The organism is Aeromonas sp. ASNIH8 (assembly GCF_002919855.1).
Taxonomy (GTDB): domain Bacteria; phylum Pseudomonadota; class Gammaproteobacteria; order Enterobacterales; family Aeromonadaceae; genus Aeromonas; species Aeromonas caviae.
This window is the reverse complement of sequence record NZ_PQLN01000002.1, coordinates 56,033-110,513: the sequence shown is the minus strand read 5'-3', so window position 1 is coordinate 110,513 and position 54,481 is coordinate 56,033. Positions and strand designations below refer to the sequence as shown.

Here is a 54,481-nt window from a genome sequence, read left to right as displayed (position 1 = left end):
ACGCGGCGGATCTGGAAGTAGCTGAAATCGCCATAGAGCACCGCTTTCTTACCAGCAGCCACATCCGGCATACCCTGGTCGATCTGGTACTGATCGCCGTCAATGGTCGCCGGGGCAACACCGGCCACATCCGGCAGCCACAGCGGGCGGCCATTACCGTCCTTGAGTTCCTTGAAGCCGAGCAGGGTTTTGTCGTTGAACACCCAGCGGGTGTTGCCTGCACGATAGGCCGGATCCACCGAATGTTTGAGCTTGAGCAGATCACCGTGGGTAATGGAACCCGCCACCGCAGAAGTCACACCACCGGTCAGCTGCATGGTCAGACCCTTGATGTTGTTGCCCTGGCCGTCGCCGTTCAGCAGTTGCTTGGCTTCACCTCGGCCGAGGCGAGATCCGATGCGGCGGGCAATCAGGCCAATGACATCCACGCCGCTATCTTGCAGCAACTCGTCACTGATCTTGATGGTCTTGGAGGTCATCTTCTTGGCACCGATGGCAACCTGGCCAAAATCCATGTCCTTGTCGCCACCCTCTTCGGTTTCACCGATCATGACGCCTTCATCCGCAGTGCCATCAGTGGTCACCCAGGTAATGGGAGCCCCGCCATCGGTTTCGAACACGGTGGAGATATTGGCCAGACCGCCAAACGCCTTCATGGTTTCCACAACCCGATTGCGGAATTCGGTGGGAACAGTGAAACCGCCCTTGGTATCCACGTTGGTGGCCTGGGCGCGCATCTCCTTGAACAGCGAACGTTCTTCGCTGGAGAGCGCCTGATAGCCACCGCGCAGTACGGTTTCCAGCACCTTCATCTGGCGGGCTTCGGCGACACTGGTGTCGAGGTCAATGCCTGAGCGGCGCTCCGGCTCGTTGTTGATTTTGTCAGAGTCCAGGCTGAGCAAGCGCTCTTCGCGGGCGATCTGGGCGTCCAGCTCGTCCAGCTCCTTGAGCGCGTCGTCCCACTGCTTGGAGGCGGCGTCATCCCAACGCTTCTCGCTGTGTTCATCGTTCAGCTTGCGCATCTGACCGGCGATGGTGCTGCGCTTCTGCTTCAGTTCGTGCAATTTCATGGGCATACGCTCCGTTATGGCAATAAAAAACCCGCCGAAGCGGGTCAGGTTTTACAGCACCATCAGGCGCCAATCAGTTGTAAGTGTCGTTCGCGCCGCTCGCGGGCCTCGTCTTCCTGGGCGCGGCTCTCTTTATTCTTGAACTCCTGCATGGAGCGGGAGGCAGCAGTTGCGTCAGGGTAGGCAGGGAAGGCCACCGGCCCCACATCGTAGAGGCGGGCGAACTTGGTGATCTCTCGCGTCAGCAACCCATCGTCATCGTAAAACCAGCGCTCGCCATCGTGGGCCACTTTGAACTGGAATGAGCTGGCGTCGATGTCACCGCGCAGCATGGGGGCCAACACCAGATCTTTCACCATCTGGGTTTCAGGTGCATCGATCTCGTAGCGCAGCCCCTCATCATCAATAGACAGGCGCAAGGTGCCGCTCTTGGTGCGACCCAGCACAAAATTCCGGTCATGGTTGAACAGCCCGCGCACATCGTCCTGCATCACCCCATCGAAGGCGCCAGGCTTGATGATTTCACGAAAGCCGCCGATGTTTTCACTCAGGCGGTTGAACACCGCCGCATGGCCAACAATCTTCGGGCCTTGCCCGTCAGCGGCGGGATCGGCTCGGACTTCACAGCGAAAGAAGCGGCGTTCGCTATCATTCGGCATTGGGCACCTCATCTTCTTGTTGTTTGTTATCCTGCTGGCTGGCGGCATTGACCGAGATCAGGAAGTTGTCGAGCCCATCGACTCGGTTCATATCCTCCAGCACCCGCACCTCGTTGCGGTTCATCCAGCCATCGGTGATGGCGTAGTGGTAGAACTCTGCACGCTCTTTGGCTGTGCCGCGCAGCAGTCCGGCCAGGTTGAACTTGACGTAGTAACCGGCCCGCAGCTCGGCCTCGGTGAACACCTTGCGGTTGATCTCCTGCTCCCAGCGCACCACCCAGGGCATCACGCTATGGCGGACGAAGTGGATCGCCTGCTCGCTGATGTTGGAGAAGGTGGCCTTGTCCAGGTCGTTGATCATGTGGCTCGGCACGTTGTAGATCCCCGCGATCTCGCTGCGGTTCATCTTCTGCGTTTCGAGAAACTGCGCCTCTTCCGGCGGGATGGTGATCGCCTTGTAATCCAGGTCACCGGTCAGCAAGGCAGTGCGCCCGCTGCCCTTGCCGATACCCCCTTCACGCCATGAGCTTTTCAGGTTGGTGCGATGTTGCTTGCCAACCTCTCCGGCCATGTTCGGCGTTTTGTCGATCAGGATGCCGGACGGACGGCCTCCGCCACCAAAGAACTGGGAGCCATATTTCTTGGTGGCCAGCCCCAGGCCGATGGTCTCGGCGTGATAGCGGATAGGGCTGGCCCCCCACAGCTTGTCGGCGCCAAACCCCTTGATATGCACTGCGTCATAGATGGGCAGGGCAAACCAGCGATGCTCCTGATCGTCATATGCTGGATAGTACCAACCGGACTGGCCGCGCTGCGGCTTGCCGATATGCTCGGGGTCAAACAACGCCAGCTCGGTCAGCTGACCCGTTCGGCGATCCCTGATCAGCCGCGTCACGGCGTTGCCATGCGCCAGCGCCACTTGCTGGGACTGCTCCCGCCAGTCATAACTGCTCTGGAACAGGTTAGGCGATGCCGACAGCAAGTAGTGGGCCGGATGGTCGGTGCCAGGCACCACGTCATCACCGCTCTTTTTCAGCACATGGAGTGGCATCTGGGCCATGCTGCTGGCCAGCCGGTGAATACAGGAATACACCGCTGCCAGCCTCATGGAGCTGGCAGGCGTCACCGAGACGCCGCTCTCTGTCGCGGCCCCCAGGCCAAACCATTCAGCGAGACCGGGATCAGATGAGCTGATGGTTTCACTGCGGGCCTCAGCCCCGAACAGCAGACTGAACATCGCGGCCCCCTTGTTGCTTGAGCTTGACCATTACCAAGACAGTCAGCAAAACCAGACCGACCAGCAGGCCGCCAGCCAGCAGCAAGGCAGGGCCTAAGCCATACAGCAGGTAAGTGCCACTGCTCATCAGCAGGACGCCGAGCAGCAGGGCCGCATCAATCAAGTACCGCGTCCGTTGGGTCATAATCATCTTCCGAGTAGGGGCTGCTGAATGCGCCCTTGTTGAGCATGGCGCGGCCGATAGCCATGATGGCCGCCATTGCGCCGTCGATTTTGTTGTCTTTGCCCTCCTTGCGGGGGAACACGTTCTCGTTGGCATCCTCACGCGCCGTCACGTTGCCAATCATCCAGTTCATCACCGGGTTATCGTCATGGTGCAGGCGGCCAGCGGCCAGTGCAGATTCCATTTCCTTCATCGGCGGTGACAGGTGCGCCGTTGTCTGGGGGATCGCCACCGGCATCCAGCCAGCCGCAGCCAACTGCTGGGCAAGCTGGGCACTGTTCCATGGGTCGTGCGGGATCTCGCGGGGGGCATAGGTGCTGGCCAGGGTGGCCACCTCTGCCCCTATTTCGCCGAAATCAATTTCCGCACCATCCGTGGGCGTCAGTGCCATCCCGCCAGCATTTGGCCACACCGTCGAGATCCACTCCTGGTACTTCGCCGCGTTGCGGTTATCGGGGTCGTTGGTGGTGTCCTCCGGCAACCAGTGGCGGGTGAACAGGTAGTAATGCAGCAGTCCATCAGCCTCATAGCGAGCAAAACAGATCGCCAGTGAGCAGACGTCCAGCTTGCTGGCCAGGTCGAGAGCGAACCAGCAAGGGCAACCGATAAAGTCCTCTATCTTCAAGGTGGCATCGGCCGCACTGCGCCAATGGTCGTAGTTGAAGAAGGTGGAGCTGGCGGTGGTCCATTTGTTGAGGTGCTTGATCAGGTACTTGGTCAGGTGCCGCGCATTGCGCTTGGCCCGCATCAGCTGAGCAAGCAGGTAGTCCTCAAACACCGAGATCCCATAGTTGGGGTTGGCCTTGCGCAGACTGGCCGGGTCAAAGATGTCGTCATCATCGTCGATGGTGTAGATCAGCGCGAACAGCTCCTCATCCGGTTCTGCACCACTGAGCATCTTGACGCACTCATCCCAGAACTGTTTGCAGGGGCCAGCAGGGTTAACCCCTGCCGTGCTGATCACCAGCATCATGGGCTGCTCTCGTGCCCCCTGGCCGGTCTCCATGGTGTCATACAGTTCAGGGCTGTCATGTTCGTGGTACTCATCGACTATCGCCAGGTGCGGGCTTGAGCCATCACCCGGATTGCCGATCACCGGCTCAAACACCGAGCCATCCTGACGAAGCATCTTCTTGGCGCAAACCTGAATGCCAAACTTGCGGCGCAGGTTGGGCAGCTGGGCGGCGATCTGCATCGCGGGCTTGAACACTTCCCACGCCTGCTTTTCCGTGGTGGCACCGCAGTACACCTCCGCGCCGGGCTCATCGTCCGCCGCAAACATGTAGATGCCATTGCCCGCCGCCACGATGGACTTGCCATTCTTGCGCGGCACGAATAGGGCCGCCCGCCGGAACCGGCGCAGCCCGTCCTTCTTGCGAACCCAGCCGTAAACGCACGCATGAAAGAACAGTTGCCAGGGCTCTAGCGCTATCCGGCGCTTGTCCAGCGGCAGGCGCCGCCATTTGCCCTTTGTGTGCGGCAGCAGTTGCAGAAACTTGCAGGCCCGCTCTGCCCTGGCGGCATCGAACCTGTAGGGGTAGTCCTTTTCTTTGGACTTCTCCAGATCATCCAGGTGGCGCTGACACGCCTGCTGAACGTACTTGCAGGCGATGACCCGACCCGATACCACGTCACGGGCGTACTTGTTCGCGGCGTTGACGTTCGGGTTCTTGGCCATCAGAAATCCTCGAACTCATTTCCGCCATCAGGGCCAGTCCCGCCACCTCCGCCCATCAGGCGGCGATAGCTGGTAGGGTCAAGTCCGAGCAGTGAGCCGATCCTGACCATGGAGGAGAGCGCATCCTGACGGACAGCAACGGCGGGATGTTTCTTGATGCCCTCGGCGGTGGCCGAGGTGATGCCGTCATCCAGCACCATCTTCTCGGCCTTGAGATACAGACCAAACGAGTTGCAGTAAGCCAGCACCAGCGGCAGGTGATCTTCGGTAAGCTGCTGGCGACCGATCAGAATCTTGACCGTGCTACGCCAAAGCAAACGCGCCTCGGCATAATGCAACTCAGGGGGAGCAGGCGGCGCCCGCTTGATGACTTGATTGGATGGCGCAGCAGGCAGATCGCCGCCAGACTTGCGGCCACCCCCAGCGGCTCTTGTCATGTTTAATACTCCAATCATTAAACCGTGACAGCGATGACGAATGTCACGTTAGTCACACCAAGAGTCCCCCATTTCAGGAAATTTTCCTTATTTCTCGCTCGCGTAAAAAACTCTAGGCGGCGGTACTAAGGGGCTGTCGGCGGTAGGGATTTGACCACCCCCTCCCTGCCTGGCCTGCGCCGCGACTGGATCTCATGGGCTTTTCTGGAGCTCTTGAGGATCCCGCCGGAAAGGGGGTGAAACAGGGTGAATTTGTGAGTTTGCGCAGGTTTTACCTATGTTTGACGGCCTTTAAGGCGCTCTTTCGCCGTCTTAACCCCATGGCAAGGATCACAAATGGACTCCAGATTGCTGGGGTCATCTGTTCCGCCGTGCGCCTTGGCCACCACATGGTCAACGGTGGTTGCCGGGGTGTAGATGCCGAGGGCCAAACAGGTGAGGCACAGATACCCATCCCGAACCAAGATGACTTGGCGCAACTTGTCCCACTCCGAACCGTAACCCCTTTGATGCCTGGACAACCCAGCCTGATACACGGCCCACCCTGAAACGCGGTGAGCCTCACACCGGCCTGACTTGTCATTGGTCAATGCAGCACAGCCACCGGGATGGCGGCAGGGCTTCATCCTTCTTGGTGGCATACACACTCCAGATAGGTTCCGCCCGCTGCTGCTGATGGCATTGCTGCAGGGCGCTAGCATTAGGCGGCGAAGTAAATCAATGGCGATAGGGGTAATTGCTCTCAACAGTGGCACCACGGGAGAGAGTGCCTGTGATGCTGCTTGGGTCAATTACCACCTTTTCAACAGCAACCTGCCTTGCTTGCAGTCGAGATACAGCCGCAAGCAAAGATGCGTGACTAGCCTCCAGGAGACGGGTGGAGCGGCGGAGCTGGAGCAGCAAGTAAACGTTGCAGGCAGCAGTGAACAACATGATGGCGGTCAACATGGCATTACTCCTTTTCACAAAGGCATGGGCTCACCAGGTCGGTTCCCCTCCCTCGCTGTCCTGTTAGGTTAAGAGCCCATGCCTTTGTGTTGAGTGAGGCGCTGGCATCACGGTCGAGCCCAAAGGGTCAATCGTATCTGATGCTGCTTGGTCGCCGGTCAGTCAGCGCCTCGGTACTCATTGCTTGATGCACTCACGCACATCGGTAATCCACAACCTCGCTTTTTGGGGTTTCATATGTAGTGAAAATCCGCGCCTCAACGACCCGTCGAGGACGGGGGGCTGGGGGGAGTACCTTTGACCTGGGGGGTGGGGTATTGCGGTAGTTGGGTTAACGGGGTTGAGTCAATGAGAGATAGGCTCTTTCACAGGCTAGTCCTGACGCTCGAGCTCGGTCATACGCTGCTGCCAGCTCACCCGCTCTCTCGTCAGCCCGGCTGAGCAGGTCGGCGAGCACCATGGCAGGATGTCCGGCTGCCGGGCCTCCTTGGGCAGCCCCGGGATTGCTGGCGCACTGACTTGCTCGGGCTGCCAGGCGGCGGGCTTGCTCGCGCAGCCGGCCAGACTCAAGGCTAGCAGCATCGGCATCAGCTTGTGCTTGGGCGATTTGTTCTTGCGCATGCTCTCTTACCTCATCGATTTCTGCCTGGCGGCGCAGTTCTTCCTCCCGAGCCTCCAGCTCTGCCTTAGTCCTGGCCGTGGCCAGACGGGTCGCCTCTTCATCCCACTTCGCCTGCCAGGTCTTGCGCTCCCCCTCCTCCCCAGCAGCATGACCGGAGCGATAGAGCGCCACACCGCCGCCGGCCAGGGCGGCTATCACCAAGGCACCGGCCAGGAACGGCAGCACCTTGCTCTGCTGAGTCACTCCCATCACACCCCCTTGCACTTCGCATTGAGGCGCAGCCGGTCTTTCCAGAGCCCGGGGCATACCCGGTTCCCCGGTACCGAGCAGTCCTGGTTGCCGGAACGCTTGAATAGCAGGATCGCCTCGCAGGCCCCGGGGTAGTCGCCAGCGTTCAGGCGCTTCACGATGGTGGATCGGCAGAAGGCGCCGGGACCGATGTTGTGGGAGAGCTCGACATAGGCGTCGAACTCATACTGGTGGAGTGGCACCTTGATGCAGGCCTTGAGGGCATTCTCGAACACCCGCACCTCCCGAAGGCTCCTGTTCACCGCGGCGACGGGCGTGATGGTGTCACCCATCTTGACCCCTTCGGTGCTCCCAAAGCCGATAGTGGGGAGCTTGGTACCGTGTACGGGGTCGGGGTAAGCCGTCGGCTCAAACCCCTCCCGATTCAGGATCCCCACAAAGCCGGCAGCACTGAGCGTGAGCGCCGCTATGGCAATTCGTACTTTTGTCATGCCTACCCCACCTGCTTGGCGCGTGGCTTGATGATGTTCGACCAGATAAACCAGCCGATCTGAACCGAAAGCCACACAAGCGTCGCGATCAGCACCCAGTCATTCAAAGAGACACCAGCCCACGACATACTCACCACCGCTACAGGAGGGGCAGATTTCGCAGTTTCACCGACCACAGTGGTAGCGATCTGCTCATGGCCTTGATTCATGAATCCACCCCAGAAACGAAAAAACCCCGGCTAAGCCGAGGTTTGAGAGCAAGAAACAAAAAAAACCGCAACCTTTCGGGTGCAGTCTTCCATCGTTGGCAATCAGCCTACACAAAATTGCAGGTGGCCGTCAAGCCACCCTCACCTGCACAAGCAACAACCCCGCCGAAGCGGGGTTCTAGGGGCAAGTGACTTACCGCGTCGTATACCAATAGCGCGTCTGCGCCGCTGACTCCTGCTGGTGGCACCAATCCAGCACGGCCAGATAGAGCGGATACCAGCCCAGCTCCCATTGCCCACGGGTCAGTCCACCAGCCAACGGTTCAATGGCGCGTCTGATCTGAGTACCCGGGATGGGGCGTAGCCCGGTACCACCACAGCGTGGGCACACCTTATCAATCGCCTTGCCGTGCAGGCGGCTCAGTTCCAGGTCGCGGATCACTCCCCGCCCCCGGCAGAACTGCGGGTGACAGGAAGCCCCAGGAGTGTCAGCAGTGCGGCAGTAGTGTTCCAGGGCCAGCTCGGCCACCCGGCGCAAGGCCATGCCATGGCCACGTTCCTTGTTGGCCCCCACATAGCGGGGGGCAATCTTGGTGCACTCGGCTTGCACAGCTAGCAGGGCCTTCTTGGCATCCCCTAGGTCTTTGCAGTAACGCGCCATCACCAGCGCCATGCCGGCACCATTGTGCTTCTGAACCATTCCCAATGCCGTCATCACATCACTCTTTGTCAGATGAGAACGCCCCGTTGACTGGGCCTGATAGGCCTGCAGCATCACAGAACGCGGATCCCCTACGGTAATTGCATATTCAAAGCGCACTCATCACCTCCACTGTTACCGACACCATTCCCCCTTTCACTACCGGCCCGCGCTCCACCAGCAACCGGTCGATCTGGCTATCGTCCAGCCACACCCCGGCGTGGGTCAGGGCGTCTTGCACCGCCTTCACCGTGTTATCCAGATCCCGGGCTCGCCGGTCAGGGGCCTGCACCACCAGCCGCAGGGCCAGCCGATCGGGAATCTGCTTGCCGGCTAACTTGGCAGCCAGACAGGCATCGGCCGCAGCTTTGCGATAAACCCTCCCCTCCTGGCTCAGCAGGGTTCTGGGCTTACCGCTCACGGCCACATTGCGCCAGATCCGGTTGGTTGAAGGGGGCCATGGCAGGGTCACTGTCCATGAATCAGCTTTTGGCATTGAACACTCCCAAGGAGCAAGCCAGATCCAGTGTGTTGATAACGTGCTCCAACTGCGAACCGTGCTTGGCCTCCCAAGCCTTCCACCCGATCCGGTGCAACTCCATGTGTGGCTGGTGGGCGAGTGGGAACGACATCAGGTCATGCGCCTTGCTGCCCATCACACTCATCCCGTGACCCACAACGTGGTGCGCCTCGATGCCCTCGCGCTGGCCCGTCACCACACAGGGCAACTGTCGAACAAAAGCCAAGTAGGCCGCACACTCCCAGCGCTGTCGTTTGGGCTTGCCTAAATGCAAGGCCGCAGGCTCAGGATCAATCTGGCGAATGGCCGGTTTGGCATTGATGCGAGCCCGCAGATCGGCCAGTGGATCGCGCTCTGCCACCTCAAGGCGATGATCACGATAGCGAGCATCGGTCTCCCGGTTACCACGGGGCGACCACTTCCGATCCGGTTCGATGGGTGCCAGGCGACAGGCAGAGCGCAGCAGCGGATCCGGCAATGAAGGCAGCACCTTATAGACGGTCGCCCACCAGCACAGATCCCGGGCAGTCAGGTCAGCAGCGGCCACCCCACACCAGCCAGCGACCCGCTGCAGCACAAGCTGCGCCAGCCACCCGGCCACATCGGCGAGGCGGATCGGTAACTGCCCATTGCGGTGCTCGTTGTCGTGATGCCAGCACAAAGGCAGATGGACCCCCTCCACCTCTGCGGTGACGGTTTCCCCAATGCAGCCATCGGCTATCACGCAAGCAGTGGCATTGGCGGTCAGCAGCTCCCCACCGGCGGCATTGACCACCGCGGCGCGGGCCAGGGCCGACACCAGCTCAGGGAACTGGGCCAGCAGGTCTGATCCCTGATCGCGCACCAGGCGCACCGGCTTGCCAGCCAGTTGACGCCTCACCGCCGGCAGGCTGTCGCCCAGCGGTACCAGGGCCAGCCCCAGTGCTTCGACAAACACGGCGTTTCCTGCGCTCACGCTTGCCCCCTGATCGCATTCAACTGTTGGCGAAACCACTCACGGTGCTCTTCATCCACCTCATCGATGGCGGCCACCACAACCTCACGCCCGATCTCGTTGCGGCGACGGCGCCACACCAGCAGGTGCGCCTGCTTGATCAACTCGATGCGCTGCCGTTCAGACGATGGCAACAGGGCCAGGTTGTGACTCATGCCGCCACCCCACGCAGGATGCCGTCACGGATCAGTCGCTCCACCAGCCACTGCTGGCCCTTGCCGGTGATCAGGGGGGTGAAGCTGATACGCCGCTCGCCGTTGCTGTCAAACGAGCTCTCCCGGGTCGCGAACAGCCCGCGGTCCACATACTCCTGCATCGGCAGGTTCCAGCGCTCCCCGCGGCAACTCATCAAGATCTTGCGTTCCCTCAGCAGGGCGAACAGGGTGTTGGGGCCAAGGCCCACCGTCTTGGCGAACGCCGACAAGGTGATCCCCTTCTCCACGCTGGCGATCTGCTTGGCGAACTCCACCGCCGGGGCATCCATCGCCACCTTGCGCTCCAGCTCCATCTTCTGCTCGGCCAGCTCGGCGGCCAGACGCAGGGCCTCCGGCAGGGTCTGGGGGATCATCATCGCGGGCTGGTGGGCTTGCTGCTCCAGCTCCTGCCAGCGGCGAATAATCCGGATCCGCAACTGGGCGCTGTAGCCGGCCACCAGACAAAGGGTCTCCTCCTTATCCAGCAACAAGCAGGGCTGGGCACGGCCAAGGCTGTCCCGGTACTCGGCTGACTTTTCAGCCGATTGAATTTCCACCAGCATCCGGCGAATATCGGCCAGCACATTCTTGTGCTCCTTACCGGTCAGCTCGGCGAGCTCCACGCTGGTCATCGTCAACAGGGCATAACCCCGAGTCATCAGCTCCATCACACCGCCCCCTTGCTCATGCTGCTGGCCACCGCCAGGGCCACTCCCACAAACACCAGTGCCATCAGGGCATAGGCCACCAGCACCACCATCAATTTGTTCATCCCATCTCCCTCCCTTCCCTGGGCCGGCGGCTCGCCTTGCGCAGGGCCATACCGACGACCAGGCCGACTTCCCTGGTCCACTCGTCAAAACCGCCTTCATGCCAAATGAACATGCCGAACGTGATACAAAGCCCGGCCTGGCGGGTCTTCTCCAGCTCCTCGATGCCCAGCAGCGGAGCATCCAGATCCCGGGTTGGAGTGTGCTGGGCGTAGTAGTGCATCATGGCTGCCCCTCTTCCACACCAAGCTGCTCATTGAGCTGCCGCACCCGGTAATTCAGCATCTTCATCTCACGCTCTTGCCGGTGGAAGTCATCGTGATAGCGAGCGAGGCGCTGCGCCTTCTGTTCGGCATCACGTAGCCGACGATTCATCACCTCCGGATCGCCAACTCGACTCAGCACATGAGCCATCATCTCCAGCTCAAGCCGGTGATTCTTCTGATGAGCCCAGACCTGCTCTGCTCCCCTTCCGTTGGCCCCCTGAAGCATGCAGACATGGCCAGCGAGCAACTTCACATGGCCGCGGTTATTCACCCAGAGCAGCCCCCAGCCACGGGGCAGGTCGTCCAGGGTAATGATGCCCTCAGGACACATGTAGTACCGATAAGTGCCCATCCCCAGTACCTCACCGTTGCGATGCGGCTTCTTGGCATCGGCGAGGAAGTCAGATCGAGAAACCTTCACCTCGACGAGAACCGATCCGCCGTTGCAACCCCAGCGGTAACCCAAAGCATCTGCCCGTTCACCACCATAGAGCCCACCTACCTCGATCATGGCGATCTGGCATGCTGGCCCCCTGTTGCCCATGGGGCGCTTGAGCCACGCGCAGGCAATCTCTGATAAGCGAGCGTGATTCATCTGTTCGCTCATGCCCCTACCCTCACCAGCGCCACCGCACAGCCCCGGATCCGCGCCGCTTCCGCCTGCGCTTGCTCCGCGCCCCCCATCACCAGGTAATGCCCGGCGCCAGTGGCGGCATCGGTCTGGCCCAGGGTCTTCGCTGAGTTCGACACCTCCAGCTGTACCCGCTCCCCCACCCAGCCCCGCACCGGCGAATAGATGGCGACCCGGCAGAACTGTGCCTCACGCACATCGCGCTCGGCGTCCCCGTTGAAATAGCTGTTCATCACGCCACCCTCCCTGTCACTGTGACGCCACGCTGACGAAGCTCGCCCTGCAGGCTGGCGAGCTCGGCCGCCACCAGATCGTCGCTGGCGGTGCGCTCACGCTTGAGCACCCGGACCTCGGCGATCATCTCGCAGGCCCGGATCGAAATGGTTTGCCCGGTTGGCGCGGTTGGCTGGGCGGCCTGCATCATGCTCGACACGAGCGCCTTCACGTCGGCAGGGCGCGGGGCGAACTGCCGGTCAACATCATCGGCCAGCTGCAGTACCGCTTCGCGGACCAAACCGACAGGGAAACCCTTGATGGTCAGAGCCCATGCCTTGGCAGTGCCGGCGGCATTGCTGTCCAGCTGGTTGGCGCTGGCAGGCCAGAAGGCGATCATCATCGGGAACAGCTCATTGGCCAGGAACAAGGCGAGCGGGTCGGCAGTGCGCTGGTCGGCAGGCAGACCATCTGGGTGCAGCACGGCCACGTCAGAGGATGGTGTTATCGTCATAGCCGACTCCTGTGTTCGCCATGATGGCCTGGGCATGCTGCTGGGCCTGCGCCAGATTGGACAAGCGGCGCTTGCGCTCGAAGCCCTCCCACTCGCCGTTCACGCAGCGCGGGCGGCCGATGGAGTTCCAGCGCTTGGCAGCAGCCAGATAGCCGTCGAACTTCTGTGGGGCAAACACGGTCATCGGGCGCAGGTACTCGCTCATTTTCAGGTCTGCAGCCCAGTGCGCGGTCTTGAAGTCCGCCACGAGCTGCAGGTCGGCGACCGAGTAGCCGTCGGCCAGACGGGCGTTGATGTTCTGCAGGGCTGTGGGCTTGGTCTGATAGCGGCGATCGGCGACAGCGTTGAAGTGCTCCAGCACCGCCCTCGCCTCCTGGCTCACCACCAAGGTGGCCTTGCGCTTCTGGTCTCGTTCGGTTTCGTCAGAAACCGGACAAGAGATCTGTTTAAGATCCTCTGTACTATCTAATTCTTTTACTTCTTGTTCTGTTGTCGTGACGGTCGGGGCCCCGATGGGCGAGACAGTTGGCGCGACAGCATCACCACCCAAATCCGCATCGGTAAAGGCTTTGGGCGGGACACACGGCACCACGGCCGGCACCCCGATGGGCGCCCCATATGTCGCGCCCTCAAACTGCTCTGTTGCGAATGGTTCGCAATTAGAGCTGACCGGCTGCAGGGCGGCCTGATAGTCGTCGTAGTTGCAGATCTCGATGATGGTGCCCCACGGGGTGCCACGCAGTTCCAGCATCCCCTCTTTGGCGAACCAGCCAAGCAGGCGCTCGGTCGACTTCTTATCGAGACCACGCCCGCGCTCGTCACACAACTGCTGACCCAGCTCGGTTGCGCTGATCACCAGCTGGCCCCGCATCAGGTGCCAGTCACGGCCCTTGTAGCGCACACAGCCCGCCTCGTAGGCGGCCAGACCGATCAACCGCATCCAGGCCGCCAGCTTTGTGGCATTGCGGGCCCAGTCGGCTTGCAGCAACGAACGCCAGCACACCACATAACCACTGCGACGGTTGTCACTCATGTTGCTGCTCGTCTTCCTGTTGATAGGGGCGGCCACCGGGGCCGCCAGTCTGACTACCTCACCCATGGCTCACCTTCTTCACTCGCGTCGGTTTGGCCGCCTTCTTGGCGTCCTTCTCCTGCTGGCGCAGCTTGCGTTGCAGCAACTTGGCCATCTTCTTTCCCTCCGCCAGACACTTGGCAAAGGCCTGCCCCTTGGCAAAGCACGGCGTGGTGCAAAAATGCCGCAGGGCCGCCTGGGTTGCGGTGTGTACCACATCAGGGGTGTATCCCCCCGCCGTCAGGATCTGCGCCACATTGCGCTCGATAAACAGCTCAGGATGCATGGGCCACCTCCTGCAGATCCTGCAAATGCTGTTGCAGGCACACGGCGTGACGGCGGGCCTGCTCAGCGGTGGCAGGAATGCGCAGATGGCCATAGACCAGGAAGGTGCCCCCCAGACTGACCACCAGCTTGGGCAGGGTGGCTGGAATGCATGAATGGCGTTTGCCTTGTGCAGGCACTGTTGGTCGGCTACTCTTGTCCATGTTCGGTTACCTCTCCAAGTTTCTGAACTCGGCCCCGACTGTTAGCGCAGTGCGGGGCTTCTCTTTGTGTACCTGCATCACTTCTCTCCCTTTGCTTGCGGGAACGGCCGCACCTGACTGGCCACCGTCTCATCCAGGCTCAACAACTCCCTGATGGCCCGATGCACCGCAGCCCGGATAGCTTGCCGCTCGATGGGGTCAATCACCCCGTCCTGCCGCGCCTCGCGGTACTCCGCAAATACCGCTGCCACCACCTCCCCCACCATCATCACCTGATCAGCCAGCTCCTCTTCCGAGACGGCCGACTCCGGCACGGCCACCAGCATCTGGCCACGCGCCAGCGCCCAGGCCTGCAAAATGGCGTTGTCACCGGTCAGCTCGGTCACCGCCAGCGCCTCCGACAAGGTCAGGTGATGGTCCTCGCAATGGGGGTTGAACTTGTTGTTCAGGGTGGTCGGCCGCTTGCAGCCCATCAGCTTGGCCAAGTCGGTGATGTTGTAGCGGCGACTCAGTTGATACGCGGCGTCAATAGGGTCAGATAGATGGGAGTGATCCCGCTTGACTCTCGTGGTTGTTTTTTTGGCTTCTGTCATGATGGCCTCAAGCAGATTGGTTAAGGCGCTCAGCGCCGACAGGTAACAGGCCTTCACGCTCTAACTTCTCAATCTGATAGGCCCGCAGCTCAGGGATTTCGTTACCCCACTGGTAGATTGCTTCGCGCTTGATGTTGAGCATTTCGGCCATTCGCTGGACCTGCTCAGCTCGCTTTTCGCCGAACTTGCTTAAGGCTTCGTTCTTGGTCATACAGCCCCCTGAATAAAAGTATTCTTATAGTATATTGAAAGAATGCTTCTATCAAGGCGGTATAAGATGACTTATATTTATTTTTCAGGGGATGCGTGTGGAATCGGTAGGAGATCGGATCAGGCGGCTTCGAAAAAGCCTCGGTCTAACCCAAGTGAAGCTGGCGCAAATGCTCGGCATCAAAGCGCCAAGCGTGGTGCAGTGGGAAAGCGATAAAACAAACCTGAGCGGTGAGAACCTGCTGAATGCAGCAAAGCTGTTCGGGGTGACGCCTGACTACATCCTCTACGGCGGAGAGATTGAGCAATCAGCCGCGCCAAACATGGAGATGGCCCAGCCAGACATTCACCGGATCCCGGTGATCAGCTATGTGCAGGCAGGGGTATGGACAGCGCCGAACGAGATCCGCGAGTGCGATGGCAATATGGCCTATATCACTACCGATCTTGACTTGGGACAGCGCGCCTTTGCCATCGTGATCCGGGGCAATTCTATGGAGCCGGAATTTACCGAAGGGGACCTGGTGCTGATCGACCCGGACGAACCGATCCACCCTGGTGACTTCGTGGTTGCCAAGAACGGCGAAGAAGAGGCCACCTTCAAGAAGTACCGCCCCCGCGGCTACAGCGAAGACGGCAAAGAGATCTTCGAGCTGGCCCCGCTTAATGACGATTACGCCACCATGCGTTCGGATCGCCAGCCCATTCAAATCATCGGCACTATGGTTGAACATCGCCGAAGAAGAAAGCGCAGATAACAATTCCAATGTATCACCTTGCTGGAATAGTTTGGAGTGATTGAAAACTGTTATAAGTGAAAGGACTGAACAATTCAGCTCTTAATAGACAGCCAATTAAACAACCATAAATTCAACAATGGTGTCTTATGCTTTTATTTTCTATAAGCTAAGAAAAATCTGTAAAAATAACATTGGTTCTAAAAATAAAAACAAAGGATTAATATGAAAACAGTTCAATCATTATTAATAACAACCCTAGCTATTAGTGTTCTCAGTGGTTGTGCAGTGACGCTGCCATTCAACAACCGCCTCTCATATCCAACATATCAAGAACTCCAAAAAGAAGCTGTAGATAGAGATTTGCCAGCGGTCATGATCACATGGGCCCCATCAAGCTTCCCAACCAGGATCGATGTTCAAGGTGCTTCTGGCTATGTGGGCAGCGCATCCCAAACCCGGATTCCGACCGGTGTCGCCATGGCAGCTAGGATCAGTGAAGCCATTAGCGCTTTCACTCAGGTTTCTCCAAATGGTCTTCCTTTACTGATTGATGTTATTGAAGCAAAGTCAAAATTCGAGTATTCAGCTGGCGTATTTAATGTAACCCCCTCTCTAGACGTAGGTGAGATAACATTCAAAGCCAAGCTTACCTTGGGCAAAAGTCAGTGGGTGAAAACCTATTTCTCACGTAAAAATGATCCATCCATAGGCGGTATGAGCGCTACAGGTATCTTGGAAGCAGCTTGGGACGATGTTGCCTCCCAAGTGGCTAGAGATGTTGCAAAACAACTTCAGGCCGTGAAATAGAAACTACTGCACTCAAGCCCACCAGCGCGGTGGGCTTTTTTACACCACAAAATATAAGAACTCTTACTTTTTGCTTGCACCAACAATGTAAGCCTACTTATACTTCATCCCAGATACACCAGTAAACGGGATGAACCATGTCGAACCAACAACGCAAAATCGTCTACATCGCAGGGCCAATGTCTGGCCTGCCGGAATACAACCGCCCTGCCTTCAACACCGAAGCGCTACACCAGCAGCAAAAAGGCCACGTCGTACTCAACCCGGCAACCCTGCCGGACGGCCTCACCCAGCAGCAATACATGCAGCTCTGCTGCCCCATGGTGATGATGGCTGATGAGGTGATCATGCTGCCTGCCTGGATTAACTCCCAAGGCGCCACCGCCGAATTCAACCTCGCCATGAAGTGCGGCAAGGTTATCCGCCAAGCCGAAGACGGATTTGCCTGGTACCCCACCAGCCCCGAGGTGGAGGCATGAACCACTACGCCCAAGCGCTGGCCGAACTGCAGGCCCATCCTGACCACGAGCTCAAGCAGATCGGCGATCAGTGGCAGACCCCCAAGGCGCTGGCCTGGGGCCTGTTCCACCAGTTCGCCCCCACCCTGGGGCCGGTGGTGCTCGACATGTTTGCCGACGACTGCAACCACCTGGTGCCGCACTACTACGATGCCGAAGACAACGCCCTCACCCAGGAGCTGGCCGCCGACCTGCGCCGCCTGGGGGGCGCTGCCTACGCCAACCCGCCCTACTCGCGCCCCTGTACGGATAGCGAGGGGAACCCCATCACCGGGATGGAGGCCATCCTCAACTACTGCCGCGAGCAACGGGCGCTGGGCGCCAAGATCATGTTGCTCATCAAGGCCGCCACCAGCGAAACCTGGTGGCCAGAAGATGCCGACTTCATCCAGTTCATCAGCGGGCGCATCGGCTTTGAGGTACCGAGCTGGTACGTGCCCCGCGACCCGAAGAAGGACAAGCCCAGCTCCAGCGGCTTTGCCTCAGCCGTGGTGATCTTCGACGCCGGCTGGCAAGGCGAGCGCCGCCCCGAGGCACGCCTGCGCCGTGACGACCTCATCACCACCGGCACCATCATCCTCGACATGATCCACCGGCAAGCGGTGGAGCTCACCCTGGCCGCCGATCACGTTATCCGTAACGCCACGCCCAAGCTGACCCCCGTGGTCACCCAGGAGCAACCCGCCGAAACAGAACCGGCCGCGGGGGAACCACCAGCAGCCGACGATAACGAGGCCAGCGCCGCGGCGGCGGCCGAACTGGGCTATGCCGACGCCACCAGCATCATGGCCAAGCAAATTGAGTGCGTTGATCTCGGCGAAGAGCAACAGGATACGGTCAGGGGCTATGTGCAAGGCTGGCTGGACGAGCCTTATCCACTCTCCGAGATCTTCTATCGGCTCGATCTGGCCGTCGCCAACCTGCTGGCCGGCAAGCCTATCCATCAGGGCTTTGTCGCAGAAGAGAGTCGTTCCCCCACCCTGCCCCACTGGCAACGCCACCCCGCAGTGAAGGGGGTTATCTACCAGATCGACGATGCGGACATCCTGACACCGGCCAGGACTGCAGAGCTGGCTGCCTGGATCATCGACAACCTGACGGCCCCAGGCGATCTGCTGGAACTGGCCACCGCCCTGGCCGCCGAGCTGTTGGCGCAGAGTGCCGAAGCCACCAGCCCAGAGCCAAACCATGCAGAGCGGAAGCTCGAGCTGCTGGATGCCCACCACCCAACCGAGGAACCCAGCACCAAGCCGCTCGAGGACTGGGCCTTCGACTACCAGAACGACGAGCTCAATCTGGGTGGCGCCGAGTGGTCGTGCTTCGTCGCCGTGCTGACCGTGCTCTACGGCGCCAAGGAGCACTACACCGCCCGGGAGGTAGCGATCGCCATCTCAGTCAGCGATGAGCAGCTCATGGACGAATACACCACTTTGGACGAGGAAACCAAGGTGCTGCTGCGTAAGGCTGTCTCCACTCTGAAGCAGGTTGAGGGATACAACTTCACAGAAGCCTTCACCATGCTCGACCTGCACCGCCAGGAGGCCGTCATCGCCTTACTGAACGCCCTGCATAACGAGCCGACCCTCAGCCCCGTCACGCAAAAGAGCGTGATGATCAACGCCATTACCCGAGTGAATGAGGTGATGGCATGAGCATCGTCCAAGACGTGGCCGAATGGATTCACGCCAGGGAAGAGGGCGCCCTGTGTGGAGAGGTGGCGACGGCCTTCTCTATCACCGCGATCAAGGCCAGCGTACTGATCAGCCAGATCCAGCGTGAGCCACGCTTCACCACCCGGGTAGAGCATGGCCGCATTACCGACGACAACGGCAAGGGACGGCATGCTCGCCGTCTCTATGTTGACCAGGTTCAGCCACCGCGGTGGCACAAGACCCCGGTGATCGGCACCAACGATAAAGAGCAAACCGTCAGGTTCGCCAGCATCACCGATGCCGAGCGTGTTGGCGGTTTTATTCGAGTCGGCATCACCCGCTGCCTGAATAACTCCCAGGCGACCCACGGCGGCTATCGCTGGGCGGTCGCATCAAGCGAACAGAATGGTTAGAGGAAAACACGACATGAACGAAAGAATTCTCACCTGTGTGTATTGTGGCCACGAATATCCGCAGGATACCCCGGCACATGGCAGCCAAGTCCTGACCGATCACATCAAAGTGTGCAAGGCGCATCCGCTGCGAAAGGCCGAGGCTGACATTGCCTTGCTGCGCTCGGCGCTGGCTGGCTTGATCGGTGTTAACACCGAGGCCGAGTTGCGCCAGATGGAGGGGGTTATGCGATCCCTTCCTGCTCCTGATGCGGACAAGGCGGTATCAATCAACGCAATCCATGCCCTGCTTGCAACCATCACGAACAGCTGACCGTCCAGAGGAAATCACGACATGAACGATAAAGCCGAGCGGTATCAGGGCGACACCGTGGTATTCGATACCGAAACCCTGGCCATGGACAAGAAGGCGGTGGTGCTCACTCTCTCTGCCGTCCGCTTCAACAAGCACGATGCCGAGGTGGGGATCACCATCGACAATGGCCGCCTCTCCACCGAGGGCGAGAACGTCCTGCACCTCAAGCTGAATGTGACCGAGCAGTTGCTGGCGGGTCGCACCGTTGACCCGGGGACGGTGGCTTGGTGGAACAAGCAGGGTAAAGAGGCCCGTGACGGTATCATCAACGGCAGCAATACCCCGGTGCGGGAGGCGCTGATCCTGCTCTCCGATTTCATGAAGGGAGCACAGCCCTTTGCCCGCGGCACCGACTTTGATCCGCCGATTCTGGTCTCCCTGTTCGAGGACTTCAGCCTGCCGGTTCCATGGAAATACAACCAGGTGCGGGATGTACGGACCTACATCGATGCGCTATCTGGTGGCAGCAAGGGGTATCTGGATGAGTGGCAAAAGCCAGACTGGTTCGTCCCCCATCACTCACTTCATGACTGTATCCGGGATGCCGAACAGATGCAGCTGGCAGAAGGACAAGTGTCGCGGGGTAATGAATGAAAGGCATCAACAAAGTCATCCTGATCGGCAACCTGGGTCAGGATCCTGAAATCAGATACACCTCGGGTGGCATGGCGATCGCCACCCTCTCTCTGGCCACCAGCGAAAGCTGGCGCGACAAGCAGACCGGCGAGCAGAAGGAACGTACCGAGTGGCACCGAGTAGTGTTCATGGGAGTGCTGGCTGAAGTGGCAGGGAAGCACCTGAAGAAGGGCTCCCAGGTCTACGTGGAGGGAAAACTGCGGACTCGCAAATGGCAGGATCAGAGCGGACAGGAACGCTACACCACCGAGGTGCTGGTCGACAGCTTCACCGGTGTGATGCAGATGTTGGGAGGGAATGGAGGAGGGAAACAGCAGGGAGCAAGCGGTCAGCCAAGGCCAACCCAACAACCGGCGCAGTCGCCGGTCTACACCGAACCACCCATCGATTATGACGACGATCTGCCGTTCTAGGCCAACGAAAGACAGTGGCCCCATGGGGCCGCTCTTCTCGCAGTGAGGCGTAAAGGAGACATGAATATGCATCAGAAAGTGGTTGTGATGGAACGCCCCAGTTGGGTTCTGCCTCGAGTTTTGGGGGAGATGTTCGGGTACACTGAGAAGGCCATCAGCGAGAAGCGGAAGAAGGGCCAGCTTATAGAGGGGGTCCACTACAAGTTGGCCCCGGATGGGAAGTATGTCTATCACTGGCGGAGATATGAGGATTGGCTGACCGGAACCAAGAACTGATCGACATCGTTGCGGTAACACCAGGTGTCGAACTACACGGCAAGAGCCTTCGCATCGACTTCCGCTTCCACGGCAAGCGATGCCGGGAAACGCTCAACATGCCGGCCACCAAAGCCAACATCAAGCATGCCTCCCGAAAACGGGAGGCCATCCTGCACGAGATTGCCATCGGGGTGTTCGACTACGCCAAGCACTTCCCAGACAGCAAGAATGCCCACCGGTTCGCTGGCACGACTGCAAGCCGTGACATTTCGCTAGGTGACCTAGTGGAGCACTACCTGAAGATCAAGGATGTGGACATCGGCGATAACGCCCGTGGTCGCTATCGCTCCATTCTGGGGATGATGGCCGCCGACCTGGACCACACCCGGATCGTCAGCACCTTCCGGACCGAAGACCTGCAACAATGGCGCCGGTACCTGATGACCGAGCCGCGGAACAGAACCAGCAAGCCCTTGGCTCCGAGATCGGTCAACTACTACATGATGGTCGCCGCTGGGCTGTTCAACTTCGCCAAGCAGAACGGCTACACCCACCAGGACCTTTCTTCAGTGCTGACCAAGGTGGAAGTGATCCGGGATAAACCAGACCCTTTTGATCAAGATGAGTTCCGGCGCCTGCAGGAAGCAGCTCGGCACGATATGGATGCGATGTGGATCCAGCTCGCATGCTGGACAGGCATGCGTACTGGGGAGCTCTGCTCCCTAGCATGGGAGGATGTTGACCTGGAGCGCGGGGAGCTCCAAATCCGCCGCAACATCACCCAGGCCCGCAACTTCAAGGTACCGAAGACCGGACATGAGCGAACCATTGTACTCCTGCCCCCTGCAATCGAGGCGCTGAAGCGCATGCGGCCAATGACAGCCATGCGCCAGTCCCATTACATCAAGAAGACGTTGAGGGACCGCCGGCAGGTCGACGAGAAGGTCACGTTTGTATTTAGTCCAGACGTCACCAGCAAGACGCCCGGGCTCAGTATCTGCTACACAGCCTTCACCTTGGGCGACAAATGGGACAGGTTGATAAAGAGGGCTGGCATTCGCCGCCGAACCCAATACCATATGCGCCATACATTTGCTTGCTGGATGCTAACCGCGGGCGCCAACCCTGAATGGGTTGCGTCATACCTGGGGCACGAGGACAGCACCATGGTGCGAACAGTCTATGGCAAATGGATCCCCGAGCAAGACCGCGACGAAGCGGACAGGGTTTGGGGCAGGCTTGGGGCCAGCTTTTCTGATTTGGCCCCAATACAGCCCCAAGATTTCAAAGCAACACAATAACAACCTGTAAATTAAAGAGAATTAGCCAATGGCTCAATTTATTTACACCATGAACAGGGTCGGCAAGGTAGTGCCGCCCAAGCGTCATATTCTCAAGAACATCTCCCTCTCCTTCTTCCCGGGCGCCAAGATAGGCGTGCTGGGTCTGAACGGCGCCGGTAAATCCACCCTGCTGCGCATCATGGCCGGGATCGACACCGAGATCGAAGGGGAAGCCCGCCCGCAGCCCGGCATCAAGATCGGCTACCTGCCCCAGGAGCCCAAGCTGGATCCGGAGCAGACGGTGCGCGAGGCGGTCGAAGAGGCGGTGGGCGAGGTGAAACGCGCCATGGCGCGCCTCGACGAGGTCTATGCGGCCTACGCCGATCCGGATGCCGACTTCGACAAGCTGGCCCGCGAGCAGGGCGAGCTGGAGGCCATCATCGCCGCCCAGGGCGGCCACAACATGGAAAACCAGCTGGAGCGCGCGGCCGACGCCCTGCGCCTGCCGGCCTGGGATGCCCAGATCAAGCACCTCTCCGGGGGTGAACGCCGCCGCGTGGCCCTGTGCCGCCTGTTGCTGGAAAAGCCGGACATGCTGCTGCTGGACGAACCGACCAACCACCTGGATGCGGAATCCGTGGCCTGGCTGGAGCGCTTCCTGCACGACTACGAGGGCACTGTCGTGGCCATCACCCACGACCGCTACTTCCTCGACAACGTGGCGGGCTGGATCCTGGAGCTGGACCGTGGCGAGGGCATCCCCTGGGAAGGCAACTACTCCTCCTGGCTGGAGCAGAAAGACGCCCGTCTGGCCCAGGAAGCGAGTTCCGAAGCGGCCCGTCGCAAGTCCATCGAGAAGGAGCTGGAGTGGGTTCGCCAGAACCCCAAGGGCCGTCAGGCCAAGTCCAAGGCCCGTATGGCTCGCTTCGAGGAGCTCAACACCAACGACTACCAGAAGCGCAACGAGACCAACGAGCTGTTCATTCCGCCCGGACCCCGCCTCGGCGACAAGGTGGTCGAGGTGGCCAACCTCTGCAAGTCCTATGGCGACCGCCAGCTGATCGACGATCTCTCCTTCTCCATTCCGAAGGGCGCCATCGTCGGCATCATTGGCCCGAACGGTGCCGGTAAATCGACCCTGTTCCGCATGATGTCGGGTCAGGAGCAGCCGGACTCCGGTTCCATCACCCTGGGTGACACCGTGGTGCTGGCCTCGGTGGATCAGTTCCGCGACCAGATGAACGACAAGAAGACGGTGTTCGAGGAAGTCGCCGACGGCCAGGATATCCTGCGCATCGGCAACTACGAGTTCCCGAGCCGTGCCTATATCGGCCGCTTCAACTTCAAGGGTTCCGACCAGCAGAAGCGGGTTGGCGAGCTCTCCGGTGGCGAGCGCGGTCGTCTGCACCTGGCCAAGCTGCTGCAGACCGGCGGCAACGTGCTGCTACTGGATGAACCGACCAACGATCTGGACATCGAAACCCTGCGCGCCCTGGAGAACGCTCTGCTGGAGTTCCCCGGCTGTGCCATGGTCATCTCCCACGACCGCTGGTTCCTCGACCGCATCGCCACCCACATCCTCGACTACCAGGACGAGGGCAAGATCGAATTCTTTGAAGGCAACTTCACCGAATACGAAGAGTGGAAGAAGAAGACCTACGGTGCCGAGGCTATCCAGCCGCGCCGCGCCAAGTACAAGCGCATCGCCAAGTAAGGCGAGGCAACAGCCGCGCCGCCAGGCATGACGTCACAAGGGGAGCCGAGGCTCCCCTTTTTTGCCTCTTCTGACTTACAATCTCCACCTCTACCCCAGCGATAGCGACCCATGACCCAAGCCTCCACCACCAGACTCACCATCCAGATCCGGCTCGAACCCGGCTGCCTGGGGCCGGATGGCAAGCAGCACATCGATACCTTCTGCGCGGCCGCCAACCGGATCCTCGCCGCCATCGAACCCCGACGGGTGCACTGGGTACTGCTGCCCCGCCATGACAAGCAACTGGCCGAGCAGGCCTATTTCCTCGATAGCCGCCCCTTGAGCGAAACCCAGGCCACCCTGCTGCTGCAACGCATGGGGTTGACCCTCGATCCCTTGCTGGAGCAGAGCGATGCCGTGCTGAGCCAGCTTATCGAACGCTACCAGAAAAACCGTTGATCCCGATGTGGAAACGGGGCTCTATTGGTCCCCTTTCTCCTGCCTCTGAGGGAAAACGTTTGAATTTTTACTCTATTCATTGATCCGCCTCGCACATCCGGGGTTTGTAAACCTGGCCGCCTGTGTGAAAATGTGCGCGCTGTCACGGTATCAGTACGAGTCTGGTCACTTCACCGCCAGAATCAGGGTCCGTCGCCCCGCATGGATGGGCCGGGCCCCCTGCTGCCTATTTCACGTCACCCATTGGAATCCAACATGAATCAACCACATCACGCTACCGGGCAGACCGCCAGCCCGGCTGCCGGGCATGGATTGCTCGAGCGCCTGTTTGCCCTGCGCGGTCATGGCACCACGGCCCGCACCGAGGTGATCGCCGGCATCACCACCTTCCTGACCATGGTCTACATCGTCTTCGTCAACCCGCAGATCCTCTCTGCGGCAGGCATGGACACCCAGGCCGTGTTCGTTACCACCTGCCTCATCGCCGGCATCGGCAGCATCCTGATGGGTCTGCTGGCGAACCTGCCCATCGCCCTGGCTCCCGCCATGGGCCTCAACGCCTTCTTCGCCTTCGTGGTGGTGGCCGGCATGGGCTACTCTTGGCAAGTGGGCATGGGCACCATCTTCTGGGGTGCGCTGGGCCTGCTGATCCTGACCCTGCTGCGGGTACGCTACTGGCTCATCGCCAACATTCCCCTGACACTTCGGGTCGGCATCACCGCCGGCATCGGTCTGCTCATCGCCCTGCTCGGCCTGCACAATGCCGGCATCGTGGTCGCGAGCCCCGCCACCATGGTGACCGTGGGCAACCTCACCTCCCTGCCCTGCCTGCTGGGGCTGCTCGGCTTCTTCCTCATCTGCATCTTCTCCGCCCGCGGCGTCCACTCAGCCGTGTTGATCGCCATCGTCGTCACCACCACCCTGGGCTGGCTGTTCGGCGACGTCACCTTCAAGGGCTTCGTCTCCGTGCCGCCGAGCATTGCCCCGGTCTTCGGCCAGCTGGATCTGATGGGATCGCTGGACATCAGCCTCGCCGGGATCATCTTCTCCTTTATGCTGGTCAACCTGTTCGACTCTTCCGGCACCCTGATCGGCGTGACCAACCGCGCCAAGCTGGCGGATGACAAGGGGCACTTCCCGCGCATGAAGCAGGCCCTGGTGGTGGACAGCGTCAGCTCCGTCGGCGGCGCTTTCATGGGGACCTCGTCCGTGACGGCCTACATCGAGAGCAGCTCCGGCGTCGCCGTCGGCGGTCGCACCGGCCTGACCGCCATCGTGGTGGGCATCCTGTTCCTGCTGGCCATCTTCTTCTCTCCGGTCGCCGCCATGGTACCGGCGTATGCCGCGGCGGGGGCTCTCATCTACGTGGGCGTGCTGATGTGCTCCGAGCTGACCCGGGTAAAGTGGGAAGACCTGACCGAAGCGGTGCCGGCCTTCATGACCGCGGTGATGATGCCGTTCAGCTTCTCCATCACCGAGGGGATCGCCGTGGGCTTCATCTCCTACTGCGTGATGAAGGCGGGCACCGGCCGCTGGCGAGAGATCAACCCCTGCGTGCTGGTGGTGGCCCTGCTCTTCGTCCTCAAGTTTGTCTGGGTCGATGCCCACTGATTTTTCTTCCATGAAAAGAAAAACCAGACTCTGAAAACAAAAATGCCCGTCATCGACGGGCATTTTTTTATGGCGGGATCAGGGCTCAGCGAATGCCGCGGGCCTCACGGATCCACTCCCAGGCCTGCTGGATCTCCTGGGTCTTCTCCTTGGCCATCTCCATCATCTCGGGGGGCAATCCCTTGGCGGCCAGCTTGTCAGGGTGATGCTTGCTCATCTCCTTGCGATAGGCACGCTTGATCTCCTGATCGCTGTCGCTCTCGTTCACCCCGAGCAACTGATAGGCATCCTTGAGGCGATCCCGGGAGGGGGGCTCCTGACGGTATTGCTGCCCCTGGCCACCGCCCTGCTGTTGCTGACGGTGGAAGAAGTTCATCTGGGCCTCGGCCATGGCCAGAATGCGGGCCAGCTCGATGCGACTGAACCCCAGCTCGTCGGCGATGGTTTGCAGGATGGCCCGCTCGTTCGCCTCCACCTGACCGTCGGCGAAGGCGGCCTGCAGCTGGACCTCGAGGAAGAAGCGCAGGATGTCGCGCTGCCCCAGGCTCGCCTGGCGAAACTCCGCCAGGGTCTCGCGCAGGGGGAAGTCCGCCTCCTTGCCAAGGCGGAACGACTCCTGAGCCCGTACCCGCTGCTCTCCGGCCAGCCGCATCCTGTCCATCAGGTTGGACGCGACCCGTATTTCGTGCTCGGTGACCTGGCCGCTCGCCTTGGCGATGTGGCCCATGACGGCGAAGGTGGCATGGAAGAAGACGGCCTGTTGCTGCTGGCTGGGTGCCCGCTGGAAGGCCCCGCGGATCCCCATGCCCCGATCGAAGCGATGGCCGATCCACAGGCCCAGCAGCGCACCGAAGATGTTGCCGAGCAGAAAACCGAAGAAGGTGCCAAGCACCTTGCCCCAAATACGCATGGTTCAAGACCTCGTGATGTTAATGGGTGCCGGCGAGCAGTTTCTCGTCCAGCTCGCGCAGCCGATCGACGGTGCCGATGTCGCGCCACTCGCCTGCCAGCAGGCTGCCACCCACCCGTCCCTGCGCCATCCAGTCGCGCAGCAGGGGGGCCAGCTTGCGCGCCCCGCAGGGCAAGCCAGCAAAGGCAGCGGGGTGATAGAGACCGACGCCGCTGAAGGTGAGGGCCGGGGTGTCCAGCACCCGACCCGCTTGCAGGGAGAAGTCCCCTTGCGGATGCTGGGGAGGGTTGGGTACCAGCCAGAGGTGGGCGAGATCCTCCCCAAGCGGCTGGCTCACCAGAGCGCGATAATCCAGGTCGAGCCAGGTATCGCCGTTGATCACCAGAAAGGGTTCGCTGCCCAGCAGGGGCAGCGCCTGCACGATGCCGCCGGCAGTCTCGAGCGCGCTCTCTTCGGCCGACCAGTGGATGGATACCCCGAGCGCACTGCCATCGCCGAGGGCCGCCACCAGCTTGTGTCCGAGCCAGGCGTGGTTGATCACAAGCTGGGTCACCCCGGCAGCAGCCAGCTTCTCGATGTGGTGCACGATGAGCGGCTTGCCCCCCGCCGCCAGCAGCGGCTTGGGCAGCAGATCGGTGAGCGGGCGCATCCGCTCCCCCCGCCCCGCGGCCAGGATCATCGCCTTCATGGTGTCACCCCGGTGCGCGCCAATCCCGGCAGCACCACCTGCTCCAGCCACTGGCCGAAGCGGGCCAGCACCGGATAGGCGGCGCCATGGCTGCGACAAACATCGACCACATAGCCGAGGGTACGGGGAATGTCCTTGAGGTAGCCGGCCTTGCCATCGCGGTGATAGAGGCGGGTGAAGAGACCCGCCGCCTTGAGATGGCGCTGCATGCCGGTGAGATCGGCTGCGCGACGAAACGCGGCATAGTCCAGATTGCCGAGCAGGCCGGCCCCTTGCAGGGTGTCGAAGCCAAGTCGCATGCCCTGCTCGATCACCGCGTCCGGCCAGCGCACGTAGCAGTCTTTCAGCAGGGAAACCAGGTCATAGCTCAGCGGCCCGATGACCATGTCCTGGAAGTCGATAAGGGCGAGGTCGCTCTCCTTCGGGTTCATCCCGCCGCACACCATCAGGTTGCGGCTGTGGAAGTCCCGGTGCATCACTCCTTGTGGCTGGGCCTGGTTGCTCGCCGTGAGGCAGGCGAAGGTCTCCGCCAGCAACTGCAGCTCTTCATCGCTCAGGGTCAGTTGTAGGTGATGTCCCAGCAACCACTCGGGGAAGATGGCATTTTCGCGGGCCATGAAGGCCTCATCGAAGGGCTCGAGCTCGAGCGCCACAGTGCCGAGCCTTGGCAGCAGGGCGATAGCCTTGCCATACCAGGCCAGTACGCTCGCTTCGTTCAGGCAGCCGATAAGCTGGGTATCCCCCAGGTCCGTCACCGCCAGCAATCCCTGCTCGTAGTCGACCCCCTTTACCTCGGGGGCCAGCAGCCCCGCATCGTGCAGGGCGGTGGCATTGCGAACGAATTCATGATTTTTTTCGGTTTTCGGATTAGCATCCACCCACACCAGACCGCCGCCCCGGAAGTAGCGGCGGAAACTGGCGTCACCGGAAATAAGCGTCAACGAGAGGTTGGCGTCACCGGAAATCCGGCGAGCCCATTGCAAAAGCAGGGAAGCGCGATCGTGCATGAGTCGGGAACCAAATTGGAAAGCAGCACTTGGCTGTTAGCCCTGGCCGCAATAATGCTTTATCATTGCCGGCTAACATAAAGCAATGACATGCAATGTCAACTCGATGGATCCTGACATAAAATGCATGCCCTGAATCCACCGTTTTTACTACGGATTGCGCGAGCCTTTCACATGACAAAATGGACACTGGGATACTCCTGTCCCATCGCCCTGACCATCAGCCTTGTTCCTGCCCTGAGCCCGCTCATGGCCCAGGCAGCGCCACTCAATGCGCCACCCGCTACCGGGATCCTCGACAGCCTCTGCTATGACTATGTCCCCAAGATAGAGAAGCCCACTGCGGGCCAGGACGCCAATGCCCAGCCCGTCGAGGTGGATGCCGATCGCCTGGAGGCCAAGCAGGGCGGTACCGCCGTCTACGAGGGTGACGTCAAGGTGCGCCAGGGCGTGCGCAAGTTCGACTCCGACTATGCCCAGCTCGACCAGAAGAGCCGGGATGTCATCGCCATCGGCAACATCTATTACAACGATGGCCAGATCACGGTCACCAGCGACAAGACCCTGAAATCCAACCTGGACACCAAGAACTCCGAGCTGGAAGAGGGCAAGTATCAGGTCCATGGCTCACCGGTGCGCGGCTTCGCCGAAAAGCTGACCATGACCAACAACAACCAGAACATCACTCTGGAAGGGGCCCAGTACACCACCTGCCCACCGGGCCAGGAGGCCTGGACCCTGAAGGCCGGCAGCATCGACATCGATCAGTCCGAGGTATTCGGGGAGGCCTGGAACGCCAGCCTCTGGCTCTATGACTATCCGGTCTTCTACTTCCCCTATATCAACTTCCCCATCAAGGATGAGCGCAAGACCGGTCTGCTCTACCCGGGCTATACCCAAAGCTCCAAGAACGGCATGGACATCACCCAGCCGTTCTACTGGAACATCGCCCCCAACTACGATGCCACCATCACCTCCCGCTTCATGGACAGACGGGGCCTGATGGAACAGGTCGAGTTCCGCTACATGCCGGACCCGGCCCACGTGGGGAGTCTCTACTTCGAGAACCTGGCGGACGACAAGCAGTACGACGAGACGGCCAACCTCAATCAGCATCTCTCTGACGGTCACCGTTACCTGCTGAGCGCCCGCCACACCTCCATGTTCATGGACAACGCCATGCGGGTGTCGGTGGACTACACCAAGGTACGGGACCAGGACTACAACTACTTCAACGACTTCACCCCCAAGGTGGGGACCCAGGTCGACAACCAGTTGCAGCAATCCCTGAAGGCAGGTTACTACCAGCAGAACTGGAACCTCGATGCCGAGGTACGGACCTACCAGATCCTGCTGGCCAGCGCCCAGCAGCCCCACGAGCTGATGCCGCGCATCAACCACAACTACTACCAGCAGGGCAGCTGGTACGATCTGGCCTGGAATACCGAGCTGACCAACTTCGGCTACAACAACGATCAGGCCATCGAGCAGAACAAGGGTGAAGCCTACACCGGCACCCGGGTCTACACGGCCCCCACCCTGACCATCCCCCTCGTTGACGAAGCGGGCTACTTCCTCGACAGCCAATACAAGCTGATGTACACCCGTTACGACCAGACGGTACCGGACAACATGAGCCAGGCATTCCGTGACAAATTTGATCCAACGTCAAAAGGCATCAATACCAGAACCGGGAAACAAGAAAATGTCACTCTGGAAGAGGGGGCCATCACCCGGGTACTGCCCTCGTTCCGTCTCAAGGGCGGCATGACCTTCGAGCGGGATCAGCAGTGGTTTGGTGAGGGAGCCAACCAGACCCTGGAGCCTGAATTCCAGTACCTCTATGTGCCCTACAAGGATCAGGACAACATCGGTGTCTATGACTCCACCACCATGCGCCAGGACTACTACAGCCTCTTCAGCGATCGCCGCTTCGCCGGTCTGGACCGCATCAGCGACTCCAACCGGCTCTCCTTGGGGGTCACCACCCGCATTTATGATCCGGCCGGGGATGAACGAATCCGGTTGGCCGTTGCCCAAGCCTTCGACTTCGTGGCGCCCAGGGTCAAGCTTTACAGCAGCGATGAGCTGAGCACCAATACCCGCTCCCCGCTGTCGTTCGAGGGTGACGCCAAGATCAACGAGCAGTGGTATGCCCATGCGGGGGCACAATATGATATGGAACAGCGCCAGATAAGCTCTGCCAACAGCGCCCTGGAGTACCGTCACGAGAAGTTGATCAGCCAGTTGAACCATCGCTTCGTGCGGGATGCCAACATTGTGCCTAACACCAATAACGAGGTTACCGATCTCAACCAGATCGGCCTGCTGCTGACCACCCCGCTGGACGATCGCTGGCACCTCTACGGGGGTTACTACAAAGAGCTCAATCAGAGCGTGAAGTCTGATCGTAAAGTGGGCCTGAAATACGACTCCTGCTGCTGGAGCATCAACTTCAACCTGGAATGGGTCAACACGCCAGATAACGTGAACAATACATCCACTGCCGAGCGCAGTTTCGGCATTCAATTTGAAATGAAAGGATTGGGTAGCGTGGGTACCGGCTCCAAGGGCACTTCCCTGGACACCGAAGCACTGCCTTACATTCGTCCGTTTAACCTGCGAGACCAGTAACCGGTCTGGCAAACGCCTTGAGAGATGGATATGAAGAAGACGTTGATTTCCCTGCTGACCGCAGGCCTGTTCGGAGTCATGAGCCAGGGAGCCCTCGCCGCCCCCGAGCTGATGGACAAGGTGCTGGCCGTGGTCAACAAGGATGTGGTGCTGGCCAGTCAGCAGGAGGCCCTGGTGCAAAAGGTCAAGGCCTCTGCCCAGGAGAGCGGCCAGTCCCTGCCCGATGACGTCACCCTGCGCAAGCAGGCACTGGATCGCCTGATCCAGGAGAGCCTGCAACTGCAACTGGCGGAGCGCCAGGGGCTCAAGATCAGTGACACCCAGCTGGAACAGGCCATTCAGAGCATCGCCGCCGACAACAAGATGAACCTGGAGCAACTGCGCGCCCAACTGGAGCGGGAAGGCCTGACCTACGCCCAGTACCGTGAGGAGGTGCGCCGCGAGATCCTGATGAACGAGGTGCGCCGCAGCCAGGTCCGCCGTCGCATCAACATCTCCGATCAGGAGGTCAAGCAGGTGGTCGAGGCCCTGAGCAAACAGGGCCAGCAGCAGACGTCATATCATATCGGCCATATCCAGGTCGCGCTGCCGGACAACCCGAATGCCGAGCAGCTCAACGCAGCCAAGGCCAAGATCGAGCGCATTCTGGCGTCCCTGAAAGAGGGGGCCGACTTCCGCAAGCTGGCCATTGCCGAGAGTAACGGTCCCAAGGCGCTGGAAGGGGGTGACTGGGGCTGGTTGAGCCCGCAGGAGATGCCCACCCTGATGGCGGAAGCCGTGCAAGGGGCCGGCAAGGGTGACATCGTCGGCCCGCTGCGCTCCGGCGCCGGTCTGCACATCATCAAGATCTTCGACACCAAGGGTCAGCAACAGGTCATGCAGACCGAGGTCAAGGCGCGCCACATCCTGATCAAGCCCTCCATCATCCTGAGCGAGGAGAAGGCCAAGGGCACCCTGGACGGCATCCTGCACGACATCAAGAGCGGCAAGGCGAGCTTCGCCAGCATGGCGGAGAAGTACTCCGAAGACCCGGGCTCTGCGGTGCAGGGTGGCGAGCTGGGCTGGTCCGATCCCAACGTCTATGTGCCGGAGTTCCGCGACATGGTCAACCGCCTGCAACCGGGCCAGATCAGCGAACCCTTCCGCACCAGCCACGGCTGGCACATAGTGCAACTGGAAGATCGCCGCAGCCAGGACGCCACCGGCAAGGCCCAGGAGCAGCGCGCCTATCAGCTTATCTTCAACCGCCGCTTCACCGAAGAGTCCCAGGCCTGGCTGGATGAGCTGCGCGACGAAGCCTACATCCAGATCGAACCCAATTGATGGGCGACAAGCAGATGAACAAGGCGCATCCAGGGCACGCCGAGGCACAGCTGAGCTGCCACCGGCTTGCCATCACCCCGGGTGAACCGGCCGGGATCGGTCCGGATCTGGTCCTGCAGATTGCCCAGCGGGCCTGGCCCCATCAGCTGGTGGTGATTGCCGATCCCGCCCTGTTGCGCGAACGGGCCGCCCTGCTGGGGCTGCCCGTCGAGCTTGAACCCTATGACGAAAGCGCCCCCACCCGTCCGCAGCGAGCGGGGACTCTGACCGTCTGCCCCGTGCCGCTCGGCGCCCCCGTGGTGCCAGGCAAGCTGGATGAGGGCAACGGCGCCTATGTGCTGGCCACCTTGCAGCGCGCCTGCGACGGCAACCTGAGCGGCGAATTCGCCGCCGTGGTGACCGGGCCGGTGCACAAGGGGATCATCAACCAGGCGGGCGTCTCGTTCAGCGGTCACACCGAGTTCTTCGCCCAGCAGTCCGACACCGCCGATGTGGTGATGCTGCTGGCCACCGAAGGGCTGAGAGTGGCCCTCGCGACCACCCATATTCCCCTTGCCTATGTGGCCAAGGCCATCACCGAGGATCGCCTTGGCAAGGTGATCCGCATCCTGGATGCGGATCTCAAGCGCAAGTTCGGCATCGAACAGCCCCGGATCTATGTCTGCGGCCTCAATCCCCATGCCGGGGAAGGGGGTCATCTGGGCCGTGAAGAGATCGATGTCATCGAACCCGCCCTGGCCGCCCTGCGCCAGGAAGGGATCGATCTGGTCGGCCCGCTGCCGGCCGATACCCTGTTCCAGGACAAATACCTCAAGGATGCGGATGCGGTACTCGCCATGTACCACGATCAGGGGCTGCCCGTGCTCAAGTACAAGGGCTTTGGCAACTCGGTCAACATCACCCTCGGACTTCCCTTCATCCGTACCTCGGTGGACCACGGCACCGCGCTGGATCTGGCAGGCAAGAACCTGGCAGACCCCGGCAGCCTCACCACCGCGATCAACCACGCCATCCAGATGGTAGAGAAAAAAAGATATGAGCAGTAAGGTGCACATGGGCCACACGGCCCGTAAGCGTTTCGGTCAGAACTTCTTGCACGACCGGTATGTGATCGACCAGATAGTGGCCGCCATCAACCCGCAACCGGGTCAGAATCTGGTGGAGATAGGCCCGGGTCTGGCCGCGCTCACCGAGCCGGTCGCCGCCCAGATGGACAAGATGACCGTGGTCGAGCTGGACCGGGATCTTGCCGCACGTCTGCGCGAACACCCCACCCTGAAAGAGAAGCTGACCGTCATCGAAGCCGATGCCATGCGCTTTGACTTCAGCACCCTGATGGGGGAAGGCAAGGGGCCGCTGCGCATCTTCGGCAACCTGCCCTACAACATCTCCACCCCCCTCATCTTCCACCTGTGCGAATTTGCCGACCGGGTGGAGGACATGCACTTCATGCTGCAAAAGGAAGTGGTACTGCGTCTGGCCGCCGGCCCGGGCAGCAAGGCCTATGGCCGTCTGAGCGTGATGACCCAGTACTACTGTCAGGTAGTGCCGGTGCTGGAAGTGGGTCCGGGCGCCTTCAAGCCGGCGCCGAAGGTGGATTCCGCCGTGGTGCGTCTGATCCCGCACAAGAACCCGACTATCGTCGCGAAAGACATTCGTTGCCTGAACCGGGTCTGCACCGAAGGCTTCGGCCAGCGTCGCAAGACCATTCGCAACAGCTTCTCCAACTTCATCACCGACGCCCAGCTGACCGAGCTTGGCATCGATGGCAACCTGCGCCCGGAGAATCTCTCCCTCGAGCAGTTCGTCACGATCGCCAACTGGCTGGCCGACCAGCAACAGGCCTGATCCCATGACCCAAGCCCGGATAGTGGTCCGCCCCCACCCAAGCTATGTGGCGGGAACCGCAGATCCCTACCATTTTCTCTATCGCATCGAGATTGAGAACCTGGGTCCGGGCACGGTGCAACTGCTGCATCGACGCTGGCTCATTACGGATGCCAATGGCAAGATGCTGGAAGTGGAAGGTCCCGGCGTGGTCGGTGAACAACCCCTGATCGCCCCCGGCGAGACCTTTTCCTACCAGAGTGGCGTTCCCCTCGCCACACCGCTTGGCGTGATGGAAGGCAGCTACATCCTGCAGGATGAATCGGGGCAACAATTCGAAGCCCCCATCGCCCCCTTCACGCTGGCCGTCCCCAACATAATCAACTGAGGTTTCATGGCGAACTGTTTCGTCGGTGATATCCAGGGCTGCTACGACGATTTGCGCCGTCTGCTGGATCTTGCCGAGTTCGACTTCGATAACGACACGCTCTGGCTGTGCGGCGATCTCGTCGCCCGGGGGCCGGACTCCCTCAACACCCTGCGTTTCGTCAAATCACTGGGGCAGCAGGCCGTCACCGTGCTCGGCAACCACGACCTGCACCTGCTGGCGGTGGCCCACGGGGTCGCCCCGCTCAAGAAGAAAGACAAGCTGCAGGCGCTGATGGAGGCGCCGGATCGGGACGAGCTGCTGGAGTGGCTGCGTCACCGTCCCCTGCTGGCAGAACACCCCGACCTGCCCATCATGATGGTGCATGCGGGCCTCTCCCCCGCCTGGGACGCCCACACCGCCCGCAGTTGTGCCCGGGAGGTGGAGAGCCTGCTGCGCGGGGATCAGTACAGCTGGCTGCTGCACAACATGTATGGCGATCAGCCCGACAGCTGGAACGACAACCTGCTGGGCATAGAACGTTACCGCTACATCATCAACAGCTTCACCCGGATGCGCTTTTGCTACTTCGACGGACGCCTCGACTTCAAATGCAAGAAGGGCCCCACCGAATCGACCCCGGGCCTGCGCCCCTGGTTCGAGCAGCGCGAGCACCATGTGGATGACCCCATCCTGGTCTTCGGCCACTGGGCGGCCCTGATGGGCAACACCGGCAAATCCGATATCAAGGGACTCGACACCGGGTGCGTCTGGGGCAACAGCCTCACCCTGTGGCGCTACGAGGACGACGCCCTGATCGCCACCCCCTGCCCGGCCTATGCCAAGTAGAGCGGCTCTTTGCGGAACATGGGAATGATCCGCCGTTGAGAGGACAGCAATGCCCTCCACCACCAAATGGAGCTGAAAACAGAACGGGCCCGGCAATGCCGGGCCCGTTTTTTCATGATGAGCGGATCAGAGCCTGCGCCCCAGCCGTTTCTCGACCTGGCGCCGCTCCCATTCCGGGCCAAACAGCTTGAAGGGCTGGAACAGGTTGATAGCGTGGGAAGCCAGCCCCAGCCCCCAGCCCAGCATGGGCCACCAGGCCCAGATATAGTCCGGGTTGCTCAGGTAGTTGATGACAAACAGCCCCCCTATCACCAGCACATAGCTCATGAGGTGGCCGTAGAAGCCCCTGAGCCCCTCCACGAACTTCATCGCCTCCCGCTCATCCCGCGCCACCTGCACGCGTCCCCGATCTTCGCCCTCATTCCCTTTCATCTCGCTCTCCTGCAGTTGGGTCACATCGAGCTCGAAGACGGCGGCCAGGGCCTTGAGGGATTCCAGTCCGGGTTGTTGTCCCTGCTCTACTCGCTGAATGGTGCGAACGCTCAGGCCAGTGAGGGTCGCCAGCTGTTCCTGGGACCATCCCCGTTGCAATCTCAACTTCCTGACGATCATCTTGCGCTCCTTGTGGTGATTGACAGGGCCAGCATAGGGAAAGGGCATGAGAGGCGACACGACAGATGGCCGACACTCACCTGACTTCCTTTAAAAATCATAAACTTACTACCACGCAATCGTGGCTCTTTCGCCCCGAGCAACCAGGCTTGGCGTGCCGCTGGCGGCCAGACGTCACGGGGGGTTACAACCCCTGCATCAACTCGGCACCAATCTCGAAGGAGCGCAGGCGCGCCTGATGATCGACGATGGGACCGTTGAACATCAGCTCGTCCGCTCCGGTCTCTGCCAGCAGAGCCTTGAGGCCGTGGCGTACCCGATCCGGCTCCCCCACCAGGGAGCGAGCCAGAGTCTGCTCCATCGCCATCAATTCGCGGGGAGACCACTCATCCCCCAGCGTCTGCACCGGCAGTGGCAGCTTGCCGGCATCCCCCCGGTAGAGACGCAGGAACTGCTGCTGCAGGGTGGTGAACAGGAAGCGGGCCTCACGATCGGTGTCGGCGGCGATCAGATTGACGCACACCACCGCATGGGGTTTGGGCCAACGGGCAGAGGGACGGTATTGGGTACGGTAGATCTCCAGCGCCTGCAGCAACATGGCGGGAGCAAAGTGGGAGGCAAAGCCGAACGGCAGCCCCATGGCCGCAGCCAGTTGGGCACTGTAGAGGCTGGAGCCCAGCAACCAGATGGGCACATGGAGTCCCTGACCCGGCACCGCCTGCACGGCAGCGACCTCGTCGCCAAAATAACTCATCAGTTCGCGCACATCCGCCGGGAAGTCATCCACCTCGCCGCTGCGCTGGCGGCGAAGCGCCTGCATGGTGCGCTGATCGCTGCCAGGGGCGCGGCCCAGGCCGAGATCGATGCGATCCGGATAGAGGGAACTCAGCGTGCCGAACTGCTCCGCAATGACCAGGGGGGAGTGGTTCGGCAACATGATGCCGCCAGCCCCGAGCCGCAACGTCGTGGTGCCCCCGGCCAGGTGGCCAATCAGCACCGCTGTGGCGGCGCTGGCAATGCCCGGCATGTTGTGGTGCTCCGCCAGCCAGTAGCGATGGTAACCCCAGCGCTCCGCATGGCGAGCCAGATCCAGCGAGTGGCGAAACGACTCGGCCGGCAGACCACCTTCGGGAACGGGCACCAGATCCAGCACGGAATAGGGGACGACAGACATGGGACACTCCATTGGTTCACAGGGCGTTTATCAGGGGAGCAATGTAGCACGAGATATCTGAACGAATCATCTCACCACAGGGGCAAAGACGCAGCGCGAAGGCCGGCTGTTGATTTGGGGCTGAAGAGCGCAAGATCGAGTCCTAGGCTTTTTGTCATCCAGCAAGCACACTGTTAGGTGACCAATACGGCGATCGCCAGGGGACAAGGATCCGTCCATGACAAACGCAAGTCTCAGTCGCAGACCCTTTTACGTATACATTGCCACCCTTTTCATCCTGCTCTTCTCCTTGCTGGGGGGCGCCCTCATCGTGCTGCAGTTCCAGCAGGGCATGCAGCAGGGGCTGGAGCACGAACGTCAGAGCTTCCAGCAATACCGGGAGCAGCTTGCCCTCGCCATCAAGCTGAACCAGCGACCGGCCCGCATGTCCCTGAATCTGCTGCGCAGCGGCCAGCTGTCCGCCATGACAGGGCTGGAGACGCGGCTAGCCTTCCTGCCCCAGCTGGCAGAAGTACTGGCCAACAGCACCAGTTACGGCGCCATCTATGCCGGTTACGAGGACGGCGATTTCTTTCTGGTACGCAAGCTGACCGAACGGGCGAGAGGGGCGTTGGAGGCGCCTCCGCCCGAGAGCCGCCTGCTGGTCCAGAGCCTGCATCAGGGACAGGGAGAGTTCCTCTATTTCGACCAGCGGCTGCGGCTGCTGGAGCGGCGCCCCATGCCGGATTACCGTTTCGATCCGCGAGATCGGGGCTGGTACAAGGAGGCGCGCTGGAACACCGGCATCATAGTGACCCACCCCTACCTCTTCTTCACTACCCGGGAGCCAGGCATGACACTGGCGGTGGAGAGCGACGATCGCCGGGCGGTGATCGGACTCGATGCGGGCATGGAGGGGCTCTCTTCCCTCATCGGCGAGTTGCCCCTGCCCGGTCACAGCCAGTTGGTGCTGTTTGACGAGGTCGGGACCCTGCTGGCCACGGATCCCGAGCGCCTCCCAAGCTTCGAGCAACTGAGCCGCCTGCCCATGCTGTCGGCCCTCAATCACCCCATTCTCACCAGGCTGCAACAGGAGATGGCTGCGCGGCCTACCCTGCTGCATCACCCCGCCGAGCTGACCCTGGCAACGGTTCAGAGTCAGGAGTGGCTGGTCAACCTCTCCTCCCTCGGGTAAGAGTCTCCGTTTTATCTCGCCCTCCTGGTGCCCACCGAGGTGCTCACCGCCCCGGCGCGCCAGGATGCGCTGCACAATCTCGCCTGGGCCCTTGCCGGTCTGCTGCTCCTGCTGCCCGTCATCTGGCTGGCCGCCCGGCGCACTGCCGCTCCCTTGCTGGTATTGACCGGGGAGGCAGAGCGGATCCAGCACTTCGACTTTGGCGAAAGCCCGGGGCCGGATTCGGCGATCCGCGAAATTGACGACCTCGCCCGCGCCATGTCCAGCATGCGCCTGACCCTCGGCAATTTCATGAACATGGGCCGGGCGCTGGCGGCAGAGCATCGCTTCGATTCATTGCTCAGCCGCATCCTGCACGAGACGGTGGCGGCTGCCCAGGCCGAGGGCGGCTGCCTCTTCCTGGCCCAGGAGAGCGAGATGCAGGCCGTTCACGCCATCTGGCAGGGGCAGCCGCTGGCGTGCGAACAGGTACAGTGGCAGGCGACGCTGCTCGGCGGTCTCTACCACACGGAGCGCCTCTGCCTGCCCCTCGACGAGGCACAGTGGGCCCGCTACCTCAGCGACTGGGGCCCCTTCCCCGGTGCCTGCCAACTGCTGGTCGAACCCCTTCACAACCACCGTCAGGAGCTGATCGGCTGCCTGCTGCTGATCCTGCCAGACTGCTCGGCCCGCGAACTGGCCTCGCGCATCAGCCTCATCGAAGCGCTGGCGGGCACCTCCTCCTCCGCCATCGAAAACCAGCGCCTGCTGGAGGAGCAGAAGCAGCTGCTGGAAGCCTTCATCGAGCTCATCGCCGGTGCCATCGATGCCAAGAGCCCCTACACCGGCGGCCACTGCCAGCGGGTGCCGGAACTGGCCAGGATGCTGACCCAGGCTGCCTGCTCACAGCAGACGGGGCCCTTTGCCGATTTCCGACTCAACGAAGAGGAGTGGGAGGCCATCCATATCGCGAGCTGGCTGCACGACTGCGGCAAGGTCACTACCCCGGAGTTCGTGGTGGACAAGGCGACCAAGCTCGAGACCATCTACGACAGGATCCACGAGATCCGCACCCGCTTCGAGGTGCTCAAGCGGGATGCCCACATCGAGGCGCTCTGCGGCCTGCTGCCCCCATCCGGGCAGCAGGCCGCCCTCAAGGCTGTAACCCCCCTCTGGCACACCCTGGATCAGGAGTTCGCCTTCGTGGCCGAGTGCAATCTGGGGGGCGAGTGGATGGCGCCGGAGAAAATCGCCAGGCTGGATGCCATTGCCAGCCGCACCTGGTTGCGCACTCTGGACGATCGGCTCGGCATCAGTCAGGAGGAGCGCAAGCGCCACCAGGAGGCCCCCTCTCCCCTCCCCTGCCGAGAGTCGCTGCTCGCCGACAAGGCGGTCCATCTCATCCCTCGCCCCGAGCACGACAATCTCGCCCGACACAACTCATGGGGCTTCAAGGTGCGGGTGCCCACCCACCTCTACAACAGGGGGGAGCGCTACAACCTCGCCATCGGCCGCGGCACCCTCACCGAAGAGGAGCGCTACAAGATCAACGATCACATCATCCAGACCATACGCATGCTGGAGAAGCTTCCTTTCCCCCGCCATTTGCGCAAGGTGCCGGAGATTGCGGGGGGCCATCACGAGCGGATGGACGGCACGGGCTATCCGCGCCAGTTGCAAGGGGGGCAGATGAGCATTCCCGCCCGCATCATGGCCATTGCGGACATCTTCGAGGCGCTGACGGCGAGCGATCGCCCCTACAAGTCTGGCAAAACGGTCTCCCAGTCCCTGGCCATCATGGTGAAGATGGTGCAGGAACAGCACATAGACCCGGCCCTGTTTGCCCTCTTCATCGAGAGCGGCATCTGGCGGGACTACGCCAGACGCTTCCTCGCCCCCGAGCAGCTGGACGAGGTCGAATGCCAGGCACTGCTGGCAGGATCACACTGACCTTCCGCTGGCACTCGCCCATAAAAAAAACGGTCAACCCGGGTTGACCGTTTTTCGTTCCACTGCGCCCCTTAGAACAGCAGGTGCGCCACACCGGCAATCACCGGCAGGGTGACCAGGGTGCGCAGCAGGAAGATGACGAACAGCTCCCACAACTTGACCGGGATCTTGCTGCCCAGCAACAGAGCGCCCACTTCCGACATGTAGATGAGCTGGGTGACCGACATGGCGGCGATCACGAAGCGGGTGATGTCGCTCTCGATAGTGGAGGCCAGCACCGCCGGGATGAACATGTCGGCGAAGCCCACCATGATGGTCTTGGAAGCGGCTTCCGCCTCCGGCAGTTGCAGCAGCTCGAGCAAAGGCACGAAGGGCGCCCCCAGCCAGTTGAACACCGGGGTGTGCTCCGCCAGCATCAGGGCACAGGTCCCGACGGCCATCACCACCGGCAGCACGCCAAACACCATGTCCAGGGCGTTTTTTACCCCTTCACGCGCCACGGCGCTGAGATCCGTCATGCTGTCGGCCTTGGTCAGGGCACGATGGTAGCCGTAGCTCAGCACGCTGTGCTGATGGGGGATGGCCTCCTGCTTGCGGCACAGGGGAGTACCGTCGCTGTAGACATCCTTCTTCCAGGAGAGCGGCGGCAGGCGCGGTACCACGATGGCGGCCACCACACCGGCCAGGCAGACGGTCAGGTAGAAGGGGACGAACATGTGCTCCAGCTTCACCTGGGAGATCACCACCAGACAGAAGGTGATGGAGACGGCGGAGAAGGTGGTACCGATGACGGCCGCTTCCCGCTGGGTGTAGAACTTGCCTTCATACTGCTTACTGGTCAGCAGGATCCCGACACTGCCATCACCGAGCCAGGAGGCGAAGCAGTCCACCGCAGAACGACCCGGCAGACGGAACACCGGACGCATGATGCGGGTCATCATGGTACCGACAAACTCCAGCAGACCGAAATCCAGCAGCAAGGGCAGCAGCAGACCCGCAAAGATGAAGACGGAGAACAGTACCGGCAGCAGATCGTGCAGCACCAGGCCGCCGGTCGCCCCTGAGCGCAGTACCTCGGGACCGGCTTCAAAGAAGGTCAACAGCACGAAGACCCCGCCCAGCACCCGCACGCACGCCCAGAAGGGGGAGACGTTGAACAGGCTGTTGAGGAAGGGCCGTTTTACCAGGATCGCCGGTTTGAACAGCCAGGCGATCAGGGTCATCAGCATGGTGGTGGTGATGATGGCGCTGACCATGGCCACCAGATGATCGGCAAACACCGTTTGAACCAGCTTCGCCAGCACGGCGACGGGAATGGTGACATTGCCCTCATAGATGACCGGGGTCATGAACAGCAGGATCCCGATCAGTGACGGGATCAAAAACATCAGCACGTTGCGGCGAGTACGGATTGCCGGTGCTTCCAGGGTCTTTTCCAACATATAAACAGCCTTAAATGTGACTTTTCCTTCAGCCGGGCCGCCTGCATACTCATGCCCTCGCCCGGAAAACGGGCGCAAGAATAACCCAAAAAACTGCACAAACAAGCCGTTAATTGATCATTTCAAGCATAAATATTTTATCAGGCGAACCATCCATAAGAACAAACCAAAACAGTCATGCATATCGATTCAATTTGAATGGTTAGCACAATGTTTCATACAGGTTACATTCAGGTGCGCAGTATAATCCGCAGCCACTGTCAGGCAATAAGAGACATGAAAAATATATCTATAGGGTGATCCCGTCGATCCTCCCATAAAAAAAACCGGAGCCTGTCTGGCTCCGGTCTTGTCACGAACATGATGCTCAATCGCGAACGTAAATGACTTCGACGCCGTCGTCGTCCTCATCGTCCCAGTCGTCATCGTCCAGGCCATCATCGAAGGCCTTGGACGCCGCCAGGGCATCGGCTTCCGCCTTGGCAAGCTGGTTCTTGTGGTAGTCGTCCCACTTGAACTCCACCTTCTCGATGGCGTCTCTGGCATCCTCCGCCAGCTGACGGGGCATGGTGTCCAGCAGATCCAGGATGTCGTAGCACACCTTCTTGGTGCCTTCCTTGCTGATGGCGGTAATGGCGTAGACCGGACCTTCGTGGTTGAGGGCTGCCTTGACTCTGTCCATCACTTCCTGAGCCTCTTCCTCCAGGATCAGGTCCATCTTGTTGAACACCAGCCAGCGCGGCTTGCCCGCCAGCTCGGGACTGTATTTTTCCAGCTCCCGGACGATGGTCACGGCGTTCTCGGCCGGATCGGAGCCATCCACCGGGCAGATGTCCACCAGGTGGATCAGGACGCGGCAACGCTCCAGGTGCTTGAGGAAGCGGATACCCAGGCCTGCCCCCTCGGCAGCCCCTTCGATGAGGCCGGGAATGTCGGCAATGACGAAGGAGCGGGAGTTCTCACCACGTACCACACCCAGGTTCGGTACCAGGGTGGTGAAGGGGTAGTCTGCCACTTTCGGACGGGCCGCAGAAACGGCGCGAATGAAGGTGGACTTGCCTGCGTTGGGCAGACCCAGCATGCCGACATCCGCCAGCAGCAGCAGCTCCAGCCTCAGGGTACGCACTTCACCCGGGGTGCCGTTGCTCTTCTGGCGCGGCGCCCGGTTGACCGAGCTCTTGAAGCGGGTGTTGCCAAGGCCGTGGAAGCCACCCTTGGCAACCAGCAGCTTCTGATCGTGACTGGTCAAATCCCCCAGCAGTTCGCCGGTGTCTTCATCGGTGGCACGGGTTCCCACCGGCACGCGCAGGATCTTGTCCTTGCCGCGACGACCGGTACAGTTGGCACTCTGGCCGTTCTCGCCACGCTCAGCGGCGTGGAAGCGCTCGAAACGGTAGTCGATCAGGGTGTTCAGGTTTTCATCGGCCACCAGATACACGTCGCCACCATCACCGCCGTCACCGCCGTCCGGGCCGCCGTTCGGGATGTACTTCTCGCGGCGGAAGCTCACACAACCGTTACCACCGTCACCGGCATCGACTCGAATCTGGACTTCATCAACAAACTTCATAGGTAACCGTCACCTTAATTCGAAAAACCGATACGCAATTATAGTGATACGGGCCCCTTCGGGCGAGGCGCATCTGGCCGATGAGGGCTGTCAGCGCCGGCTCATCCGCGTGCCGTTTTTTCGTCAAACTCATCAGAAAAACAAAAGCCCCGCCAGGTTGGCGGGGCTTCGGATCCTTGCGGTCCGTAATTACTCAGCAACGATGCTGACGTACTTACGATTCTGCGGACCTTTAACTTCGAACTGCACTTTACCGTTCGCGGTAGCGAACAGAGTGTGGTCCTTGCCCAGACCAACGTTCTCACCAGCGTGGAACTTGGTGCCGCGCTGACGAACGATGATGCTGCCAGCCAGAACTGTTTCGCCGCCGAAACGCTTCACGCCCAGGCGTTTAGCTTCAGAATCGCGACCGTTGCGGGATGAACCGCCAGCTTTTTTGTGTGCCATCTATCGGACTCCTCTAATTAAGCGCTGATGCCAGTGATTTTGACTTCAGTGAACCACTGACGGTGGCCCGCTTGCTTACGGTGGTGTTTACGACGACGGAACTTGACGATAGTCACTTTCTCGCCACGGCCGTGAGCCACAACTTCAGCCACAACCTTGCCACCTTCAACGAAAGGAGCACCTACTTTGAAAGTGTCGCCTGCAGCAACCATCAGCACTTCGTTGAAGTCGATGGTAGCGCCAGTCTCAACGTTCAGCTTTTCCAGACGAACGATTTGACCTTCGGCCACACGGTGTTGTTTTCCGCCGCTTTGGAATACCGCGTACATTTGATTAACTCCGTAAAGGCGTGTCTTTTGCTCAAGGCCAGACACGCACAAAAACCTATAACAATGGGCGGGCATTCTACGCAGAACGATTTGCCGAGGCAAGGCCAATTTAGCAAAAAGTTTATTTTGTGCGCATATCTGCCCCCGTGAATAAACGCCTAACTGTAACCCATTGTGAAATCGTGTAGAATCCCCGCCATTGCTAAAAACGCAGTAAATGCTGCCGTCACGTTACGAGACTTATGGACCAACAGACTATCCGTGCGCTCTGTGCCGCCGACATGACGGCGGTCAATGAACTGATCCTGGCGAGACTCCAGTCCGATGTCAGCCTGATCAACCAGCTGGGTTTCTATATTGTCAGTGCGGGCGGAAAACGGATGCGCCCCATGCTGACCGTGATGGCCGCACGCGCACTGGGCTATGAGGGTGAAGATCACCTGAAACTGGCCGCCATCATCGAATTCATTCACACCTCCACCCTGCTGCACGACGACGTGGTCGACGAATCCGACCTGCGCCGCGGCCGGGAAACCGCCAACGCCCTGTTTGGCAACGCCGCCAGCGTTCTGGTGGGTGACTACCTCTACAGCCGCTCCTTCCAGATGATGAGCGAACTCTCCAACCTGAAGGTGATGGAGATCCTCTCCGATGCCACCAATACCATCGCCGAAGGAGAAGTGCTGCAGCTGATGAACTGCAACGATCCGGATACCACGGAAGAGAGCTACATGACGGTCATCTACTGCAAGACCGCCAAGCTGTTTGAAGCCGCGACCCGACTCGCCGCCGTGCTGACCCATCAGCCCGAGCCCGTCGAGCAGGCCATGACCGACTACGGCAAGTACCTGGGTACCGCGTTCCAGATCATCGACGACGTGATGGACTACTGCTCCCAGAGCGAGGAGATGGGCAAGAACGTGGGTGACGATCTGGCCGAAGGCAAGCCGACCCTGCCGCTGTTGCGCGCCATGGAAGTGGGTACCCCGGAAGAGCGTCAACTGGTGCGCGATGCCATCGAGCACCGCAACGGTATGGATCACCTGGAGCGTATTCTGGGCATCCTGGATCGCACCGGAGCTCTCGAATACTCCCGCCAGCGGGCTCGGGAAGAGGCTGACAAGGCCATCGCCGCCCTCGCCATCCTGCCGGACTCCCGGCACAAGCAAGCGCTGGAGACCCTGGCCCACATGGCGGTGCAGCGCAGCGCCTGATGCCAGCCGGCGGACAATAAAAAAGAGGCCAGAGGGCCTCTTTTTTATTGTCCGAATTCGCCGTGCCACTGTCGTATCAACACAGGCTCTAACGGGCCGACGCCCACAAGATGACACCACCTGCCACCACCAGACAGCCGCCGATGCGGCGCAGCTGTTCCGGCGGCAACTCCCCGAGCAGGCGCAGCATCTGCTGCCATGCCCTGGGAGCGAGCAAGGGCCCCAATCCTTCGAAGAGCAGCAGCAACCCCAGCCCCATCAACATGGATGTCAGCATCACCTCTCCCTATCCCTGTTCCCCTGCCGGTCTGTGGCCGGCAAACAAAAGGGCCTGAATCATCAGGCCCTTGGGTCATATCAACACATGTTTACTGCTTGTTGCCGTGCGGCGACTTGAGGTAGCGGAAGAACTCGCTGTCCGGTTTCAGGACCATGAGGTCGTTGCCACCGGCGAAGCTCTTGCGATAGGCCTCCATGCTGCGCACGAAACTGAAGAACTCCGGGTCCTTCTTGTAGCTGTCGGCATAGATCCTGGCGGCTTCGGCATCCCCTTCACCACGCAGTTGACGGGCATTACTCTCGGCATCGGCGATCATCACGGTCACCTTGCGGTCGATGTCGGCACGCAGGATCTCGGCCTGCTCGCGGCCCTGTGAACGGTGTTCACGGGCAACCGCGGTCCGCTCGGCACGCATCCGCTGATAGATGGAGCTGGAAACTTCCACCGGCAGGTTGATCTGCTTGATGCGCACATCCACCACCTTGATGCCGAGCTCGGAGGAGCGCGCCATCTTCATCAGGGCATCTTCCATCACGGTACTGCGCTCGCCGGAGACGATGTCCTTGATGGTGCGGTTACCGATCTCGGAACGCAGGCCGTTGTTGATCTTGCGCTTGAGCAGGTCTTCAGCCTGGATCTTGTTGCCACCACCGGTCGCCAGGTAGTACTTGGAGAAGTCCTCGATCTTCCACTTCACGTAGGAGTCGATGATGAGGTCCTTCTTCTCGGACGTAACGAAGCGATCCGCCTGGCCTTCCAGAGTCTGGATGCGGGCATCCATCTTGCGTACCTGGTCGATGAGCGGCACCTTGAAGTGCAGACCCGGCTCGTACAGGCGCGGTTCACCAGAGTCGACCCGTTTCACCTTGCCAAACTGCACCACGATCCCCTTCTGTCCTTCATCGACGATGAAGATGGAAGAGAAGCACACCATGGCCGCCACAGCGATGACACCAATAGCTAGCTTTTTCATCTATCAGTTTCTCCCTGTGCTGAAACGATCACCGCCACGCAGCGGGGTCGGAGTGGAGTTGGCCCCTTCGTTGGACGGCTGGGCCGCCTCGACTGCCGGGGTGCCCGCAGGACGTGCCGGTTGCACGGCATTCGCCTTGCCAGAGAGCTTGTCGAGCGGCAGGTAGATCATGCTGTTGTTGCCAGCCGGCATGTCGACCACCACCTTATTGGCCTGCTGATAGAGCTCTTCCATGGTTTCCAGGTAGATACGATCACGGGTCAGCTCGGGCGCGGCCTGATACTGGGGCAGCAGCTCGTTGAAGCGAGCGACTTCACCCTTGGCCTTCAACACGATCTGGGACTTGTAGGCTTCGGCCTCCTGCTCCAGACGTTTGACCTGGCCACGAGCCTTGGGCTCCACTTCACGGGCATAGGCTTCCGCTTCACGGATGAAACGCTGCTCATCTTCCTGGGCGGAGATGGCGTCATCAAACGCATCCTTCACCTCTTCCGGCGGACGCGCCGGCAGGAAGTTGACGTCCACGATCTGCAGACCCATCTGATAGGGCTCGATGATGCTGTCGATCACCTGCCAGGTTTCCTGACGCACCTTCTCACGACCCGTGGTCAGCACATCATCCATCCGGGTGTGACCCACCACGTAGCGCAGGGCGCTGTCGGTGGCCTGGCTCAGGCTCTCGTCGGCGTTGGTCACGCTGAACAGGTACTGCTCGGGATCGACCACGCGATACTGCACGTCCATCTCGACCCGCACCACGTTTTCATCCTGGGTCAGCATGAAACCGGACGCCGGCAGGGAACGGACAGACTCTACGTCCACCGGGATCACCCGGTCGATGAAGGTCGGTTTCCAGCGCAGACCCGGGTCCACGTTGTGGGAATATTCGCCAAAACGCAGCACCACGCCCCGCTCGGCTTCGCGAATGGTGTAGAAGCCGCTGACGACCCACACCACCACGGCCACCACCAGCGCGATGGAGAGGCCGAACTTGCCGACGTCACCACCACCGGATTTGCCACCACCGAGCAGACCGCCAAAACGACGGCTCACCTTGCGAAGCATCTCGTCCAGATCAGGGGGGCCCTGATTCTTGCCGTTGTTCCCCCAGGGGTCACGGTCTTTGCCATTGTTACCAGGCTCATTCCAAGCCATCAGCGTCTCCATTAATACATGCGGATGGATATCATCTCTATCGGGCCACAGAGGGGCAATGAAGTCAGCAAACCAGTTATGTTCATCGACCCATCAATGTCTGATAAAGCGTTGTAAACTCTCACCTTCTTGTTTCATGAGGCGGTTCCAGTCAGCCAGTTGCAGGCGAACTTCCAGCACAAAGTCCCCCTCCTCGCTGAAACCTTCCTGCTCGATACCTTTCAGCCGATAGAGCGCACTGCGCAGTCTGGCGGCGGAAGGGGGCAGTTGCAGGGTGTGATGCACCATGGAGCCGGCCAGCAGTTCGGTCAGTGCCTGGAACAGGTATTCACTACCCTCGCCAGTCTGGGCCGACAACCAGACTCGCACCGGTCGTCCAGCCTCATCCCGTTCAAGACCAGCCGGACGATCCCCCAGCTTGTCGATCTTGTTGCAGATCATCAGTTGGGGACGGTCATCCGCCTCGATCTCGGCCAGCACACGCTGGACCGACTCGATATTCTCCTGCATCTGTTCATCGGCGCAGTCCACCACGTGCAGCAGCAGGTCCGCTTCGCGAGTCTCCTGCAGGGTCGCCTTGAAGGCCGCGACCAGATCATGGGGCAAGTGCCGAATAAATCCAACTGTATCCGCCAGGATCACATCACCCACATCCTGGATCACCAATTTACGCAGGGTGGGGTCCAGGGTTGCGAACAATTGGTCGGCAGCATACACGCTGGCATCTGTAAGTTGGTTGAACAAAGTGGATTTTCCGGCGTTGGTATACCCCACCAGAGAAACGGTCGGCACTTCGTTGCGGTTGCGGGCACGGCGCCCCTGCTCCCGCTGCTTGGCCACCTTGTCGAGGCGGCGCAAAATGGCCTTGATGCGCTCACGCAGCAGGCGTCGGTCGGTTTCAAGCTGGGTTTCACCCGGGCCGCGCAGACCGATCCCCCCCTTTTGTCGCTCAAGGTGGGTCCAGCCTCGCACCAGACGAGTGGAAAGATGGCGCAACTGGGCCAGTTCGACCTGCAACTTGCCTTCGTGAGTGCGGGCGCGCTGGGCGAAGATATCGAGGATAAGGCCAGTCCTGTCCACGACCCGGCACTGGAACAGACGCTCCAGGTTGCGCTCCTGGGCGGGGGTCAGGGCATGGTTGAAGATGACCACGTCGGCGTCCAGCATCTGGACCTGGGACGCGATCTCTTCCGCCTTGCCGCTGCCGACAAAAAATTTGGCGCTGGGTGCGCTGCGACTGGTGGTGATCACCCCCAGTGCATTGACCCCGGCCGAGCTCACCAGCATCTTGAGCTCGTCCAGATCCTCCCGCTCGCCCTCATCGCTGAAGTTGACATGTACCAGAACGGCCTGTTCACCAGCTTCGTAACGGTCAAACAAGCGCTTGCTCCTTGACAGGTATCATGATGGATCTGAGTTGGCGAGTGAACTCGCCGCAGGATATCACGCCTCGGCTTCACCCTGCTCTTCACCGGCGGCGCCCGGGGCGTGCTGGTGATGGTTGACGGCACGGGCCGGCACCACGGTGGAAATGGCGTGCTTGTAGACCATCTGGCTCACGGTGTTCTTCAGCAGAATGACAAACTGGTCAAACGATTCGATCTGACCCTGCAGTTTGATGCCGTTCACCAAATAGATAGAAACAGGAATACGCTCACGGCGCAGCGCATTCAAAAACGGGTCTTGGAGAGATTGCCCCTTAGCCATCTTTCTTTTCCTTATAGTTTGTTGTTTTTAAACACCGGATATTCAATATAACAACCTGATTATACAGGAGTGTCAAGCCGGACCAGCTTGGGCGACGACCCTGGCCAGATTGCCAGACTCACCAGATTCCAACCAGGTCACATCAGGCCAACCGCGCAACCAGGTCATCTGACGCTTGGCCAACTGGCGGGTGGCAACAATGCCGCGATAACGCATCTCATCATACTCCACTTCCCCCGCCAGGTAGTCCCACATTTGGCGGTATCCCACGCAGCGAATGGAGGGAAGATCCGGGGTGAGATCCCCCCGCTCGTAAAGCGCCCTGACCTCCTGCTCGAAGCCGCTGCCCAGCATCTTGTCAAACCGCTGTTCGATGCGCTGGTGCAGCACGGCCCGATCCCTCGGCGCGATGGCAAACTGCAGCGCCCGGTAGGGCAGCCCCTCTCCCTGTACCTGGGTCAGCTCGGTGAGGGTCTTGCCGCTGATGCGGTAAACCTCGAGCGCCCGGCACAGGCGCTGGGGATCGTTGGGGTGGATGCGGGCACCGGCCACCGGGTCGATGCGCACCAGTTCGTCATGGAGCGCCTGCCAGCCGAGGCGGGCAGCCTCTTCCTCGATGCCGGCCCGAATGGCGGGATCGGCGGAAGGCAGCGGAGAAAGCCCCTCCAGCAGCGCCTTGAAATAGAGCATGGTGCCGCCCACCAGCAGCGGAATGCGACCACGGTCGGCGATCTCTTTCATCTCCCGCAGGGCATCCTTGCAAAAATCCGCCGCCGAATAGCTCATGGCGGGATCCAGGATGTCGATCAGCCGGTGCGGGGCCTGTGCCAGCTCGGCTGGCGTCGGCTTGGCTGTGCCTATGTCCATGCCGCGATAGATGAGCGCGGAGTCCACGCTGATAATGTCGCAGGGCAGGGCCTGGCACAGTTCAATGGCGAGATCCGTCTTGCCGGAGGCCGTCGGCCCCATCAGAAAAATTGCAGTCGGCAAGTCAGCCACGTTAAACACTCCCTTCGGCCGCCCCTTCACGGGCGAGCCGGCATAAAACTGGTCATATGGATGCAGCAGACGACGAGACGCCGTCAGTTGCCATCGGCAAACTCGGCCAGCACGTTCGCCAGCGGCAACGGACGCACCATGCGAACGTCTGCCAGTTGGTCACTGAAATCGGCAACAAGTTCCGTCAACAACCGGGTGGCAGTGGCAAAATCGTATATTTTTTCGTCACTTATGCCTTGTTCCACCAACCACTGGCATAGTACTCCAGCCTGCGCATCGGCATCACTGTCAGATCCGCTCTCGACCAGCTGCAACAATTCGGGTAAGAGGCGGGCCAGATCGGTCTGGCGCAGCAGAGCAGGCACCCGAGTCAGGATCATGGTGTCGCGTCCCCCGCTTTTCAACTCCAGCCCCATGCGTTTGAGCAGGCGTTCCCGCTCCTCCACCAGGGCTACCAGGTTTTTCGGCAACTTGAAGGAGACCGGCAGCAATAGAGGCTGGGCCGCCAGCCCCTGGCCCCAGGCATCCAGCAGCCAGTGGCGCAACAACAGACGCTCGGCGCGCACCAGGGAGAGCAGCGCCAGCTGCCCCTGACGCTCCATCAGCAGATAGGCCTGCTCGACCAGGCTCAGGGCGCGCCACTCCCCCGTTCGGGCTGGCGTCTCGACGGCACCGCTCTCGGCTACGGGCTGGGATGCCGGCATCGCCACCTCGGGCAGGGTGGTGAGCAAGGCGCCCATGCCTCGCATCGCGGCCCGGCTCGGGGGTTCGGGGGGCTGGTAGTGTCCTCCCCTGCCACCACCGCCTTCCCGCACGCCGTCGCCATCTCGTGCAGGGGCAGGAGCCCGATAGCCGTGTTCGGCACCGTACCACTCGGTGCGCGGCGCCTGACCCGGATAGGTGATCTCCGGGCTGCCCGGCAGCTCGACCTGGGTCTCGGCCAGGGGTTCATCGGTGGCGCTCCCTGCTCCGTCCTGGCGCAGGGCGGTAAACAGCGCCTGGAAGATAAAATCGTGGATGAGACGCGCCTGATGGAAACGCACTTCGTGCTTGGCCGGATGGACGTTGACGTCCACCTGGCGGGGATCCAGCTCGATATAAAGCACATAGGCCGCGAAGCGATCGGCGGGCAGCAGCTCGTCATAGGCCTGGCGGATGGCGTGATTGATGAGCTTGTCCCGCATCATGCGGCCATTGACATAAGTGTATTGCAGGTCGTTCTGCGGCCTGGCCCCTGCCGGAGTGGCCAGCCAGCCCCACAACCGCACGTCGCTGTGTTCGCTCGATACCGCCAGGGCATGGTGCATGAAGGGGGAGCCGCAGACGGCGGCAAGGCGGCGCTCCTGCTCCGCCACCGTGTTGGCCGCCTTGTACTGGCGCACCACTTTGCCGTTGTGACGCAGGATCAGGGTGGCGTCGAAGCGGGAGAGCGCGATGCGGCGCACCAGTTCGTCGATGTGGGCAAATTCGGTCTTTTCGCTGCGCATGAACTTGCGCCGCGCCGGGGTGTTGAAGAAGAGATCCACCACCTCCACCGTGGTGCCCACCGGGTGGGCCGCCGGCTTGACGGTGACGCTCATCTCACGCCCTTCCGCCTGGGCCTGCCAGGCCTCGCTCTGCTCTGCCGTACGGGAGGTGAAGGTGAGGCGGGAGACGGAGCTGATGGAGGCGAGCGCCTCCCCGCGAAAGCCCAGGCTGTTGATCCCTTCCAGATCGTCCAGGGTCGCCACCTTGGAGGTGGCGTGGCGCGACAGCGCCAGCACCAGCTCATCCCTGGCGACACCGCAGCCGTTGTCACGAATGCGGATAAGCTTGGCGCCTCCCTTGTCAATGTCGATCTCGACCCGGTCGGCCCCCGCATCCAGGCTGTTTTCCACCAGCTCCTTCACCACGGAGGAGGGCCGCTCCACCACCTCACCGGCAGCAATCTGGTTGGCCAGAATCGGCGGCAATATACGGATTGGCATCGCTTGCTCCTGCAGATGAAAAAGGGGAAGAGGTGGACCTGGCGCCATCAATGCTCACCGCCCCTCCCTGCCATCGGCAGAGAAGGGCGGCGTTCTTCACCCGCGCTATTTTCGCGGAATATAGAGCACCTGCCCTATCTGGATGTCCCGCGACTTAAGCTTGTTGATCTCCACCAGTCGCGCCTGACTCACCCCATGTTTCTCGGCGAGACGGGAGAGACTCTGGCCACGGGTGACCACGTGGCGGATCATGTTGGACTTGTCGTTGCTCTGCACGCTGGCTACCGGCGCACTCGGCTCCTGGGCTGCGACCTTGTAAGGTTTGATCACGCCGGCACCGGAGGCGCTGCCGACGCTGCTGACCGGGGCGCCGCCCTCACCGACGCGATAGGGCTCGCTCGCCGGCATCCGGTTGGTCACGACCTGCTGCGTTGGCTGGGCAGCCGGCTTGCTGACAGCGACCGGCTTGTTGGCAGGCGCCTGACGCGGCGGGGCAGCAACCTGCCCCTTGCCGGTGAGCATGGGCCCCTTGGTCGGATGACTGCGGTAATAGTTGCGGATCCCCTCGAAGATGGCCCGGGCCAGCTGATCCTGATAGCTGGCGGTGGCCAGCAGCTTCTCCTCGGCGTGGTTCGAGATAAAGCCCGTCTCCACCAGTACCGAGGGGATGTCCGGCGCCTTCAGCACCGCCAGACTCGCATGTTCCGGCGCCTTCTTGTGCAATCTGGCCACCCGCCCGAGCGAGCGCAGGATCTGGCGGCTGACGTCATAGCCTTCGGCCCTGGACTTGTCCATGGAGAGATCCAGGAAGGTCTGCGCCAGATAGGGGTTGGGATCAGACTCGGCCAATACCTTGCCAACGCCCCCCAGCAGCTCACCCTGCTTCTCCTGCTTCTCGAGCCAGCTACCCATCTCGCGGTTGGCGCGGTTGGTCGACAGCACCCAGACGGAGGCGCCGCGAGGAGTCGAGTTGTGGAAGCTGTCGGCATGCACCGACACCAGCAGGTCAGCCTTGGCCTTTCGGGCAATCTCGGAGCGTTTGTTGAGATCGACGAAGTAGTCGCCACGGCGGGTCAGCACGGCTCGCATGCCGGGCTCCCGGTCGATGAGGGCCGCCAGCTTCTGGGAGACCGCCAGGGTCACCCGCTTCTCGTAGGTGCGGCGCGGGCCGATGGAGCCCGGGTCTTCCCCGCCGTGACCAGGATCGATGGCGATGACGATGGCCTTGCCGTGTCCCCCGACGGGAGCGGGCTGCGCCGCAGCGCTCCCCTTCTCTTCATAGGGAAGATCGATCACCAGACGGTGGCCATAGGGGCCTGCCGGCGCCAGCGGGAAGACCACCGGCTTGATGGCAGAGCCGAGATCCAGCACCAGTCGCAGGCCGCCCTTCTCCAGCGGAGTGCTCTCGCGGATCTTGCGCACCAGCTCGCTCTTGTTCTCGATGCGGGCCAGGTTGGTGGCGTTGCTCGCCCCTTTCAGGTCGATGACCAGACGGTTCGGACCGGTCAGGGTGAAGTAGTTGAAATTGGGGGCGCTGCTCATGTCGAGCACCACCCGGGTGTTGTCCGGTGATGGCCACACCCGCACACTCTTGAGCTGATTGGCCCAGGTGGGCAATGCCATCAGGGAGAGAACAAAAACAAGGATCACGCGCACTGAGATGACAACCGTTCCAGAATGGCTTCGCCGATAGCAGTGCGGGCATCAATCTGCACCTCGCGCTGCTCGTTTGCATAACTCAGGGTGATCTCGAGATCCGGGGCTGGCAGCCAGCCGTCGCCCTTCTCTGGCCACTCCACCAGGCAGAGGGTATCGGCGGCAAAATAGTCGCGAATGCCCATGAACTCCAGCTCTTCCGGGTCCGCCAGTCGATAGAGATCGAAGTGATAGACCTGCCACTGGGCAAGCTCATAGGGCTCCACCAGGGTATAGGTCGGACTCTTGACCTTGCCCTCATGACCCAGTCCCTGTACCCAGCCTCGAGTCAGGGTGGTTTTGCCGGCCCCGAGGGCACCGTGCAGAAATACCGTGGTGGCCTGCTGGCACGCCTTTGCCAGACGGCCACCCAGCGCCAC

The 54,481-nt window shown here is 60.9% G+C and carries 63 protein-coding genes and 1 pseudogene (2 of these 64 cut by a window edge); 21 read left to right on the top strand and 43 right to left on the bottom strand.

The window, feature by feature from the left end; genetic code table 11:
- From C3418_RS01355 to C3418_RS01235, 25 genes are all read right to left on the bottom strand, one after another.
- Positions 1–1,070: the 5' portion of a phage major capsid protein gene (locus C3418_RS01355; RefSeq protein ID WP_103857844.1), read on the bottom strand. The gene continues 136 nt to the left of window position 1, outside the view; 1,070 of the gene's 1,206 nt are visible here — the first part of the coding sequence; it begins with the start codon at positions 1,068–1,070; its stop codon lies beyond the left edge, outside the window.
- Positions 1,071–1,132: 62 nt separating this feature from the next.
- Entirely contained in the window at positions 1,133–1,729 is a 597-nt protein-coding gene (locus C3418_RS01350) for an HK97 family phage prohead protease (protein WP_103857843.1), read from the bottom strand.
- Complete coding sequence (locus tag C3418_RS01345; RefSeq protein ID WP_103857842.1) at positions 1,719–2,966, bottom strand: phage portal protein; 1,248 nt, start codon at positions 2,964–2,966, stop codon at positions 1,719–1,721. Before C3418_RS01345 ends, C3418_RS01350 begins: the two co-directional genes overlap by 11 nt.
- The gene (locus C3418_RS01340; protein ID WP_103857841.1) at positions 2,941–3,129 is read right to left on the bottom strand and encodes a hypothetical protein; all 189 of its coding nucleotides are present in this window, start codon (positions 3,127–3,129) and stop codon (positions 2,941–2,943) included. The genes C3418_RS01345 and C3418_RS01340 overlap by 26 nt, the downstream gene beginning before the upstream one ends.
- Complete coding sequence (locus C3418_RS01335) at positions 3,122–4,867, bottom strand: terminase large subunit (protein WP_103857840.1); 1,746 nt, start codon at positions 4,865–4,867, stop codon at positions 3,122–3,124. The genes C3418_RS01340 and C3418_RS01335 overlap by 8 nt, the downstream gene beginning before the upstream one ends.
- Positions 4,867–5,304, bottom strand: coding sequence for a phage terminase small subunit P27 family (locus tag C3418_RS01330; RefSeq protein ID WP_219812681.1), 438 nt, complete (start codon positions 5,302–5,304; stop codon positions 4,867–4,869). The genes C3418_RS01335 and C3418_RS01330 overlap by 1 nt, the downstream gene beginning before the upstream one ends.
- A gap of 275 nt (positions 5,305–5,579) precedes the next feature.
- Positions 5,580–5,930, bottom strand: a complete 351-nt coding sequence (locus tag C3418_RS01325; protein ID WP_258039724.1) for an HNH endonuclease — start codon at positions 5,928–5,930, stop codon at positions 5,580–5,582.
- A gap of 91 nt (positions 5,931–6,021) precedes the next feature.
- A complete protein-coding gene (locus tag C3418_RS01320) occupies positions 6,022–6,252 on the bottom strand; it encodes a hypothetical protein (protein ID WP_103857837.1) in 231 nt (76 codons plus the stop codon).
- A gap of 331 nt (positions 6,253–6,583) precedes the next feature.
- Positions 6,584–7,123, bottom strand: coding sequence for a DUF2514 family protein (locus C3418_RS01315; protein WP_103857836.1), 540 nt, complete (start codon positions 7,121–7,123; stop codon positions 6,584–6,586).
- Positions 7,123–7,614 carry a lysozyme gene (locus tag C3418_RS01310; protein ID WP_045525021.1) on the bottom strand — a complete coding sequence of 164 codons (492 nt, stop codon included), beginning with the start codon at positions 7,612–7,614 and terminating at the stop codon, positions 7,123–7,125. The genes C3418_RS01315 and C3418_RS01310 overlap by 1 nt, the downstream gene beginning before the upstream one ends.
- Before the next feature lie 2 nt (positions 7,615–7,616).
- Positions 7,617–7,823: a hypothetical protein gene (locus tag C3418_RS01305; RefSeq protein WP_033132437.1), complete on the bottom strand. Its 207-nt coding sequence runs from the start codon at positions 7,821–7,823 to the stop codon at positions 7,617–7,619.
- A gap of 193 nt (positions 7,824–8,016) precedes the next feature.
- The gene (locus C3418_RS01300; protein WP_223918230.1) at positions 8,017–8,538 is read right to left on the bottom strand and encodes an antitermination protein; all 522 of its coding nucleotides are present in this window, start codon (positions 8,536–8,538) and stop codon (positions 8,017–8,019) included.
- A 94-nt stretch (positions 8,539–8,632) separates the two neighbouring features.
- A complete protein-coding gene (locus C3418_RS01295) occupies positions 8,633–9,019 on the bottom strand; it encodes a RusA family crossover junction endodeoxyribonuclease (RefSeq protein WP_041211155.1) in 387 nt (128 codons plus the stop codon).
- Positions 9,006–9,980, bottom strand: coding sequence for a DUF968 domain-containing protein (locus tag C3418_RS01290; protein WP_103857834.1), 975 nt, complete (start codon positions 9,978–9,980; stop codon positions 9,006–9,008). Before C3418_RS01290 ends, C3418_RS01295 begins: the two co-directional genes overlap by 14 nt.
- A 14-nt stretch (positions 9,981–9,994) precedes the next feature.
- Positions 9,995–10,192, bottom strand: a complete 198-nt coding sequence (locus C3418_RS01285) for a DUF3283 family protein (RefSeq protein WP_041211153.1) — start codon at positions 10,190–10,192, stop codon at positions 9,995–9,997.
- Positions 10,189–10,899 carry a phage regulatory protein/antirepressor Ant gene (locus C3418_RS01280; RefSeq protein ID WP_258039723.1) on the bottom strand — a complete coding sequence of 237 codons (711 nt, stop codon included), beginning with the start codon at positions 10,897–10,899 and terminating at the stop codon, positions 10,189–10,191. The genes C3418_RS01285 and C3418_RS01280 overlap by 4 nt, the downstream gene beginning before the upstream one ends.
- 100 nt (positions 10,900–10,999) lie before the next feature.
- Positions 11,000–11,227: a hypothetical protein gene (locus tag C3418_RS01275; RefSeq protein ID WP_234676916.1), complete on the bottom strand. Its 228-nt coding sequence runs from the start codon at positions 11,225–11,227 to the stop codon at positions 11,000–11,002.
- A complete protein-coding gene (locus C3418_RS01270) occupies positions 11,224–11,874 on the bottom strand; it encodes a hypothetical protein (protein ID WP_219812680.1) in 651 nt (216 codons plus the stop codon). The genes C3418_RS01275 and C3418_RS01270 overlap by 4 nt, the downstream gene beginning before the upstream one ends.
- Positions 11,871–12,131, bottom strand: coding sequence for a hypothetical protein (locus tag C3418_RS01265; RefSeq protein ID WP_103857831.1), 261 nt, complete (start codon positions 12,129–12,131; stop codon positions 11,871–11,873). Before C3418_RS01265 ends, C3418_RS01270 begins: the two co-directional genes overlap by 4 nt.
- Entirely contained in the window at positions 12,131–12,625 is a 495-nt protein-coding gene (locus C3418_RS01260) for a hypothetical protein (RefSeq protein ID WP_103857830.1), read from the bottom strand. The genes C3418_RS01265 and C3418_RS01260 overlap by 1 nt, the downstream gene beginning before the upstream one ends.
- Positions 12,603–13,658, bottom strand: a complete 1,056-nt coding sequence (locus C3418_RS01255; RefSeq protein ID WP_258039722.1) for a conserved phage C-terminal domain-containing protein — start codon at positions 13,656–13,658, stop codon at positions 12,603–12,605. The genes C3418_RS01260 and C3418_RS01255 overlap by 23 nt, the downstream gene beginning before the upstream one ends.
- Positions 13,659–13,716: 58 nt before the next feature.
- Positions 13,717–13,983: a hypothetical protein gene (locus C3418_RS01250; RefSeq protein ID WP_103857828.1), complete on the bottom strand. Its 267-nt coding sequence runs from the start codon at positions 13,981–13,983 to the stop codon at positions 13,717–13,719.
- Positions 13,973–14,185 carry a hypothetical protein gene (locus C3418_RS01245; RefSeq protein ID WP_103857827.1) on the bottom strand — a complete coding sequence of 71 codons (213 nt, stop codon included), beginning with the start codon at positions 14,183–14,185 and terminating at the stop codon, positions 13,973–13,975. The genes C3418_RS01250 and C3418_RS01245 overlap by 11 nt, the downstream gene beginning before the upstream one ends.
- A gap of 77 nt (positions 14,186–14,262) precedes the next feature.
- Positions 14,263–14,778, bottom strand: a complete 516-nt coding sequence (locus tag C3418_RS01240) for a phage regulatory CII family protein (RefSeq protein ID WP_103857826.1) — start codon at positions 14,776–14,778, stop codon at positions 14,263–14,265.
- Between the two features lie 7 nt (positions 14,779–14,785).
- Entirely contained in the window at positions 14,786–14,989 is a 204-nt protein-coding gene (locus C3418_RS01235; RefSeq protein WP_103857825.1) for a Cro/CI family transcriptional regulator, read from the bottom strand.
- Positions 14,990–15,086: 97 nt separating this feature from the next.
- Here C3418_RS01235 and C3418_RS01230 point away from each other — a divergent pair, with 97 nt between their 5' ends.
- From C3418_RS01230 to C3418_RS01170, 13 genes are all read left to right on the top strand, one after another.
- The gene (locus C3418_RS01230; protein WP_235687604.1) at positions 15,087–15,746 is read left to right on the top strand and encodes a LexA family transcriptional regulator; all 660 of its coding nucleotides are present in this window, start codon (positions 15,087–15,089) and stop codon (positions 15,744–15,746) included.
- Between the two features lie 204 nt (positions 15,747–15,950).
- Positions 15,951–16,535: a hypothetical protein gene (locus C3418_RS01225; RefSeq protein WP_103857823.1), complete on the top strand. Its 585-nt coding sequence runs from the start codon at positions 15,951–15,953 to the stop codon at positions 16,533–16,535.
- Between the two features lie 137 nt (positions 16,536–16,672).
- The gene (locus C3418_RS01220) at positions 16,673–17,014 is read left to right on the top strand and encodes a DUF4406 domain-containing protein (protein ID WP_103857822.1); all 342 of its coding nucleotides are present in this window, start codon (positions 16,673–16,675) and stop codon (positions 17,012–17,014) included.
- Positions 17,011–18,705 carry a phage N-6-adenine-methyltransferase gene (locus tag C3418_RS24620; RefSeq protein WP_258039719.1) on the top strand — a complete coding sequence of 565 codons (1,695 nt, stop codon included), beginning with the start codon at positions 17,011–17,013 and terminating at the stop codon, positions 18,703–18,705. The genes C3418_RS01220 and C3418_RS24620 overlap by 4 nt, the downstream gene beginning before the upstream one ends.
- A complete protein-coding gene (locus C3418_RS01210) occupies positions 18,702–19,118 on the top strand; it encodes a hypothetical protein (protein ID WP_103857821.1) in 417 nt (138 codons plus the stop codon). The genes C3418_RS24620 and C3418_RS01210 overlap by 4 nt, the downstream gene beginning before the upstream one ends.
- Before the next feature lie 13 nt (positions 19,119–19,131).
- On the top strand, positions 19,132–19,431 hold the full coding sequence (locus C3418_RS01205) for a hypothetical protein (protein ID WP_041205538.1): 300 nt from the start codon (positions 19,132–19,134) through the stop codon (positions 19,429–19,431).
- A gap of 21 nt (positions 19,432–19,452) precedes the next feature.
- Positions 19,453–20,067, top strand: coding sequence for a 3'-5' exonuclease (locus C3418_RS01200; RefSeq protein WP_103857820.1), 615 nt, complete (start codon positions 19,453–19,455; stop codon positions 20,065–20,067).
- Positions 20,064–20,522 (top strand): single-stranded DNA-binding protein, encoded by a 459-nt coding sequence (ssb, locus tag C3418_RS01195; RefSeq protein ID WP_103857819.1) that lies wholly within the window; start codon positions 20,064–20,066, stop codon positions 20,520–20,522. Before C3418_RS01200 ends, ssb begins: the two co-directional genes overlap by 4 nt.
- Positions 20,523–20,582: 60 nt before the next feature.
- Positions 20,583–20,798, top strand: a complete 216-nt coding sequence (gene xisR, locus C3418_RS01190; RefSeq protein WP_307773191.1) for an excisionase family protein — start codon at positions 20,583–20,585, stop codon at positions 20,796–20,798.
- The gene (locus C3418_RS01185) at positions 20,774–22,081 is read left to right on the top strand and encodes an Arm DNA-binding domain-containing protein (protein WP_050498206.1); all 1,308 of its coding nucleotides are present in this window, start codon (positions 20,774–20,776) and stop codon (positions 22,079–22,081) included. Before xisR ends, C3418_RS01185 begins: the two co-directional genes overlap by 25 nt.
- Positions 22,082–22,109: 28 nt before the next feature.
- A complete protein-coding gene (gene ettA / locus C3418_RS01180) occupies positions 22,110–23,777 on the top strand; it encodes an energy-dependent translational throttle protein EttA (protein ID WP_103857818.1) in 1,668 nt (555 codons plus the stop codon).
- 111 nt (positions 23,778–23,888) lie between these two features.
- Positions 23,889–24,218 carry a hypothetical protein gene (locus C3418_RS01175; RefSeq protein WP_103857817.1) on the top strand — a complete coding sequence of 110 codons (330 nt, stop codon included), beginning with the start codon at positions 23,889–23,891 and terminating at the stop codon, positions 24,216–24,218.
- 255 nt (positions 24,219–24,473) lie between these two features.
- Entirely contained in the window at positions 24,474–25,829 is a 1,356-nt protein-coding gene (locus tag C3418_RS01170) for an NCS2 family permease (protein ID WP_103244310.1), read from the top strand.
- Between the two features lie 85 nt (positions 25,830–25,914).
- Here C3418_RS01170 and djlA read toward each other — a convergent pair whose 3' ends face one another.
- Genes djlA through C3418_RS01155 form a run of 3 tightly spaced genes read right to left on the bottom strand, consistent with a single transcriptional unit; the run spans position 25,915 to position 28,434 of the window.
- Entirely contained in the window at positions 25,915–26,739 is an 825-nt protein-coding gene (gene djlA, locus C3418_RS01165; RefSeq protein WP_102948878.1) for a co-chaperone DjlA, read from the bottom strand.
- Positions 26,740–26,758: 19 nt separating this feature from the next.
- Positions 26,759–27,427, bottom strand: a complete 669-nt coding sequence (gene murU, locus C3418_RS01160) for an N-acetylmuramate alpha-1-phosphate uridylyltransferase MurU (RefSeq protein WP_052816414.1) — start codon at positions 27,425–27,427, stop codon at positions 26,759–26,761.
- Entirely contained in the window at positions 27,424–28,434 is a 1,011-nt protein-coding gene (locus C3418_RS01155) for an aminoglycoside phosphotransferase family protein (protein ID WP_052816415.1), read from the bottom strand. Before C3418_RS01155 ends, murU begins: the two co-directional genes overlap by 4 nt.
- A 174-nt stretch (positions 28,435–28,608) precedes the next feature.
- Here C3418_RS01155 and lptD point away from each other — a divergent pair, with 174 nt between their 5' ends.
- Genes lptD through C3418_RS01125 form a run of 6 tightly spaced genes read left to right on the top strand, consistent with a single transcriptional unit; the run spans position 28,609 to position 35,434 of the window.
- On the top strand, positions 28,609–31,068 hold the full coding sequence (gene lptD / locus C3418_RS01150; protein WP_103857816.1) for an LPS assembly protein LptD: 2,460 nt from the start codon (positions 28,609–28,611) through the stop codon (positions 31,066–31,068).
- Positions 31,069–31,098: 30 nt separating this feature from the next.
- Positions 31,099–32,391, top strand: coding sequence for a peptidylprolyl isomerase SurA (gene surA, locus C3418_RS01145; RefSeq protein WP_052816417.1), 1,293 nt, complete (start codon positions 31,099–31,101; stop codon positions 32,389–32,391).
- A 50-nt stretch (positions 32,392–32,441) separates the two neighbouring features.
- A complete protein-coding gene (pdxA, locus tag C3418_RS01140; protein WP_080990077.1) occupies positions 32,442–33,437 on the top strand; it encodes a 4-hydroxythreonine-4-phosphate dehydrogenase PdxA in 996 nt (331 codons plus the stop codon).
- Positions 33,427–34,239 carry a 16S rRNA (adenine(1518)-N(6)/adenine(1519)-N(6))-dimethyltransferase RsmA gene (rsmA, locus tag C3418_RS01135; RefSeq protein ID WP_010673207.1) on the top strand — a complete coding sequence of 271 codons (813 nt, stop codon included), beginning with the start codon at positions 33,427–33,429 and terminating at the stop codon, positions 34,237–34,239. The genes pdxA and rsmA overlap by 11 nt, the downstream gene beginning before the upstream one ends.
- A gap of 4 nt (positions 34,240–34,243) precedes the next feature.
- Complete coding sequence (gene apaG / locus C3418_RS01130) at positions 34,244–34,606, top strand: Co2+/Mg2+ efflux protein ApaG (RefSeq protein ID WP_010673206.1); 363 nt, start codon at positions 34,244–34,246, stop codon at positions 34,604–34,606.
- A gap of 6 nt (positions 34,607–34,612) precedes the next feature.
- Positions 34,613–35,434, top strand: coding sequence for a symmetrical bis(5'-nucleosyl)-tetraphosphatase (locus C3418_RS01125; RefSeq protein ID WP_039040022.1), 822 nt, complete (start codon positions 34,613–34,615; stop codon positions 35,432–35,434).
- Positions 35,435–35,560: 126 nt separating this feature from the next.
- Here the strand turns inward: C3418_RS01125 and C3418_RS01120 are convergent, their stop codons facing one another.
- Together C3418_RS01120 and C3418_RS01115 are read right to left on the bottom strand one after the other, a co-directional pair.
- Complete coding sequence (locus C3418_RS01120; RefSeq protein ID WP_103857815.1) at positions 35,561–36,046, bottom strand: 2TM domain-containing protein; 486 nt, start codon at positions 36,044–36,046, stop codon at positions 35,561–35,563.
- Positions 36,047–36,230: 184 nt separating this feature from the next.
- Positions 36,231–37,220 (bottom strand): luciferase-like monooxygenase, encoded by a 990-nt coding sequence (locus C3418_RS01115; protein WP_103857814.1) that lies wholly within the window; start codon positions 37,218–37,220, stop codon positions 36,231–36,233.
- 170 nt (positions 37,221–37,390) lie between these two features.
- Between C3418_RS01115 and C3418_RS01110 the strand changes: the two are divergent.
- Positions 37,391–40,323 (top strand): annotated as a pseudogene (locus tag C3418_RS01110) (HD domain-containing phosphohydrolase).
- Between the two features lie 71 nt (positions 40,324–40,394).
- On the opposite strand, the gene C3418_RS01105 reads toward C3418_RS01110, so the two are convergent.
- The 4 genes from C3418_RS01105 to rplU all read right to left on the bottom strand — a co-directional run bounded on the left by C3418_RS01105 (position 40,395) and on the right by rplU (position 44,111).
- Positions 40,395–41,765: a YjiH family protein gene (locus C3418_RS01105; RefSeq protein ID WP_103857813.1), complete on the bottom strand. Its 1,371-nt coding sequence runs from the start codon at positions 41,763–41,765 to the stop codon at positions 40,395–40,397.
- A gap of 367 nt (positions 41,766–42,132) precedes the next feature.
- Entirely contained in the window at positions 42,133–43,335 is a 1,203-nt protein-coding gene (gene cgtA / locus C3418_RS01100) for an Obg family GTPase CgtA (protein ID WP_010673200.1), read from the bottom strand.
- A gap of 189 nt (positions 43,336–43,524) precedes the next feature.
- Positions 43,525–43,782 carry a 50S ribosomal protein L27 gene (gene rpmA / locus C3418_RS01095; RefSeq protein ID WP_010673199.1) on the bottom strand — a complete coding sequence of 86 codons (258 nt, stop codon included), beginning with the start codon at positions 43,780–43,782 and terminating at the stop codon, positions 43,525–43,527.
- Positions 43,783–43,799: 17 nt separating this feature from the next.
- Positions 43,800–44,111: a 50S ribosomal protein L21 gene (gene rplU, locus C3418_RS01090; protein ID WP_005304210.1), complete on the bottom strand. Its 312-nt coding sequence runs from the start codon at positions 44,109–44,111 to the stop codon at positions 43,800–43,802.
- A gap of 242 nt (positions 44,112–44,353) precedes the next feature.
- On the opposite strand from rplU, the gene ispB reads away from it, so the two are divergent.
- The gene (ispB, locus tag C3418_RS01085; protein WP_010673198.1) at positions 44,354–45,325 is read left to right on the top strand and encodes an octaprenyl diphosphate synthase; all 972 of its coding nucleotides are present in this window, start codon (positions 44,354–44,356) and stop codon (positions 45,323–45,325) included.
- An 88-nt stretch (positions 45,326–45,413) separates the two neighbouring features.
- Here ispB and C3418_RS01080 read toward each other — a convergent pair whose 3' ends face one another.
- From C3418_RS01080 to tsaE, 9 genes are all read right to left on the bottom strand, one after another.
- A complete protein-coding gene (locus C3418_RS01080) occupies positions 45,414–45,602 on the bottom strand; it encodes a DUF2065 family protein (protein ID WP_049636189.1) in 189 nt (62 codons plus the stop codon).
- A 91-nt stretch (positions 45,603–45,693) separates the two neighbouring features.
- Positions 45,694–46,578 (bottom strand): protease modulator HflC, encoded by an 885-nt coding sequence (gene hflC / locus C3418_RS01075; protein WP_010673196.1) that lies wholly within the window; start codon positions 46,576–46,578, stop codon positions 45,694–45,696.
- Between the two features lie 3 nt (positions 46,579–46,581).
- Positions 46,582–47,733 carry an FtsH protease activity modulator HflK gene (hflK, locus tag C3418_RS01070; protein ID WP_010673195.1) on the bottom strand — a complete coding sequence of 384 codons (1,152 nt, stop codon included), beginning with the start codon at positions 47,731–47,733 and terminating at the stop codon, positions 46,582–46,584.
- Positions 47,734–47,826: 93 nt separating this feature from the next.
- Positions 47,827–49,113, bottom strand: coding sequence for a ribosome rescue GTPase HflX (gene hflX, locus C3418_RS01065; RefSeq protein ID WP_010673194.1), 1,287 nt, complete (start codon positions 49,111–49,113; stop codon positions 47,827–47,829).
- A 63-nt stretch (positions 49,114–49,176) separates the two neighbouring features.
- Positions 49,177–49,440 carry an RNA chaperone Hfq gene (gene hfq / locus C3418_RS01060; protein ID WP_011704864.1) on the bottom strand — a complete coding sequence of 88 codons (264 nt, stop codon included), beginning with the start codon at positions 49,438–49,440 and terminating at the stop codon, positions 49,177–49,179.
- A 72-nt stretch (positions 49,441–49,512) separates the two neighbouring features.
- Positions 49,513–50,430, bottom strand: a complete 918-nt coding sequence (gene miaA, locus C3418_RS01055; protein ID WP_080770083.1) for a tRNA (adenosine(37)-N6)-dimethylallyltransferase MiaA — start codon at positions 50,428–50,430, stop codon at positions 49,513–49,515.
- A 92-nt stretch (positions 50,431–50,522) separates the two neighbouring features.
- Positions 50,523–52,406: a DNA mismatch repair endonuclease MutL gene (gene mutL / locus C3418_RS01050; RefSeq protein ID WP_103857812.1), complete on the bottom strand. Its 1,884-nt coding sequence runs from the start codon at positions 52,404–52,406 to the stop codon at positions 50,523–50,525.
- Between the two features lie 105 nt (positions 52,407–52,511).
- Positions 52,512–54,029, bottom strand: a complete 1,518-nt coding sequence (locus C3418_RS01045; protein ID WP_234823614.1) for an N-acetylmuramoyl-L-alanine amidase — start codon at positions 54,027–54,029, stop codon at positions 52,512–52,514.
- A gap of 23 nt (positions 54,030–54,052) precedes the next feature.
- Positions 54,053–54,481, bottom strand: the 3' portion of a protein-coding gene (gene tsaE / locus C3418_RS01040) for a tRNA (adenosine(37)-N6)-threonylcarbamoyltransferase complex ATPase subunit type 1 TsaE (RefSeq protein ID WP_029313846.1). It continues 45 nt past the right edge of the window; 429 of the gene's 474 nt are visible here — the last part of the coding sequence; its start codon lies beyond the right edge, outside the window; it ends in the stop codon at positions 54,053–54,055.

Coding starts and splice junctions, on each gene's coding strand:
- C3418_RS01265 (WP_103857831.1), bottom strand. CDS start 12,131: ATGAACAGCTATTTCAACGGGGACGCCGAGCGCGATGTGCGTGAGGCA.
- cgtA (WP_010673200.1), bottom strand. CDS start 43,335: ATGAAGTTTGTTGATGAAGTCCAGATTCGAGTCGATGCCGGTGACGGT.
- C3418_RS01345 (WP_103857842.1), bottom strand. CDS start 2,966: ATGTTCAGTCTGCTGTTCGGGGCTGAGGCCCGCAGTGAAACCATCAGC.
- C3418_RS01175 (WP_103857817.1), top strand. CDS start 23,889: ATGACCCAAGCCTCCACCACCAGACTCACCATCCAGATCCGGCTCGAA.
- C3418_RS01315 (WP_103857836.1), bottom strand. CDS start 7,123: ATGGGAGTGACTCAGCAGAGCAAGGTGCTGCCGTTCCTGGCCGGTGCC.
- C3418_RS01220 (WP_103857822.1), top strand. CDS start 16,673: ATGTCGAACCAACAACGCAAAATCGTCTACATCGCAGGGCCAATGTCT.
- C3418_RS01250 (WP_103857828.1), bottom strand. CDS start 13,983: ATGCATCCTGAGCTGTTTATCGAGCGCAATGTGGCGCAGATCCTGACG.
- hflC (WP_010673196.1), bottom strand. CDS start 46,578: ATGAAAAAGCTAGCTATTGGTGTCATCGCTGTGGCGGCCATGGTGTGC.
- C3418_RS01275 (WP_234676916.1), bottom strand. CDS start 11,227: ATGATGCACTACTACGCCCAGCACACTCCAACCCGGGATCTGGATGCT.
- C3418_RS01245 (WP_103857827.1), bottom strand. CDS start 14,185: ATGGACAAGAGTAGCCGACCAACAGTGCCTGCACAAGGCAAACGCCAT.
- C3418_RS01205 (WP_041205538.1), top strand. CDS start 19,132: ATGAACGAAAGAATTCTCACCTGTGTGTATTGTGGCCACGAATATCCG.
- C3418_RS01285 (WP_041211153.1), bottom strand. CDS start 10,192: ATGAGTCACAACCTGGCCCTGTTGCCATCGTCTGAACGGCAGCGCATC.
- C3418_RS01155 (WP_052816415.1), bottom strand. CDS start 28,434: ATGCACGATCGCGCTTCCCTGCTTTTGCAATGGGCTCGCCGGATTTCC.
- djlA (WP_102948878.1), bottom strand. CDS start 26,739: ATGCGTATTTGGGGCAAGGTGCTTGGCACCTTCTTCGGTTTTCTGCTC.
- C3418_RS01115 (WP_103857814.1), bottom strand. CDS start 37,220: ATGTCTGTCGTCCCCTATTCCGTGCTGGATCTGGTGCCCGTTCCCGAA.
- C3418_RS01260 (WP_103857830.1), bottom strand. CDS start 12,625: ATGACGATAACACCATCCTCTGACGTGGCCGTGCTGCACCCAGATGGT.
- C3418_RS01320 (WP_103857837.1), bottom strand. CDS start 6,252: ATGTTGACCGCCATCATGTTGTTCACTGCTGCCTGCAACGTTTACTTG.
- C3418_RS01125 (WP_039040022.1), top strand. CDS start 34,613: ATGGCGAACTGTTTCGTCGGTGATATCCAGGGCTGCTACGACGATTTG.
- C3418_RS01240 (WP_103857826.1), bottom strand. CDS start 14,778: ATGACAGAAGCCAAAAAAACAACCACGAGAGTCAAGCGGGATCACTCC.
- C3418_RS01080 (WP_049636189.1), bottom strand. CDS start 45,602: ATGCTGACATCCATGTTGATGGGGCTGGGGTTGCTGCTGCTCTTCGAA.
- lptD (WP_103857816.1), top strand. CDS start 28,609: ATGACAAAATGGACACTGGGATACTCCTGTCCCATCGCCCTGACCATC.
- C3418_RS01310 (WP_045525021.1), bottom strand. CDS start 7,614: ATGACAAAAGTACGAATTGCCATAGCGGCGCTCACGCTCAGTGCTGCC.
- ssb (WP_103857819.1), top strand. CDS start 20,064: ATGAAAGGCATCAACAAAGTCATCCTGATCGGCAACCTGGGTCAGGAT.
- hflK (WP_010673195.1), bottom strand. CDS start 47,733: ATGGCTTGGAATGAGCCTGGTAACAATGGCAAAGACCGTGACCCCTGG.
- xisR (WP_307773191.1), top strand. CDS start 20,583: ATGAATATGCATCAGAAAGTGGTTGTGATGGAACGCCCCAGTTGGGTT.
- C3418_RS01045 (WP_234823614.1), bottom strand. CDS start 54,029: ATGGCATTGCCCACCTGGGCCAATCAGCTCAAGAGTGTGCGGGTGTGG.
- C3418_RS01280 (WP_258039723.1), bottom strand. CDS start 10,899: ATGGAGCTGATGACTCGGGGTTATGCCCTGTTGACGATGACCAGCGTG.
- C3418_RS01105 (WP_103857813.1), bottom strand. CDS start 41,765: ATGTTGGAAAAGACCCTGGAAGCACCGGCAATCCGTACTCGCCGCAAC.
- C3418_RS01225 (WP_103857823.1), top strand. CDS start 15,951: ATGAAAACAGTTCAATCATTATTAATAACAACCCTAGCTATTAGTGTT.
- C3418_RS01200 (WP_103857820.1), top strand. CDS start 19,453: ATGAACGATAAAGCCGAGCGGTATCAGGGCGACACCGTGGTATTCGAT.
- C3418_RS01270 (WP_219812680.1), bottom strand. CDS start 11,874: ATGAGCGAACAGATGAATCACGCTCGCTTATCAGAGATTGCCTGCGCG.
- C3418_RS01120 (WP_103857815.1), bottom strand. CDS start 36,046: ATGATCGTCAGGAAGTTGAGATTGCAACGGGGATGGTCCCAGGAACAG.
- C3418_RS01325 (WP_258039724.1), bottom strand. CDS start 5,930: ATGAAGCCCTGCCGCCATCCCGGTGGCTGTGCTGCATTGACCAATGAC.
- rsmA (WP_010673207.1), top strand. CDS start 33,427: ATGAGCAGTAAGGTGCACATGGGCCACACGGCCCGTAAGCGTTTCGGT.
- ispB (WP_010673198.1), top strand. CDS start 44,354: ATGGACCAACAGACTATCCGTGCGCTCTGTGCCGCCGACATGACGGCG.
- murU (WP_052816414.1), bottom strand. CDS start 27,427: ATGAAGGCGATGATCCTGGCCGCGGGGCGGGGGGAGCGGATGCGCCCG.
- rplU (WP_005304210.1), bottom strand. CDS start 44,111: ATGTACGCGGTATTCCAAAGCGGCGGAAAACAACACCGTGTGGCCGAA.
- surA (WP_052816417.1), top strand. CDS start 31,099: ATGAAGAAGACGTTGATTTCCCTGCTGACCGCAGGCCTGTTCGGAGTC.
- C3418_RS01295 (WP_041211155.1), bottom strand. CDS start 9,019: ATGCCAAAAGCTGATTCATGGACAGTGACCCTGCCATGGCCCCCTTCA.
- C3418_RS01305 (WP_033132437.1), bottom strand. CDS start 7,823: ATGAATCAAGGCCATGAGCAGATCGCTACCACTGTGGTCGGTGAAACT.
- C3418_RS01330 (WP_219812681.1), bottom strand. CDS start 5,304: ATGACAAGAGCCGCTGGGGGTGGCCGCAAGTCTGGCGGCGATCTGCCT.
- C3418_RS01210 (WP_103857821.1), top strand. CDS start 18,702: ATGAGCATCGTCCAAGACGTGGCCGAATGGATTCACGCCAGGGAAGAG.
- ettA (WP_103857818.1), top strand. CDS start 22,110: ATGGCTCAATTTATTTACACCATGAACAGGGTCGGCAAGGTAGTGCCG.
- mutL (WP_103857812.1), bottom strand. CDS start 52,406: ATGCCAATCCGTATATTGCCGCCGATTCTGGCCAACCAGATTGCTGCC.
- C3418_RS01350 (WP_103857843.1), bottom strand. CDS start 1,729: ATGCCGAATGATAGCGAACGCCGCTTCTTTCGCTGTGAAGTCCGAGCC.
- C3418_RS01255 (WP_258039722.1), bottom strand. CDS start 13,658: ATGAGTGACAACCGTCGCAGTGGTTATGTGGTGTGCTGGCGTTCGTTG.
- apaG (WP_010673206.1), top strand. CDS start 34,244: ATGACCCAAGCCCGGATAGTGGTCCGCCCCCACCCAAGCTATGTGGCG.
- C3418_RS24620 (WP_258039719.1), top strand. CDS start 17,011: ATGAACCACTACGCCCAAGCGCTGGCCGAACTGCAGGCCCATCCTGAC.
- C3418_RS01335 (WP_103857840.1), bottom strand. CDS start 4,867: ATGGCCAAGAACCCGAACGTCAACGCCGCGAACAAGTACGCCCGTGAC.
- hfq (WP_011704864.1), bottom strand. CDS start 49,440: ATGGCTAAGGGGCAATCTCTCCAAGACCCGTTTTTGAATGCGCTGCGC.
- C3418_RS01235 (WP_103857825.1), bottom strand. CDS start 14,989: ATGACCAAGAACGAAGCCTTAAGCAAGTTCGGCGAAAAGCGAGCTGAG.
- C3418_RS01300 (WP_223918230.1), bottom strand. CDS start 8,538: ATGACGGCATTGGGAATGGTTCAGAAGCACAATGGTGCCGGCATGGCG.
- C3418_RS01170 (WP_103244310.1), top strand. CDS start 24,474: ATGAATCAACCACATCACGCTACCGGGCAGACCGCCAGCCCGGCTGCC.
- rpmA (WP_010673199.1), bottom strand. CDS start 43,782: ATGGCACACAAAAAAGCTGGCGGTTCATCCCGCAACGGTCGCGATTCT.